We start from the raw sequence: 57,671 nt of genomic DNA, 5'->3' as shown, positions 1-57,671 counted from the left end.
AACTGGGTAGACTTGCGATATAAATATAAAGTTCGACATGATAAATGTTATGTCTTTGCAACGAATATAATTAGAAATATGACTTTTCCTCAATATGGGGAATCGAGACATATGCCACCTTCATATCAATGGTTCGAATTCAGTAAACTATATGATTGTTATTTAGCTAATATCAATACTAAATATGTAGAATATCAAACCGATGGTATAAGTAGTAAAGTCAAAACTAATTATTTTAAATCTGCAGAAAACTATTGTGAATATCGAAAGTTAGCACATAACCAATTACCTACTCTTAAAGATAAAGTGATTAATTATTTGTTATATGATATATCATGGATAGATACTGGACTTAACTTGAAGTATAAATTTAAAGATACTGAAAAATTCACCACTTCTCTAGCATTAACGCCATTCGCATTAGTACTTTATTATTATTACAAAATAAAGTTCAAGAGGAGAGGATTAATTGACTAGTTTATTGTCGCAAAAGTGCTTTAAATTGTTGCAATTTCCATACAAATTTTTACCGAAACCAATATGTAATCTGATATGGGACATCTCATTAATAAATGATTCCTTAGCAGCAATTGTGTATAGAAGACTTTATTTAAGTAAATACGCTAAAAGTGTTGGGACAAACACCCATATCGGGAAATATGTAGTTTTGAAAAATGTACAAAATTTAGTTTTAGGAAATAATGTAAGTCTACATTCTTATTGTTATATAGATGCGCATGGGGGAATAGATATAGGGAGCAATGTTTCAATAGCTAATCATTGTACCTTAATTTCCTCAGAACATACTTGGGGGGACAAAGACAAACCTATTAAGTATAACAAGATACAATCAAAAAGGATTTGTATAGAGGACGATGTTTGGATTGCAGCAGGTGTAAGAGTGCTTGGAGGCAATACAATTAAAACTCGTTGCATTATTGGAGCAGGCGCAGTTGTAAATAAGGATACAGAACCGAATAGTCTTTATGTAGGTGTTCCAATTAAAAAAATCAGGGAGGTAAATAAATGATGAAAGTTTTGATTACTGGAGCTGCAGGTTTTATCGGCTCAACATTAGCGAAAAAATTAATCAGTCAAGGCTATGAAATAGTAGGTATTGATAATCTCAATGACTATTATTCAGTTCAATTAAAAGAAGACAGATTAAAATCTATTGGAAAAGAAAATTTTACTTTTTATAAAAATGATTTAGAGGATTATGAAAAAGTAAATCAAATCTTTGAAGATGAAAAGCCAGAAGTAGTTATTAATTTAGCAGCACAAGCCGGCGTTAGATATAGTATTGAAAATCCAAGAGCTTATATTGACTCAAATATTGTTGGATTTATGAATATCTTAGAAGGATGTCGCCATCATAGTGTTGAACATTTAATATATGCTTCATCAAGTTCTGTATATGGTGCGAATACAAATAAACCATTTAAAACATCTGATAATATAGACCACCCATTAAGTCTATATGCAGCTACTAAAAAATCAAATGAGCTAATGGCACATACTTATAGTCATCTATATAACTTACCGACAACTGGTTTACGTTTCTTCACGGTTTATGGACCATGGGGTAGACCAGATATGGCTTTATTTAAGTTTACTAAAGCAGTTGTAAATGATGAAACAATTGACGTTTATAACCACGGTAAGATGATGCGTGACTTTACTTACGTTGATGACATTGTAGAAGCAATTAGTCGCTTAGTGAAAAAACCGGCTCAACCAAATCCTGAATGGTCTGGTGCTAACCCAGATCCAAGTTCATCATATGCTCCATATAAAATCTATAATATCGGAAATAACAGTCCAGTTCGTTTAATGGAATTTGTAGAAGCTATAGAAAACAAACTTGGTAAAACAGCCAAGAAAAATTACATGGATTTACAACCGGGAGATGTACCTGAAACTTATGCCAATGTGGATGACTTATTTAAAAATATTGATTTTAAACCAGAAACATCTATTCAAGATGGCGTAAATAAATTTATTGATTGGTATCTAGAATATTATAAATAAAGGGAGATTTAATTATGGATAGAAATATAGCAGTAGTTGGATTAGGATATGTAGGTTTACCCGTAGCGGTAACATTTGGCAGAAAACACGAAGTAATTGGCTTCGATATTAATGACAATAGAATAAAAGAATTAAAAGATAATCATGATAGAACAAATGAAGTTACTTCAGAAGGCTTGAAATCTACAAATATTAAATTTACATCTAATGCTGAAGATTTAAAAAAAGCTGATTTTATTATCGTAGCTGTTCCAACTCCTATCGATAAAAATAACAAACCAGATTTAACTCCATTAATTAAAGCGAGTGAAACAGTAGGTAAAGTATTGACTCCTGATACGATTGTCGTTTATGAATCAACAGTTTACCCAGGAGCAACAGAAGAAGATTGTGTACCTGTATTAGAAAAAGAATCTGGCTTGACTTGTGGTAAAAATTTCTTTGTTGGTTACTCTCCTGAAAGAATTAACCCAGGTGACAAAGTGCATACATTTGAAACAATCACTAAAGTAGTATCTGGTCAAACTCCTGAAGTATTAGAAGTTGTTGCTGATGTATATGGTTCAGTAGTGACTGCTGGCGTTCATAAAGCATCATCAATTAAAGTAGCTGAAGCAGCAAAAGTTATCGAAAATACTCAACGTGATGTAAACATCGCATTAATGAATGAACTAGCACTTATTTTCGACAAATTAGATATCGACACAAATGAAGTACTACGTGCATCAGGTACTAAATGGAATTTCTTAAACTTTAAACCTGGCCTAGTTGGAGGCCATTGTATCGGTGTGGATCCATACTATTTAACGCACAAAGCGCAAGAAGTAGGACATCACCCAGAAGTCATCTTAGCTGGTCGTCGCATTAATGATAATATGGCTAAACACATTGCTTCTAACGTAATTAAAGGCTTATTAAAACAAGGATTAGAAGTTCAAGGTGCTACAGTAAATGTATTAGGTTTAACTTTCAAAGAAAATTGCCCTGACCTAAGAAATACTAAAGTTATTCATATTATTGAAGAACTAAAAGATTATGGTTTAGATGTTCATGTAAGTGATGTTGAAGCTGATAAAGAAGAAGCACAAAAATTCTACGGTATTAACTTAGAAGATAAAAAAGACTTACCAACAGCAGATGCAGTTGTATTTGCAGTAGCACATACTGACTACATTGATAATAAACAAGATTATTTAAACCTTGTTAAAGATAATGGCATGGTTCTTGATATTAAAGGTATTATTAGCGATGACGAAATCGGAAATAAAGGTTTATGGAGATTATAAACTTACTTTCCATATAAATAAGGGTGATCGTATTGGCTAACAAAAAAATATTTCAATTAGTAACGGTCTCTAAAAGCATTACCTTAATGAAAGGGCAAGTTGAATATTTAAGAGATAAAGGCTTAGACGTTCATATTGTATCTTCTGAGGGACCAGAACAAAAAACCTATTCGTCTGATATTACTCATGCAATTAACATGGAAAGAGAAATTTCTTTAAAAAATGATTTGAAATCATTGTTAAAAATGATTAAGTTATTTCAAAAAGAAAAACCTTATATTGTTAATTCTGGCACACCTAAAGCGGGCCTTGTTGGAACCTTGGCCGCTTTTATCACGCGTAGACCCGTTCGTATATATACGGTGCGTGGTTTAAGGCTAGAAACAGTAACGGGGTTAAAATATAAAGTTCTATATGCTATGGAGAAATTAGCGATGTTTTGTGCAACGGATATAATTGCAATTTCAGATAGCTTAAAGGATAAAATTGTTGAATTGGGTCTAGAGAAAAAAGCTAACATCAAAGTATTAGGATTTGGCAGTTCAAATGGTATTAACCTCGAAAAGTTCCAAAAAGAAATCAATGACATTCCTGATGATTTAAGTGGAATAATAAAAGATCAGTTTGTTATTGGCTATGTCGGACGAATTGTAAAAGATAAGGGTATCCATGAAGTAGTGGAAGCGTTTAAAATAATTCAAAAACAGCATAACAATGTGAAATTGCTTATTGTGGGTCCTATCGAAAAAGACGATTCAATTAGTCAAGAGGACTTCCAATATTTACAAAGTAACCCAAATATCATTATGACAGGTCATGTTGCTAATACAGTGAATTATTACAATCATATGGATGTACTTGTCTTTCCTACATATCGTGAAGGTTTTGGGAACGTAAGTATTGAAGCTCAAGCTGTGGAAGTGCCAGTTATAGTAAATAACGTAACTGGAGCTAAAGATACACTTATTGATGGTGTGACTGGCTATCTAGTCGAAAAAGGAGATTATAAACAAATAGCTACTAAAGTAGGCTATTTAATTGATAATCCTAAGATAAAAGAAAAATTAGGTAAAAATGGAAGAAAAAATGTAGAAGAAAAATTCAGAAATGAAGTAGTTTGGAAACATTTAGAAACGATATATAAAAACAATCTTCCTGTTTAAAATTATTTAACAAGGAGGGAAATAGAATGTTAAAACGTATATTTGATATAGCTGTCAGTGCAACAGGTTTAGTTGTTTCAGCGCCTATTACTCTAACGGCAGCTGTAGTTATTGCGAAAAAACTAGGTAAGCCTGTTCTCTTTAGACAAACACGCCCGGGACAGTATGGAGAACCATTTGAAATTTACAAATTCCGTACAATGTCTAATAAACGAGATGAAAAAGGTGAATTGTTACCGGATGAACAACGGATGACACCAGTTGGTACTTTTATTAGGAAATCTAGTATTGATGAATTACCACAACTCATAAACGTGTTAAAAGGTGACATAAGTTTAGTTGGTCCAAGACCGCTATTAATGGAATATTTACCTTTATATAATGAAGAACAAAAAAAGCGTCATAATGTAAAACCTGGTATTACTGGTTGGGCACAAGTAAATGGTCGTAATGCTATTACTTGGGATGAAAAATTTAAATTAGATGTTTGGTACGCAGAGAATCAGTCATTTAAATTAGACATGTATATTATATACAAAACGTTCATTAATATTTTACAACGAAAAGATGTTAATGCGCCTAACCATGTAACTGCCGAGAAGTTTAAGGGGAACGAAGCATGAGTCAACCTATAATACTTATCGGTAAAGGTGGTCACTCAAAAGTTATTAGAGATATCGTTGAGGCGTCCCATCAATATCATGTTGCAGGTTACCTCGATAATGCTATAGATGAATATTACAATGAAAACGATGTTTTTTATGATAACTTAGAAGCGGTTAACAATTATAAACATGATTATTTCTTTATAATTGCAATTGGAAATAATCATGTTCGTAATAAGTTGTTTAATGAATTAGATATTAAGCTTGAAAAATATGCTACTCTAATTCATCCATCAGCTATTATTAGTCCTAGTGCTAAGATTAATTATGGTACGGTAGTCATGCCTAATGCTGTAATCAATGCAGAAACCACAGTAGGTATGCATGCCATAATTAATACTGGTGCTATTGTAGAACATGATAATCAAATCGGTGATTATGTTCATATATCTCCTAACGCTACATTAGCAGGGGGCGTTACAGTTGGTGATGAATCTCATGTAGCAATTAATGCGGCAGTACTACCATTAGTTGAAATTGGTAATAAATGTATTGTAGGTGCTGGCGCAACTGTAATAAAAAATGTTAAATCAGAATCAACAGTCATTGGAACCCCAGCAAAAATTAAGGAGTGAATTGAAGTGGAAGAAGAAAGAATTTTCTTATCTAGACCTCATATGGGTGGTACAGAATTAGATTACATACATGATGCCTTCGATAAAAACTGGATCGCACCATTAGGTGAAAACGTTACAGAATTCGAAAATAGTGTTAAAAGTTATGTAGGAGTAAATGCAGCATTGGCTGTGGGAAGTGGTACTTCTGCTATTCATTTAGCTCTAATTGAAAGTGGAGTTCAACAAGATGACATTGTATTTTGTAGTTCATTAACATTTAGTGCTTCAGCTAATCCTATTATTTATCAAGGTGCAAAACCAGTATTCATCGACTCTGAAATGGAATCATGGAATATGTCGCCAAGCGCATTACGAAAAGCATTTGAACAATATGCTGAAAAAGGTATTACACCTAAGGCAGTAGTTGCTGTTAATTTATACGGTCAATCTGCTAGAATGGATGAAATTAAAGAAATCTGTGAGCAATATGGTTCAATTTTAATTGAAGACGCTGCCGAATCACTTGGCGCTGAATATAAAGGCCAAAAAAGTGGTACATTCGGTAATTTTGGTATCTTCTCATTTAATGGCAATAAGATTATTACTACTAGTGGTGGTGGAATGCTTATTTCAAATGACGAAGAACATATTGCTCACGCATTATTCTTATCAACACAAGCAAGAGATAAAGCAATTCATTATCAACATAGTGAATTAGGATTTAACTATCGTTTGAGTAACATATCTGCTGGTATTGGTAGAGGTCAAATGAAAGTGTTAGACCAACGTATTGCGCGTCGTAGAGAAATCTTCGATAGATATGAACAAGAATTTGGAAATGTTGAGGGCTTTGATTTTCAACCTGAATTACCAGACTCAAAATCAAATCGTTGGTTAACCGCTTTAACAATCGACGAAAATAAAACAGGATTTACTGCTTTGGATTTAATTGAAAAGTTACAAGAAAATAACATTGAAGCACGTCCAGTATGGAAACCTATGCATTTACAACCTTTCTTTGAGAAATATGATTACATCACTGAGGGAAATGACAATGGTGCATACTTATTCGATCATGGCGTATGTTTACCATCAGGATCAGATATGACTGATGAACAACAATCACGAGTGATTGAAATTATTAAAAGTCTATAAAAAATGAGTGATTATAAATGAAGAAAAAAAGATCAACTACTTTTAAAGTCATAGTTGCTATATTAATTTTTATCATAGTTTTTATTATTGCTATTGGTATTTTTGTATTTGCAAAACTTCATTCATTGAATAATTCCATAAACTCTCCTTTAGATAGAGAACACTCGCAATTAAGAGATAAGCCAGCTAAAGAAGGCGATCCTATGACGGTAGTACTTTATGGTGTAGATGATGACGCTGAAAGACAGCAAGAAAATTTAGGACAACGTAGTGATTCGATTGTATTAATGTCGATCAATCCTGATGACAAAAAAACAGTAATGGTTAGTGTGCCACGTGATACACGAGCTAAAATTGTTGGTCATGGTACAACTGAAAAAATCAATCATGCGTACGCTTATGGTGGACCAAAAATGGCTGTTAATTCTCTCGAAGAATTAATGGATGTGCCAGTTGATCACTACATAGCAATAAACATGGATGGTGTTAAAACTGTTGTAGATGAATTAGGTGGAGTTGATATTACAAGTAACGCAACATTTACTTTTCATGGTTACAATTTTGAACAAGGTAAAAAATATCACATGGATGGCGATCAAGCATTAACGTATATGCGCAGTCGTAAAGAAAATGGAGCAGGTGGAGATGAAGGACGTCAATTACGCCAGCAACAAGTCATTACTGCAGTTGCTAGAGAAGCCTTTTCAATGAATTCGGTTACTAAGTTAAACGGTATCTTCAAAGCTACACAAAATAACTTGAAAACTGATTTAAGCTTTGTTCAGTTAAATCGTTTCAAATCAGATTATGATAAGGCTCAAGATAATGTAGAACGCCTAACAATTGATGGTCAAAATGCCTTAGGTGATGATAATCTATATTACTTCTATCCCGATGACAATAGTTTGAAAGATATCAAACAGAAATTAAAAGATAATTTAGAACTTAACTAATAGAAAAAGCACTTTATCGTCACCGTCGATAAAGTGCTTTTTTAGTATATTAATAATATTAGAATAGAGATTAAATTCGTTTAAACTATTTGAAATATAAAGGAAGTATTGTAGGCGAGACTTCTAAGGGAACAGGGCTAGGCTACGGGACCCCAACATAGAAATTTTCAATAAGAAAATTTACAAGCTAAGCAAGTTGGGGTTCATTTATATAGGGCAGTAGTTGACTGAAATGAAGATGCGTCCAATCTGTACTTTCTTCATTTCTAGTCAACTTTGCCGGGGCGAGACAACGAAATCTTTGAAATTACATTAGATTTCTGTCTCGCTCCCCCTAGAAAAGCGAGACAAACAATACGAAATATTGATAAAAAAGCGTCCTCCGAGGAGGGCGCTTTACAAATTCTAGTTTATTATTAATTTTGATTGATACTAACATCGTTTGTGAAGAAGTCGAAGATGTTTTTCGCGCTATCGGTATTATCTTTGTTACCTAAAAATTTATCTTCGCCTGGACCGTGAGCGTAAGTGTTTACGTCTTCACCGGTATGACCGTAAGTTGTCCAACCTGTATGTGATTCATCATTAATTGGTTTTTGGATAGCATCCTGTAATTTAGTTGTTGCTTCGGCGATTTTAGGGTCATCTTCACTTTTAGCTTTTGATTTAATATCTTTAAGTTCTTTGGCAGCCTCTTTAACTTTGTCTAGTTGCTCGCTTGGAAACTTGATGCCGTAACCTTTGCTAATCACTTTTTCAGGGTCTTTACCATCTGCAATTTGTTCTGTCATATAGGAACCAGTATGTTTCATTTTGTGAATAGCTTCTGGATTCCATACATAGTCTTTGCCTTTAGCGATAGATAAACCACCAGTAGAATGGTCAGCAGTTGCTACAACTAATGTATCTTTATGTGTATCTGTATAGTCAATCGCATTTTGGAATGCTTTCTCAAAGCCACCCATTTCTGACATAACACCGGTAATATCGTTAGGGTGTCCTGCTTTATCGATTGAAGCACCTTCTACCATTAAGAAGAAGCCTTTATCGTTTTTCTCTAATTTAGATAATGCACTGTTTTCCATATCAACTAATAATGGATTCTTTTTCGGTGCATCTAATTGTAAGGGCATATTTTTTTCGGAAAATAATCCTAGTACTTGATTACTTTGAGAGTTGGCTAAATCTGTTTTATTTGTCACATAATCATAGCCATCTTGTTGGAACTTTTCCTTTAAGTTACCATTTTCTTTGCCGAAATATTTAGAACCGCCACCTAAAATAACGTCTACTTTATGTTGACCGTTAATTTTATCATTGTAAAATTGTTGTGCAATTTCATCTTTCTTATCACGGTCATCTACATGAGCAGCGTAAACGGCTGGTGTTGCGTCTGTTACTTCAGCAGTAGTAACCAATCCAGTAGATTTACCGTTTTCTTTAGCTTGTTCTAATACAGATTTAAGTGGTTTTTTATTATTATCAACTGAAATCGCACCATTGTAAGTTTTATGACCTGTCGCAAATGCAGTTCCACCTGCTGCTGAGTCGGTTACATTTTCTTTAGGATCATTTGGGTTCGTACGATTGGTACCTTTTAAATATTTATCAAAAGCAGTTTGATCTAACTCTTTAGTGTTTGGATCATCTGCATAGTAACGGTAAGCTGAGTTATAAGAAGGTCCCATCCCGTCGCCCACCATGAAGATAACGTTTTTAGGATTTTCAGTGTTACCAATCGCCATATAGTCTCCATCTTGACCTTGTTGTCCTTGATTGCCTTCACCTGGACTTGATGCTAATGAAAGTTGGGTTGTTCCTAGTACTGATGCAGCTAGAATTGTACTTGCCACTGTGGTTTTACCAAATTTGTTAATGAAACGCATTGTTATAAAGCCCCCTAATATGTATATAATCTTGCACTACATATTTAATATTAAAGGACTTAATTTGATTTAAAGTTAGTAGAAAGTTATTTTTGAGTAAAGATATTGTAAACAACCATTAATCTTAAAAATTAATTTTAGTTTTGAATTTTTATAAATAGGAAAAATATCGATTTGCAGAATAAATAGTCTTAGTGTGAGCTTCATTAAACAACATAGTAGAGTAAACGTGTTCATTTTTTACTAAAAGTTGTAAAATAGAAATTGAATTAATTGTAAGTAGTATATAGAAAAGTAGAGGTGTCTACCAATGATATTTATTATGTTATCGCCATTACTCATCATTGGATTTATAGCATTATCAATTATGGAAGAAAGAAAACGTAAGGCTAAAACACGTGATAAAGAAGACGAATTCGAAAAAGAAAAAAATAAACTGTCTAATCCTGACTACAAAGATGAACATAAAGAATAAAAAGGGTGAAATTTATGAAAGTATTGATTGTGGAAGATGACTTTGTCATAGCGGAAAGTCTGGAAAACGAATTGTCCCAATGGAACTATGACGTCATTGTGGCAAAACAATTTGATAATATACTTGAGTGTTTCAAGGCGCATCAACCACAACTGGTCTTGCTAGATATTAATTTACCAACCTTTAATGGTTATCATTGGTGCCAAGAGATTCGCAAGGAATCTAACGTGCCAATTATCTTTATCAGTTCACGTACAGATAATATGGATCAAATCATGGCGATTCAAATGGGTGGCGATGATTTTATCGAGAAGCCATTCAATTTATCTTTAACGGTGGCCAAGATTCAAGCGCTCTTACGTAGAACTTATGATTTAGCGGTCTCGCATAATGAACTTACTGTACAAGGTTGTCAACTCGTCATGGACAAAGCAACCCTATATCATAATGACGAAGCTGTTCAACTATCCTTTACAGAATTACAGATTTTACAAATGCTTTTTCGCAATGAAGGTAAATATGTCACTCGTACGTCGCTAATTGAAAAGTGTTGGGAGTCGGAGAATTTTATAGATGATAATACATTGGCGGTAAATATGACGCGATTGCGAAAAAAATTGCAATCTATAGGTGTGAAAGATTTGATTGAAACGAAGAAGAATGTCGGATATAAGGTGTAAGTGTGATGTTAAAAGCATTTATTAAATCTATTGTTAACGAATTGATTATTATCGTCATTACTTTATTATTATTTGGTCTTATCTTTTTCTTATTTGATTTACCATTTGGGGTGTTTTTCTTAGGAGCTGCGATTATTGCATTTGTAATGGTTATTTACTGGCTTGTAAAATTAAGTGGCTTTATAGAACGAGAAAATTTAAAAGAAACTAAACTTGAATTAGAACAAGAGTTACAACGTGTGAAAAGTACGCAAACTGACTATCAAGCCAATGTGGAGAGCTACTTTTTAACGTGGGTGCACCAAATCAAGACGCCGATTACCGCTTCGAAGCTATTATTAGAGCGCAATGAAGATAATGTCGTGAACAGGGTACGGCAAGAGATTATCCAAATTGATAATTATACGAGTTTGGCATTAAGCTATTTAAAATTGATGAATCAAGAAACGGATATGTCCTTTTCAAAAGTAACGATTAATGAACTCGTCCGTCCGTTAATTATGAAATATTCGATTCAATTCATCGACCAAAAAACTAAGATTCACTATGACCGTTGTGAAGCGGAAGTGCTTACAGACGTTCAGTGGTGTACGATTATGATTGAACAGCTTCTCAATAATGCATTGAAATATGCGCGAGGTAAAGATATTTGGATTACCTTTGACAGTGACACTAACGCCTTATCAATTCGTGATAACGGTGTAGGTATCAGTCAAGCCGATCTTCCTAAAATCTTTGATAAAGGATATTCAGGGTACAATGGTCGTTTGAATGATAAATCGAGTGGTATTGGTCTCTTTATTGTGAAACATATTTCACGTCATTTACATCATAAAGTAGACGTACAGTCTGAACTAGGTAAAGGGACGCGTTTTAGTATTCATTTTCCACATACTACTTAAACTTTCAATATTGTAAGTTAGCCAACGACATTTGTAAGAAAATATCAATGTTGTTGGCTCTTTTTTATTTTATTATAGAATTAAAAGCTTATATAAGGACGAATAGTGAAGTTAATTTTCAAAGAGAGGAGAAGTGAAGTGATATTATTAGATGTTAAAAATGTGAAAAAAGTCTTTGGCAGAGGGTTAAATGCAACGACCGCGCTAAATGGTATCTCATTTAATATACATAAGGGTGAATTCGTAGCTATCATGGGGGAGTCTGGTTCTGGGAAGTCTACCTTACTTAACTTAATTGCTACATTTGATAAAGCTACTGAGGGGAGCATTATTATTAATCATCAAGATGTGCGTGATTTACGTAATAAACAAGTGGCACATTTTCGACGCGATAACCTAGGCTTTGTCTTTCAAGATTTCAATGTCTTACCTACAATGACGAATAAAGATAATATGTTGATGCCACTTGTCTTAGCTAATCGTTCTCATAAAGTTATGGAGACGCGAATAGAGAAACTGAGTGAAGAACTCAATATTAAAGATTTACTAAATAAGTATCCTTTTCAAATTTCAGGTGGGGAACAACAGCGGATTGCTATTGGTCGGGCGTTGATTAATGAGCCAGATCTTCTCCTTGCTGATGAGCCAACTGGTGCTCTTGATTCTAAGACGTCTAAGAATATTATGACCCTTTTCCGAGAACTTAATAGTAATGATCAAACGATTCTGATGGTCACACATTCAACAGTAGATGCTTCCTATGCGAAGCGGGTGTTATTTATTAAAGATGGACGATTGTATCATGAAATTTATCGTGGAGAAGAAGCGCGCCATGATTTTCAAAAGCGGATAGCCGACAGTTTAGCAATTCTAAATGAAAGAGGGGACTAAGATGACGTTACGCATGTTAGGGAAGATGATTGTACAAAACTTCAAAATGCAACGCCATGTTATCCTACCTTTCATCCTAGCGTTAAGCGTGATGTTTGGCACGGAATTTATTCTTTTATCTCTCAATATGAATGCGTATGTACGTGAACGTAGCCAATCATTGCCCGGGTTTGTCGCAATGGGAAACATCTTTATGTGTATGCTAGGATTTATATTTATTTTATATGCGAACCGCTTCATGATGAAACGGCGACAACAAGAGCTCGCTATGAATATGATTTTAGGTATGGAAAAGAAGCACTTCCGCATCATTATGTTTATGGAAATGATATATCAATATATTATTATTGCCGTGTTAAGTATCACAGGTGGCTACTTATTTGGTGCCCTTATTTTTATGCTATTAAATAAATTAATGCAACAAACAGGCATGTCACTTATGGATTATCCTTTTAACTTTAGAGCTATGGTCTATATGTTATTGATACTTGCGTTTGTCATGTTATTCCTATTTAGCCTCAATAATATAAAAATTCTATTCCAAAGCCCAATTAAATTAATTACACAACGCCAAAAGATAGAAAAAAGAATACCGACACCTGTGTTATATGTATTATTTATTATTGGTTTAAGCACATTAATTGGAAGCTATCAAATTGCTTTAAGCGATCAACTGATTATTCGGTCACTCTTTAATTTATTTGGTGCTATTTTACTCGTCATGATAGGTACGTACTGTTTATTTATGTCATTAGGCATACTACTTCTTGATTGGCTCCAACGGTTACCGAGAATTTACTATAATCCGAAATACTTTTTCACAATATCTGGGTTACGTTCAAGAATGAATTCTAATGCGGTAGGTCTAGCAAGTATCACGATGTTATGTACCTTTTTAATTGTCACGTTAGGAATGAGTGTCTCGACATATAGAGGGATAGAACAACGTGTAGATACCCTTATGGCAACACAATATAGAGTAACGTTAAATGGTGATATTCATAATGATAAAGAAGTTCAAACGAAAGCGAAGCACATTGAAAAGGATATTAGAAAACATGCTAAGGTAGACTTTTTTAGAACAAATACGGTGAGTATGATAGCGGCAGATTATGGCTCAAATGGTATATTACTCCCAAGAGAGAATAAATTTTATTCTACAGGGTTAAAAAGTACTTTCCTCATTATTATGACGCAACATGATTACAATGAGCTGAATACTGAGAAAGCACACTTGAAGCCTAATGAGATAGGCTTAAGTAGCGATAGTTTATTATTTAAAAAATTAAATAATGTGACGTTAATGGGTGAAACTTTTACTGCTAAACAACTGAAGGGCTATAATTATTCATTACCTGTGCCTGGAGCTTTAACAATCGTGGCACCAGATAGTACCAGCTATCAACATATTATAAATTATTATACGAATAAAGATAAAAACGATGATCATAATGTAAAAGAAATAACAAGTTCATTTATTCACTTTAATATTATGACGAAAGATACATCGCATTTCGATAAAGTAAGTGGTCAATTGAGCAAAAAGTATATTGCGCAAATTGAAAGTAAAGAAGGAACAGGCGCATCGCTCTATGAGATAAATGGTGGTTTAATATTTATTGGTGTTGTAGTATCCATAATTTTATTACTAGGTACGTTTTTAGTAATGTACTACAAAAATATCGCGGAGGGTTACGAAGACCGACAAAATTATCAAATTATGCAAAAGGTAGGTATTGAAGAAGAGAGAATCAAAGCAACGATTAATAGCCAAATTATGTGGATTTTTATCTTGCCTATTATTGTAGCCACGATTCATGTTTTATTTGCCTCAAAATTGATTTTCAATACATTAGGCATTCTAAGTATTAATAATGTAGGTGTTTTTGCGACAAGTTATATTGGGGTTATTGTCGCCGTTATCATTATTTATGCCTTAATGTACTGGATTACATCTCGTATATATTATTTTATTGTGAATAGTTATTCTTAAATTTTTTATAAAAAATTAGTTATACTTTTTAAAAATAAGTGTAACCTAGCTAACGGTAGGGTATGAAATAAAAAAAGGAGGCGTAAATATGGCTAATTACTCAAATGAGTACGCAACATCAGGAAATACACATCAACATAAGATTAAACGCACAGTTGAACATATTCTTACATGGGTGGGCGTTGTCCTACAAGCATTAGTAGCTATACTATTTTTACTTGCTAAACCATTTTTAGGCAACGACAGTTTCAAAGATCAAATGGTTAAAGAAGCGCAAAAACAAGGTGAACAAATATCTACATCAGATATTAATCAAGGTTTTGACGCGTTAAGTGGTGTAATCAATTTCTTCACATGGGGTGCGATTATTCCGCTAATTTTAGCAATTATTGGTGGTCTTTTAATTAGTAAAGCACCAAAAATTGCAGGTATTTTAATCCTTATTGCTGGCTTTATTGCCCTAGCATCTAACTGGATTAGTGTTGTTTTATGGATTGTTGCTGGTATTATGTTATTAGTAAGAAAAGGTAAGAAAAAAGATTACGATAACCGCTATTACGCAAATGACAGTAAATACGATGATCATAACCACAATCATAATAATCGTGATTATGACAATCATAACCGTGCTTATGACGACCGTCATGATAATAACTTCGATAATCGTCACAATAATGACCATAACAATCGTTATGACAATGACTATGACAATCGTCGTCATAATAACGGTGGCCATGACTACAATGATAGATATGATGACCGCCATCAAGACGACCGTCGTAATGTAGATAATCATGACCGTCATGTCGAACGTGAAAATATTAATAATGGCTATCGTGATTCAAATCATCGTGATGACTTACATCGTTCTAATGATAATGACTTCCAACGTGAAAACAATACAGATTGGACATCAGAAAAAGATCGCCACGATGTAAGTGACGACCATGATCACCGTGATAACAACGACTTAGGTAGAAATTTAGCCAATAATGAAGAACGTCATTTTAATGATGCAGATCGTTCTCAAGGTTATGACGAAGACAATCATTTCCGTCGTAGCGATCGATATAATGAAGATAATCATGAATTTGGTAATACTAATAATGAACATCAAGATCATCACCGTGACAACGACTTTTTACAAGATGAAACTCAAAAATTAAAAGATAAAAAAGACAATGCCCCTTACAAATATTAGTCATTGATATATTAAAAGTGGGACGATAATTCGCCCCACTTTTTTATTTATATTGATATATACCAATACTCCGTATTGTTTAGCTCGCTTTTCTAGGGTGCCGTCTCAGCCTACCCCAAATTAAAACTTGGGGCCCCGGTCTTCTACTGGCACTGCTCCCTCAGAAGTCTCGCTCACAATACTACGTATATACAAATAATTTAACGTTATCATTTTTAAAATAATAAATTTCTCAAGTTATCTTATACATAAAGTTCATTAGATAAATTACTTTCTAATGTTAATGTTTTTATCATAGTTCTTGCTAAAAAATATAATTACAAATACTAATCATTGATATAGTAAAAGTGGGACGATAATTCGTCCCACTTTTTTTATGGTAGTAGGCTGTGATTGGCAGTAGTTGACTGAAATGAAGATACGTCCAATCTGTACTTTCTTCATTTCTAGTCAACCTTGCCGGGGCGGGACTACGAAATCTTAGAAATTTCATTAGATTTCTGTCCCGCTCCCCTAATTTAGCATCTTCGCCTTTACGTTAATTTCTATTATATGGATTTGGATAAATGAATTGGATAAATGAATGTCTGTTTGGATAATAATGAATATCTGTAATTTGTTTAATTAATTTAACCCTAAGTGATCTCTCAGGGTATGTCCTGAATAGTCTGTACGATATAAATCACGACGTTGTAATTCAGGTACAATCAGTTCTACAAAGTCTTCTAAACTATGGGGGAGTGAAGGTGGCATTAAGTTGAAACCATCTGCCACACCTTCATTGAACCAATACTCCATTTCGTCAACAATCTCTTTTGGTGTACCAATAAGAGTTAAATGGCCACCCCCAGCATTTAAGTAGCCTAATAATTCACGTACGGTAGGCTGTGTATCGTTAATCATTTCAAGTATTGTTTCATAGCGACCTACGGGACCACTAAATTCTTCCACCGGGGGTAGTTTAGGTACAGGTTTATCAAGTTCCCACTTACTACAATCTTGTTGGACGAAGAAACTAAGTTGTTTTAGAGCAGTTTCAACAGATAATAATCCATAGAGTTCCGCTTTCTTTTCTAAAGCTTCTTCGTGTGTCCGACCGACATAAGTTACTAACCCGGGAAATACTTTTATATATCTAGGATTTACAGTGTTTTTCGCCATTTCAGCATCTAGGCGTTCACGATAACGGCGTGCTTGTTTAATATTCCAAGATACTGAGTAAACAGCATCGGCATATTTCGTTGCTAAAGCAATACCCTGCTTTGAAGCACCTGCTTGCATTGCAACGGGTTTACCTTGTGGACTTTGTGGGGTAGTTAATGGTCCACGCACTTGGAAATATTTGCCTTTATGTTGAAGCGGTTGAATATTTGAATTATCTATTAATGTACCTTGCTCACGATTAGGTTGAAAATCATCCGTAGACCAAGATTCAAACAAACCGTTCATGACGTGAGCGAATTCGTCAGCCTTTTCATAACGAATAGCATGGTCAGGTAAAGCAGGCATGCTATGGTTCTGAGCTTCTAAATCGGTCATAGAGGTAACAAGGTTCCAACCGACGCGACCACCAGTAATATGGTCGAGACTTAAGAGTTGTCGTGCTACCGTAAATGGATTTGAAAATGTACTCGAAATAGTGGGTACTAAGCCAACATGTTGGGTTACTTGCGAAATTGCTGTTAAGTTAATCAGTGGATCAAACCAAAAGCTTGGCATAGTAGTAAAGCCGGGATTAAATGATTGGTTATCGGCAAAGAATACGACATCAAATAATCCTTTCTCTGATAGTTGAGCAAGATGTTGATAATAGGTCACATCTCCAACGCGCTCAATGCTAGAGTCTGAGTGTTGCCAAGCGGCCTGGTGATGACCACAACTATAAATTAAAATACCTATGTGTAAATGATGATTATCTTTAGGCATAGCTACATAAACACTCCAATTTGAAATCAGTCATTTTTATTGGTGGGTTAATTCATCGTTAAACCACCATCAACTGTTATATTTTGACCAGTAATACCACTAGCCGCTTCTGTGCTTAAGTATGCAATTAAATTAGCTAAGTCTTGAGGTGTCGTTACTTTACGTAGTGGTGTTGTTTGCGCGATTAAATCAAATACTTCCGGTGTTGTTACTGCACTCGCATCTGTCGTCTTTAATAAGCCACCAGACACAACGTTAGCAGTGATGCCGTATTGTCCTAATTCGGCTGCCACATTACGTGTAAAGCCAATTAACCCAGCTTTAGCCGTCGTATATTCATGGTAAGGTACGACAGGGTTTTGATATAAATTAGTACCAATACTAATGACACTACCAGCGCCACGTTCGATAAATTGAGGTATTACACTTTGCGTAACGTTAAAAGCAGCTTTCAATGTACCATCAATTTGTTGTTGATAATCGTCCCAAGTTAAATCTTTAAACGCTTTTTGTGCAACCGGATCAAACTTGAAGTTAACCAACGCATTATTGACTACTACATCAATTTGGCCAAAGTTCGCTGTCGCTTCTTTAACTAAACGTTCCACGTCTTCACGTTGTGTGACGTCAGCTTGAATAGCAATAGCCTTCTCGCCAATCTCAGAAGCAATCTGTTCAGCCGCCTCCTTACTATTGTGGTAATTTATCACGACTTGGAAGCCTTGTTCAGCCAATGTTTTAACAATGGTCGCTCCTAAACCGCGACTACTTCCTGTTACTAATACTGTTCTAGCCATGTATCTCGTACCTCCCGTACATCTCATTTACAGTAAAAAAATACGCAACCTTCACTAGTGGAAAGTTGCGTAAATAGTAGATGTTATACGTCTATATAAAGAGTTGACAAATTTGTCACATCTCAAGAGTTATCTAAAATTTATCCCACACTTTCCTACGCTAGTACGATCTAGTTCAGGTTCAAAGGGTTTAGAGCTATGCTCTATCTCAGTTCAAAAACACCCCTAGTGCATATATTTATACTATAGTTACAATTTATAAGTTTTAATTTAATAAGTCAAGGCTATTTAGTTAAGTGTGCTTAAAGTTAAGAAGATTTCAATTAATATAATTATATTAACTAATTTGATAATAAAAAATGTTTGCAATTATATATAGTAGAGCTTACGCTTATTCAATGATTTGATATATTCGTATACTTTATACTTTTTGAAAATGAAGTTCTTAGCTTAAATAAAACAAATAGTACAATAAGAAAGGAGGGAAATGATGGCGTATACTATTGGATTAATACCGTCACCTGGCGTGGCGCATAAACTAGTAGATAAAGCAGTGCCTAAGATTCAACAGTTGTTGCATCAGCGTATCGATGATAGTCAACAATGGAATTTTGAAAGTAAAGTAGACTTGTTAATCGGCTCGGCGGAAGATGTGTATGAAAGTATAGATAAAGCTGCTGAGATGAAAGAACGTTATGAGTGGGACTTTGTCATATGTATTACTGACTTACCCAGTATCTCTGGAAATAAGGTAGTCATTAGTGATTACAATAGTGAGAGTCAAGTGTCTATGCTTTCATTACCGTCGCTTGGGTGGATAGATTTAGAACGTAAATTAGTGAATAGCATCGCTACTTTAGTCGAACAACTCTATAGTAATAATACGAAAGAGAGACCGAAAGTACATCCGCTAGTTCGTCCAGAGGCTGTTGACCCAAGAGAAGACGAAAGTTCGAAACGACGTTATATTAATCGCTTTTTAATTTTAGGATGGTTACAACTCATTTTAGGGTTAACCCGTGCTAATGAACCGTGGAAGACAATCTTCAACTTTAAAAAGATTATCTCCGTGGCTTTTGCGACTGGAACTTATGTGTCCATCTTCTCGATGCCATGGGAGTTAAGTGTGCAATATTCACCGCTTCGATTTATTATTTTAATGCTTACTGCGATTATAGGTATGGCTGGATGGTTGTTTTATGCGCACCAATTAGGTGAACGTAAGACTGCTAAATCACAACGTGTTTATCGTTATATTTATAATTGTGCAACCGTGCTCACTTTAATCATTATTACAGTGATGAACTATGTGATTCTGTATATCTTATTAGCAATCAGTATTTCATTATTTGTACCTGTGAGTTTATTCAATAGTTGGACGAGTGCGAATGCAGATTTTACTTTTCTAAATTATGTAAAATTATTATGGTTTGTAGCCTCATTAGGCCTATTAGCCGGAGCAATGGGCTCTACGGTTGAGAATGAGGAGAAAATACGCAAGATTATGTATTCTTATCGTCAATATCACCGTTATAAAGAAGCGGAAAAAGAAAAAGAAGAACGTCAATCAAAAGCACAAGATGAAACGCAACAAGAAGTAGAACAAACAGCTTCAAACAAGCAAACAAAAGATGAAGAACAATATGAAGGTAAAAAACAAGACCACAGAGAGGAGGATGAATCATGAGTGAAGAAAAGACTATTGGCTTAGTAGTAGCGCCTGGCGTGACTGAAAAATTAGCCGAGAGTTTAGTGGACGATATCCCTAACATCTTATCAGAACAAAATAATAATCAACATGACTGGAAAGTCGACCTCGTGGTTGATCCTCTTACTGGTTATGCCGAATCTGTAGAGAAAATCTTTAAGAAGATACAAGATTATCACGATAAGAGAAAATGGGACTATGTTGTGGCAGTAACAGATTTACCAATGTTTCATAACCAACGTGTGTTAGCGCTAGATATTAATAAGAAAAATGGTGCAGCTATCTTCTCATACCCAGCGTTTGGTTGGCGTCCTGTTAAAAATCGTTTTAAACGATCAATCGTAGCCATTATTAATGAGGTACATCACTCTGAAGAACGTCATGAAGAGTATGATGAAGATAATGACGTCAAATATGCGATTAATAAACAATTCCCATTATCAAAAATTGATAAAACAGAAGTGTATTTAGAAGAAACGGAAAACTATCATTTGCGTTACTTATCCAATTCACGTTCTGCAGGCATGATTCGTCTAGTCAGTGGGATGACATTTGCGAATAATCCGTTAAATATGATGGCGAGTTTAAGTAATATCGTGGCCATCGCTTTTACCACTGGCGCATTTGGTCTTATATTCACGACAATGTGGCAAATGAGTATGGAATTCTCAATGTGGCGTCTATTTGGCATTTCAGTAATTGCCATTATCGGTATGTTGATATGGGTTATGTTATCTCATGACTTATGGGAATCCACTAAAAATAGTGATAATAAGCGACTTACATGGCTATATAACCTAACCACGGTAATGACCTTGTTTGCTGCAATTATTATCTATTATATTATTCTCTATACGTTGTTCTTAATTGCGGAACTTGTCTTGTTACCGCCAGGCTTTTTAGGGCAACAAGTAGGATTGAAAAGAGCAGCCGGCTTTGATTTATACTTAAGTATTCCATGGTTTGCAGCTTCAATTTCAACCGTAGCTGGTGCTATTGGTGCAGGTTTATTAAATGACCAATTAATTAAAGAAAGCACATATGGTTATCGTCAACAAATGCGTTATCATAACCGTGATGAAAATTGATAAAGAGAAACTAACATCTAAGGTAAATGCCTGATTAGATGTTAGTTTTTTTAGTTAAGAAGTATGATATTAGAAATTAAGATTAAGCTTTAATTTTTTCTAATGAAAAGTAACATTAGTTTGTTATCACTGTTCCTTTTCGTTTAACTATAAAATACTTCGAGTTTGTTTATTTAAATCGATTACATAAAATAATGAACTTTATCAAATTGCCTTGACTTTCTATCTAAAAATGGTAAAGTATTAGCATATTATTCTGACAATTCTGATAGGATTTATTCAATAAATTTGTGAACTTCAGGGGGGAATCATAAGTTTATGTCAGTACAGAAAATTACGTATGAGAACTTTGAGAGCGACCCTTTCATTGATTCGATAACAGGTAACGACGCAACTAAAGGAGCCTATGAAATTCTAAATTGGGCTTATAGCACATATGGTGATTCCATCGTTTATTCATGTAGTTTTGGCGCAGAGAGTATGGTACTTATTGATTTAATTTCTCAAATTAAACCAGATGCACAAATTGTATTTCTAGATACTGATTTACATTTTCAAGAAACTTATGATCTAATCGATAGAGTAAAGGAAAAGTATCCACAACTTCGCATCGAAATGAAGAAACCGGATTTAACGCTAGAAGAACAAGCTGATAAATACAATCCAGCTTTATGGAAGAATGACCCGAACCAATGTTGTTATATTAGAAAGATTAAACCATTAGAAGAGGTCTTAGGTGGGGCAGTGGCTTGGGTTTCGGGGTTACGTCGTGCGCAGTCACCCACACGTGCTAATACAAACTTTATTAATAAAGACGAGCGTTTTAAATCGATTAAAGTGTGTCCGTTAATTTATTGGACGGAGGATGAAGTTTGGGATTATATTAAGCAACACGAGTTGCCTTATAATACGTTACATGATCAACATTACCCAAGTATTGGTTGTATTCCATGTACCTCTCCTGTATTTGATTCAAGTGATTCTAGAGCAGGACGTTGGTCAAACTTTGATAAGACGGAATGTGGATTACATGTTGCAGATAAACCTTAAACTATAAGGTCAAAATTTTTGATTATAAAACCTAGTATTCTGATAGGTTTTAAAATTGGATTATGAAATACGAGAGCTAGGTAGATAACATAAGTTTGGGAAACCGTTTATCGGTTTTTCAAAGCACAAATTATAAATGTCTTAGTCTTCTCGTATTTCTTATATAATAAAAGTAGTATATTATTTATAGAAGAAGATTATTTTTACGGAATAAGAGGTGGATACGATTGAATTTAAGTGTCACTAATAGTCCCTTTACAGAAGGGCAAGCCACACAAATTAATGAATTACTACAAACACTCACACCAGAACAAAAAGTTTGGCTAAGTGGTTATTTAGTTGCAAATCAACAATTTTCAACTAATGCACCAACTTCAACTCAATCACAAGCGCAAAATAGCACGACGGGAGAAGGTGTACTGTCAGAAAGTACTGAAGCTATGCTTCAACAGAACGAACCTACAGTGATACCTGAAAAACGTGCCATTACATTACTTTATGGTTCTGAAACAGGTAATGCGCAAGGCTTAGCTGAAATCTTTGAAGAACGTCTATCTAACATTGGGCATAAGGTAACGTTAAAAGCGATGGACGACTTTAAAGCTAAAAATCTTAAAAACGTTGAAGATTTATTTATCATAACGTCAACTCAAGGTGAGGGCGACCCACCAGATAATGCTGCTGAATTACATGAGTTCATCCATGGTAGAAAAGCACCGAAACTTGAAGGTGTCAGATTCTCAGTTCTAGCGTTAGGTGACCAAACCTATGAATTCTTCTGCCAAACTGGTCGCGACTTTGATAGAAAGCTTGGCGAACTAGGTGCCGAAAGAATTTATGAACGAGTTGATTGTGACGTCGATTACGAAGAAGACGCTGAAAAGTGGATGGCTAACGTCATTAAGGCGATTGATACAGAAACGAAAGGCACACAAAGTGAACAAGTAGTAAGCGAATCTATTAAATCTGCGAAAGAAAAGAAATTCTCTAAAGCTAATCCTTACGAAGCAGAAGTATTAGAAAATATTAACTTAAACGGTCAAGGTTCTAATAAAGAGACACGTCATATTGAATTCTTATTAGACAATTTTGGCGAAGAATATGAAGTTGGCGATTGTTTAGTGGTCTTACCACAAAACGATCCAGCTCTAGTTGATTTATTAATCAGTACACTTGGTTGGGATCCAAATGAACAAGTTCCAATCACAGACGAAGGGGACACTCTATCATTAGAGGAAGCGTTGACGTCTCATTTTGAAATCACAAAATTAACAAAACCATTACTACTCAATGCGGCATCGTTCTTCGACAATGATGAACTATCAGAAAAAACAGAAGATAGAGAATGGGTTCAAAACTATATCGAAGGTCGTGACTTCATCGACTTACTAAATGACTTCGCGACAACTGAATTACAACCAGAGAACTTATATCAATTGCTTAGAAAATTGCCACCTAGAGAGTATTCAATCTCAAGTAGTTATCAAGCGTTGCCAGATGAAGTACATATTACCGTAGGAGCAGTAAGATATAACACGCATGGCCGTGAACGCTCAGGTGTTTGCTCGGTACAATTTGCAGAGCGGATTCAACCAGGCGATACAGTGCCAATTTACTTAAAACGTAATCCTAACTTTAAATTCCCTACAGAGGGTGATACACCTGTCATTATGATTGGTCCTGGTACAGGCGTGGCTCCATTTAGAGCGTATATGCAAGAACGTGAAGAACGTGGCTTTAAAGGTAACACATGGTTATTCTTTGGAGATCAACATTTCACAACTGACTTCTTATATCAAACTGAATGGCAAGAGTGGTTGAAAGACGGTGTTCTAGGCAAAATGGATGTCGCTTTCTCACGTGATACAGATGAAAAAGTTTACGTACAACATCGCATTGCAGAGCATAGTGAAGAATTTAACCAATGGCTTCAAAATGGCGCTTCAATTTATATTTGCGGCGATGAGAAACATATGGCTAAAGATGTACATCAAGCGATTCGCAACGTCTTAGTGAAAGAACAAAACTTGTCTGAAGAAGAAGCAGAAGATTATTTAAAACAAATGAAAAAAGATAAACGTTATCAACGCGATGTGTACTAAAGAAAGGGTGGTACTTAATGGCTAAATCAAACAAGCAAATTTCAGATGAATTAGACCACAAACTTGACGCTTTAGAATATATAAAAGATGAGAGTAACTATTTACGTGGCACAATTGAAGAAGGATTGGCAGACCCGTTGACTGGTGCCATCTCAGACGATGACACGAAACTATTAAAATTCCATGGTAGTTACCAACAAGATGATAGAGACTTACGTGACGAACGTCGTAAACAAAAGCTTGAACCGGCATACAGCTTTATGATTCGTGTTCGTCTACCAGGTGGTAAAGCAACACCAGAACAATGGATTGCGATGGACGATATTTCAAACAAGTATGCCAATCATACTTTGAAATTGACCACACGCCAGACCTTCCAGTTTCACGGCATTTTAAAAAGAAATTTAAAAACATCAATGAAAAAAATCAATGACTCAGTACTTGATACGATTGCGGCATGTGGGGACGTTAACCGTAATACAATGTGTAATCCTAATCCTTACCAATCAAGTATTCATAAAGAAATTAATGACTATGCGACAGCAATAAGTAATCATTTACTACCACAAACCCATGCATATCACGAAATTTGGCTAGACGGTGAAAAGGTGCTCGATTCTTCAGAAGAAGTAGAGCCAATGTACGGCAAGAAATATTTACCACGTAAGTTCAAAATTGGTATTGCAGTTCCACCAACTAATGATATTGACGTCTACTCTCAAGATATTGGTTTAATCGGTATCATTGAAGATGATCAATTAGTCGGTTTCAACGTAACAATCGGTGGCGGTATGGGTATGACACATGGTAATACAGATACCTACCCACAAGTTGGTCGCTTAGCTGGCTTTATTCCTAAAGATAAAGTAGTAGATGTTTGTGAAAAGATATTAACGATTCAACGCGACTACGGCAATCGTGAGAATCGTAAGAATGCACGTTTCAAATACACGGTCGATCGTTTAGGCGTTGAAAAGGTAGTCGAAGAACTTAATTCACGATTAGGTTGGAATATTCAAGAGGCAAGAGACTTCGAATTCGAACATAACGGCGATCGTCTAGGTTGGATTGAAAGTGAAAAAGGCATTTGGAATTACACTTTGTTTATCCAAAATGGACGTGTCAAAGATACAGAAGATTATAAATTAAAAACGGCATTGCGAGAAATCGCAGAAACACATACGGGCGACTTCAGATTATCTCCAAATCAAAATTTAATTATCGCAAATGTAGTTCCTGAGAAGAAAGATGAAATACAAGGTCTCATCGACCAATACGGTTTAACAGACGGCAAAAATTATACTGGCCTAAGACGTAATTCTATGGCGTGTGTTGCTTTCCCAACATGTGGTCTAGCTATGGCTGAATCAGAACGCTATCTTCCTTCACTTATTTCAAAGATTGAAGATTTATTAGATGAAGCTGGTGTTAATGATGAAGATATTACGATTCGTATGACAGGATGTCCGAATGGTTGTGCGAGACCTGCACTAGCTGAAATTGCCTTTATAGGTAAAGCGCCTGGTAAATACAACATGTATTTAGGTGGAGGCTTTAAAGGTGACCGTTTAAACAAACTGTATAAAGAAAATATTGGCGAACAAGAAATTCTTGAAAGTTTACGACCAATTTTAATCGATTATGGAAAAGAACGTCTCGAAGGCGAACACTTTGGCGATTTTGTTATCCGTTCAGGTGTCGTAGCTAAAGTTCATGGTGGACAAGATTTCCATAGTTAACATTAAAAAGAAGTCAATAAAGTGGGGTGACAAGATGGGGAAAGTGTATCTCGTAGGAGCAGGACCTGGAGATCCTGATTTATTAACAATTAAAGGCATGAAAGCGATTAAAGCTGCCGACGTTATTCTATATGATCGTTTGGTCAACAAAGATATTTTAGACCTAGCTGAACCATCAACGAAATTCTTCTACTGCGGTAAAGATCCTAATAAGCATTCTTTACCACAAGAAGAAACGAATCGAATGTTGGTAAATTTGGCTAAAAAAGGCCATGTTGTCACTCGTTTAAAAGGCGGAGATCCATTCGTCTTTGGAAGAGGCGGAGAAGAAGCGGAAATCTTAGCACATCATCAAATCCTATTTGAGATAGTGCCAGGAGTAACGTCAGGCATCGCCGCCCCTGCGTATGCAGGTATTCCAGTAACGCATAGAGATTATAGCTCTTCAGTAGCATTTGTGACGGCTGTAAATAAACCAGGGATGTCAAAAGAAACATATTGGCAACATTTAGCACAAGGGCCAGAAACATTATGTATCTATATGGGCGTTAAACGTCTAGCCGAAATTTGTGAATTATTAGTGCGACATGGTAAAGGTATTGATACACCAGTAGCATTAGTTCATCTAGGAACAACAGATGCACAAAAGACGGTAGTTGGCACCTTAGGTAATATTGTTACACGCGCTTCGGAAATTAAAAACCCAGCAATGATTGTCGTGGGCGATGTTGTTCACATGCGTCAAAAAATCAGCTGGTTTAAAGAACAAGTTACAGATTCTACCTTAGTGAATAAAGCGTAAGATATTACCACATTAGAACATAAAGGGGGGAACGATATGAGTAGTATGCCACTTATGATTGATTTAAATGATAAACAGATTGTCATTGTCGGAGGCGGAAAAGTAGCTACCCGACGTGCAACTACACTAGTTGAATATTGTTCCTATGTTCATATTGTTAGTCCAACTATCACTTCGGAATTACAGAATTTGCTAGAAAATGGACATCTCACATGGAGTAAAAAGCAATTCGAACCTCAAGATATTAAACATGCATATCTAGTAGTGATTGCGACGAATCAATCTGACGTTAATGATTATGTGAAAGCATCTTTGTCTTATGGTACATTGCTTAACCATGCAGCAGATGCAAAGGCTGGAGATGTCACTTTTCCTAGTATTTTAAAACGGGGACGATTAACGATAAGTGTGTCAACCAATGGTGCTAGTCCAAAGTTAGGTTCCCAAATTATATCAACCTTAAATGACATGTATAACGACAACTATGAAACGTATATTGAATTTTTATATCAAAGTAGACAGTATATTAAAGAATTAACAATTGAGCCATCTAGAAAGCAACGCCTATTACAACAAATTGTGTCTGACGAATATTTAGATGAAGATAAACAACTTGAATTCATGCGATGGCTCCAATCACAAGCTGAGGATAAGGGGTCATGTGATATATGAGAAAATTATTTATATTTGCATTAGCTGGATTTTTAGCCCAACTTGTTGATGGTTCACTCGGAATGGGTTTCGGTGCCTCATCATCATCTATATTATTAACGTATGGTATTGCACCTGCTATTGTATCGGCAACCGTGCACTTTTCGGAAATAGCTACTACAGCAGCGTCAGGAACATCGCACTGGAAATTTGAAAATGTACATAAACCTACTATGTTAAAGCTAGCTATTCCAGGGGCAATTAGTGGTTTTATAGGCGCAGGTTTACTCACTCAAATACATGGCGAGTATATTAAACCTTATATTGCATTATTTCTACTCTCAATGGGCGTCTATATTTTATATCAATTTTTATTCAAACGTAAAAAAGAATTTCATACGCATATTGGCAAGGTAAGTGGCGTTAAACTTGTACCTCAAGGTGCGATTGCAGGATTTTTAGATGCGATTGGTGGTGGAGGATGGGGCCCAGTAAACACTCCATTGTTGCTAGCTAGCCATAAAATTCAACCGCGCTATGCGATTGGTACAGTATCGGCCAGTGAATTCTTTGTTACGTTATCAACATCGCTTAGTTTTATTATCTTTTTAGGTATTACACAAATTAATTGGTGGTTTGTCATTGCGCTAAGCATTGGGGGTATGGTGGCTGCACCTATTTCAGCCTATTTAACAAAAGTATTACCGATAAATATTTTGGCTATTTGTGTAGGTGGATTAATTATCTTCACCAATAGCAATGCCTTAATGACTTATTTTGTGAAAGACGAGGTCATTACTAATATTGTAAGATTTGCGATTATTTGTGCAATTGTGATTTTAGTGATTATTACAGTCATTCGAAACAAGAAATTGTCTTTTTCTTACAAATAAAACCGAGTAAACGAATCAAATTAATTGGAAAAGGGGTTATCAAATTATGGCAACACATGAAGAGATTATTCATAACACAATTAAACCACACGGAGGAGAACTTATTAATCGCGTCATAGAAGGGGAAGAACGTGAACGTTTAATTAAAGCAGCACAATCTTATAAGTCACTTACTTTAAATCCGTGGGCAATTTCTGATTTAGAATTAATCGGTATTGGTGGGTTTAGTCCACTAACTGGGTTTATGGGAGAAGCCGACTATATTAAAGTTGTTGAAGATACACATCTGGAAAATGGTTTAGTATGGAGTATCCCTATTACGTTACCCGTAACAGAAGCCGAAGCAAATAACTTAGATATTAATGACGATATTGCTCTTTATGGTGAAGACGGAGAGTTGTACGGAACATTAAAACTTAAAGAAAAGTATACGTATGACAAAGAAAAAGAAGCTAAAAACGTGTACGGCACTACAGATGAAGCTCATCCAGGCGTTAAGAAAGTTTATGAGAAAGGCAATGTTTATTTGGCTGGCCCTATCCAATTACTTAATCGACCTAAACATGATGAATTCACAGACTATCATTTAGATCCGGCAGAAACACGTCAATTATTTCACGATATTGGTTGGAAGACAGTTGTCGGTTTCCAAACACGTAATCCAGTCCATCGTGCACATGAATATATTCAAAAATCTGCGTTAGAAATTGTAGATGGGCTATTACTTAACCCATTAGTAGGTGAAACTAAAGCCGATGATATTCCTGCCGATGTACGTATGGAAAGTTATCAAGCGATTCTAAGTAATTATTTCCCTAAAGATAGAGCTCGTTTAGTCATTTATCCAGCTGCTATGCGCTATGCTGGCCCACGTGAAGCTATCTTGCATGCGACAGTCCGCAAAAACTATGGTTGTACTCACTTTATTGTCGGTCGTGATCACGCAGGCGTAGGCGATTACTATGGTACGTATGAAGCGCAAGAGCTTATTTCTCAATTTGAGGATGAATTAGATATTCAAATCTTAAAATTTGAACATGCGTTTTATTGTAAAAAATGTGGCAACATGGCTACAGCTAAAACTTGCCCGCATGATGCCTCTGAACATGTGCATTTAAGCGGTACAAAAGTAAGAGAAAAATTACGCAATGGTGAATCTTTACCAACTGAATTTTCAAGACCAGAAGTAGCAGAAGTCTTAATCAAAGGGTTAAAACAAAATTAAGTCGGGGGAATATAAAATGAGTCAATCTAGTCATATTACATGGCACGATTCTGAAGTAACGAAAGCAGATAGACAACAGCAAAATGGTCATAAGAGTGTTGTTATTTGGTTTACAGGATTATCTGGTTCAGGAAAATCAACTGTATCAGTAGCACTTGAAAAGGCTTTGTTTGAACAAGGTAAACATTCGTATCGTCTAGATGGTGACAATGTACGCCATGGTTTGAATAAAAATTTAGGGTTTAGTCCAGAAGATCGTAAAGAAAATATACGTCGCATTGGCGAAGTCAGCAAACTATTAGTTGATGCTGGAACGATTGCGATTACCGCGTTTATCTCGCCTTATAGACAAGACCGAGATGATGTACGTGCTATATTAGAAGAGGGCGAATTTATCGAAGTCTATACAGAATGTAGCGTGGAAGAATGTGAGAAACGTGATCCTAAAGGTCTTTATGAAAAAGCGCGTTCAGGCGAAATTAAAGAATTTACTGGTATTAGTGCACCATACGAAGCGCCTAATCATCCAGAAATTACTATTAATACAGAACAACAAAGCGTAGAAGCATCAGTTGAACATATACTTAACTATTTAAAAGAAAAGCAATATATATAGAAAAAAGGGAGTCTCATCAGAAATCTATGAAATAATATTAGATTTCTGGCGAGGCTCCCAACTTTTTACATAAAAACTTCGTTTATATAGAAGTAATTGGATGAATTTAAAACATAATTATTAGAAATGTTAGCCTCTAAAAAAGTTCTTCGTTTCCCGATTCACATGAAATAAAACATTTATTTAATTATCAGATATATTACAGTCGCTGTAATGATGAAAATTGATAAACAGATATAAACACTGTCATAGTAGTCTTTTAGTATCTGTAAAATTCTATTGCATTCATTACAAATAGAGTTAGATTATTATGATTCATTTACAAACTCATGAAATAGCCCACAAAACCTTGTTTGTTTGATACAGTATGTCTTGTCGTTATTTAGCGAGAAAAAATTAAGTCAAAGAGACTAAGAAATTATAAACTACAGATAGCCACGAGATAAAATTTTGTTCAAACTTTATAGGAGGATTTTTAATTATGAAAAAAATCGCAACAGCTACAATTGCAACAGCAGGTATCGCAACATTCGGACTAGCACATCACGATGCACAAGCAGCTGAAAACAATAATGGATACAATCCAAATGACCAATATTCATACAGCTACACTTACACAATCGATCAACAAGGTAACTACCATTATGATTGGAAAGGTAACTGGAGCCCATCTCAAGCTCAACAAGGTGGTCAACAAAATAGTGGCAATCAAGCAGTAAATAATACTCAATCAAACAACAACTACACTTACAATAATGCGCAAGCAACTACAAATAATACACAATCATATACTGCAAACAACAACAATGGCGGTGGCTTAGGCGCAAGCTACACAACATCAGATCGTAATATTAAAGTAACAACTCAAAATGCACCAACATCACAATCAACTACAAAAGCATTTGCTGGTAAATCAAGTTCAGGTGCTAACCTTTACACTGCAGGTCAATGTACGTACTACGTATATGAAAAAGCAGGTAACATCGGTAATACTTGGGGTAACGCTAATAACTGGGCAACTGCAGCAGCACAAGATGGTTATTCAGTAAGTAATTCACCAAAAGCTGGAGCAGTTATGCAAACATCTCAAGGCGCATATGGCCACGTGGCATATGTTGAGAACGTAAACAGTGATGGTTCAGTAGAAGTTTCTGAAATGAACTATAATGGCGGACCTGGCGTAGTATCAACACGTACTATTTCAGCTAGCCAAGCAAGCTCATACAACTATATTTCATAAGTTTATACAACTATTACAAGGTTGTGAGAGGCTAGAACATTTATAATATAAATGTTCTAGCCTTTTTGTGTTTATAGGAGTTGGATAAGATGAAGATGTATTCGAGGCTTATCTTCATCAATTCTATTTAATTGGCCACTTTCTCAAATGACATAATAAGATTTCTCGCGTTGTGATTGAAGACGGAGTGGAACGGGAAATACATTAATAATAAAGCTATACAACTAAAATTCCAGTTCACGATTAATACTGAAGGACGGTGAGTAAATATGGCATTTGAAGTAATAAAATGGATTATCATAGGATTAATCGTTATAGTAACTATTGCTATTATATGTGGACTAATTTGGGGCTCTTTATTAGAAGAGCGTGCCTATGACAAACGTTCTAAAAAGCAAAAACAAAAAGAAGAAGAAAGAAATTTACGTATGGCACGAGGTCATACCGATGATGAAGAAACATATGATGAGTCTGGTAAAGTTGAACTCAAAGATGATATAAATAAAGATTATCACAATAAAGAGACGCGATAGATAATTTATAATCCTTTGAAAGTAGTATGTTACATCTTACTTTCAAAGGAATTTTTTATGTTATTAACTTTATTTGATAATCGTTATCATTTATTATTATATTATATGGAAAAATTTAGATGTTCACAGATTATATGCATTTAACTTTGTGAATTTTTGTCAATTATATACTTTTAACATATTGAAGTGGTAAAATAATCTATGTTAAAAAAATCACAATAATTTTCTGAAAAGTTAGGAGCGCTTATCATGCTACTGTTTGTAGTAGAAATTATCATAATGATATTGGCCATATTATTAGGATTGCGTACAGCTGGCGCACTAGGATGTGGGATCTTCGCCATCGTGGCGCAACTTATTATGATATTTGGCTTTCAACTGCCTCCAGGTTCGGCACCTGTTACTGCAATTTTAATCATTTTATCTATTGGTATCGCTGGCGGTACTTTACAAGCTACAGGTGGAATAGACTACTTAGTCTTTCTTGCTTCTAAAATTATCGAACGTTTTCCCAAATCAATCATATTTATTGCACCAATGATTGTCTTTTTATTTGTATTTGGGGTAGGTACGGCAAATATTGCTCTTTCATTAGAGCCAATTATTGCACATACGGCCGCTAAAGCAAATATTCAACCGAAGCGCCCATTAACAGCATCTGTCTTAACGGCTAATTTAGCATTGCTTTGTAGTCCAGCAGCTTCAGCTACCGCTTATCTCATCTCTGTTATGGCTGGCTATGATATCTCGATGGGGAAATATTTAAGTATTGTCTTACCGACTGCTATTATTACGATGTTAATGCTAAGTGTATTTTGTACGTTTGTTGGACGCAAATCTAGCGTAACTCCTAGCGAAATTGCTCATACACCTGACGTTGATGTAGCGCATTCATTTTCAACTAAAACGAAACTTGGCGTGCTTTCTTTTCTCCTATGTGTAGCAGGGATTCTGACGTTTGGTGTATTCCCAAATCTCATGCCATCATTTAACGTCGATGGTTCTACGGTAAAAGTTACAATGACGGAAATTGTCCAATTCTTTATGTATCTAAGTGCTGCTATTAACTTATTGATGTTAAAAATTAATACAAGCGATATATTATCTTCAAATATTACACAGTCTGCTATAGGTGCACTGTTCGCTGTATTAGGTCCTGGGTGGTTGGGTGCAACTGTATTTAATGCACCTCAAAATTTGAAAATTATACAAGATGATATTGGTAAAACAATCCAATCTGTACCTTGGCTAGTTATTATTCTAGTGGCTATTGTGGCGATGATTGTTATTTCACAAACAGCTACAGCATCAATTATGGTGCCGATTGTGATGAGCATGGGGATACCACCTATGTATTTTATTGCTATGGTCCAAACACTCAATGTTAACTTTGTTATTCCGGCACAACCTACATTGTTATTTGCCGTGAGTTTAGATGAAACAGGTCGCACGAGACCAACAAGCTTTATTATTCCAGGATTCTTTACGATTATCGTATCAATTATAGTTGGTTTCTTGATTAAAGCAATATTAGGATATTAGATATAGAGAACTGCCAAATTAGAGAGAATATCGAAATCTATTAGATTTCGGTTTCTCTCTTTTTTATTGCTTAAAAAGTAGTTGTCTTATAAAAAATAGAAATAAATATAAATTCATATTATAAGTATAAATATACAATATAAATGCATTATAAAAATTGTTAAATACGTTAATTTTTAATTTAACACTCTTGTTATGGCAATCTTAAATACTGAAAAATTTGTCAGAAATATATATTTATTCAATAGTTTTATTGGTAGTTTTTGAATGTAATTTGCATTTTTATTTAATTTTAGATATCGTCAATATGTGAATAAAGTGTGTCAAACCATCTATTGATATAACTATAATGAGGAGGAACACAATTGAAACGTCAAAAGATTATGGATTGGCCAACGTTTATAGGGACGGTAGTCGTACTACTCGTCGCGGTAATTCCTATGATGGCTTTTCCAAAAGCTAGTGAAACAGTGATTACTGATATTAACAGTGCAATCTCTAATTCAATAGGTTCTGTATATTTATTTATGGGATTAGCAATTTTATTCTTTGTACTTTACATAGCATTTGGCAGATACGGCAATGTCACATTAGGAAGAGCAAGTGATAAGCCGGAATTTAACAATTTTAGCTGGGCATCAATGTTATTCTGCGCGGGTATCGGATCAGATATTCTTTATTGGGGTGTTATTGAGTGGGCATTCTACTACCAAGTCCCACCTAATGGCGCAAAAGGAATGACAGATGAAGCTCTTACATACGCAACACAATATGGCATGTTCCACTGGGGACCTATTGCCTGGGCAATATATGTCTTGCCAGCCTTACCAATCGGCTATTTAGTCTTCGTTAAAAAACAACCAGTCTATAAAATTAGTCAAGCATGTCGTCCGGTATTAAAAGGTCAAACTGATAAATTCTTAGGTAAATTAGTAGATATTTTATTTATCTTTGGATTGTTAGGAGGGGCAGCGACGTCACTTGCCCTGGGTGTACCAATGATTTCAGCCGGCATTGAGAGATTAACGGGTATCGACGGTAAGAACATGGTGGTACGTTCAATTATCCTCTTAACTATAACGGTAATCTTCGCAATCAGTTCTTATACTGGCCTGAAGAAGGGGATTCAAAAACTGAGTGATGTTAACGTATGGCTATCATTCATTTTATTAGCTTTCGTATTTATCGTAGGTCCAACCGTTTTTATTATGGAGACGACTATTACAGGATTCGGTAATATGTTAAGAGACTTCTTCCATATGGCAACATGGGTGGAACCTTTTGGAGGTATTAAAGGACGTAAAGAAACTAATTTCTCACAAGATTGGACGATTTTCTATTGGTCCTGGTGGTTAGTATATGCGCCATTTATTGGGTTATTTATCGCCCGTATTTCAAAAGGTCGTCGCTTGAAAGAAGTTATTTTAGGTACAATTATTTATGGTACATTAGGATGCCTATTATTCTTCGGTATCTTTGGTAACTATGCAGTTTACTTGCAAATTACAGGTGAATTTAACGTGATTAATTTCTTAAATTCACATGGTACTGAAGCTACGATTATTGAGGTCATGCATCAATTGCCATTCTCAACATTGATTGTAGTATTATTTTTAATTTCTGCGTTTTTATTCTTAGCTACTACGTTCGATTCAGGTTCTTACATTTTAGCGGCTGCCTCACAAAAGAAAGTTGTTGGAGAACCTTTAAAAGCCAATCGTTTATTTTGGGCTTTCGCATTATGTTTATTACCTTTCTCACTTATGTTAGTAGGTGGGGAACGAGCGCTTGAAGTGTTAAAAACAGCGTCTATTCTTGCCAGTGTACCGTTGATTGTAATCTTTATCTTTATGATGATTTCGTTTATTATTACGCTTAATAAAGATCGGATTAAACTAGAAACACGTGCGGATAAACTTAAAGAGATTGAACGACGCTCACTTCGTATCGTTCAAGTAAAAGAAGACCCAGAAGACGATAATTTATAACAAAAAATAGGAGTAAAGGTGATTTGATTAGTAATCATCTTTACTCCTATTTTTATATCAATATTTTGTATTGTTTGGCCCGCATTTTCCTAGGGGATGGGTCGAGCCTCGGTCTCGACGCTCATCCTATTCCCCCAGGAGTCTCACCAACAATACTACGTTGATTGTATGTAGTTTTACATTAAATTACTTAGAAAAGTAACATGGTCTAACTTGGCTAAAGCGAGACAGAAAACGTTGAACTTACATTAGAAATCTGTCGGCTCTTCTTTTTAGTCGTCATCATCTTCTGGTATAGGATAATGTTCAAATATTTGGCCACTTTCAATAGCGTTGCTTAAGTTGTCTAACCATTTACAGTATTTTTTAGTGTGATCTAACTGAGCTTGAATGTTATCAACTTCAGCCTGTGTTTCAGCGTCTAATTCCACGCCTTGAAACGTTTCTTGTAATAGTAACTCAGCCTTTTCGACTGCCTCTAAATTTCTATCTACTTCGCGTTCCCACTTTTGAGTGAAGAAATTACGGAAGAAATTAAAGAAGTTCTTCTCAGCTATGAAATGTTGTTTTCGGCTACCACGCGTAAATTGTTGTTTTACGATATCGAATTCTTGTAACTTTTTCACACTTGCACTCATACTTGGTTTGCTCATTTGTAAATGTTCACGCATTTCATCAAGCGTCATGCTACCTTCGAAGACCATCGTGCCGTATAAGTTACCTACACTTCTATTTGTGCCGTATAAATCCATTGTTTCACCAATTGAATTAATGACTAAATCTTTAGCCTCTTCAATCTTTTGGTCGTAGTTCACTGAACGTGCCATCTTGCACCTCCATCACTGCATATTTGTTACTACGAAATAAACAAATATATGCGTTCATTTTTTCAATTCTCAACCATTATAAATTGTTTTCTCGAAACTTTCAAAAGTGTGTTATCAGGATTTGTGTTTTTGGGGTTTTTATTTTCAAAAAGAGGAAAACGGGCATAAAGCACCAAGTTGCAAGACTACGGAAATTATGCTAATCTAGTTCTGTAAAATTCGTTAAATAAAAATTTAACAAACTTAACGGAGGTCGTTTGATGGAACTTGTAGAAAAATTGTCTAATCGTCAATATATTGATGGTAAATGGGTCGAAAGCTCAAATGGAAACACAAGAGAAATTATCAATCCTTATAATCAACAAGTCATCTTCACAGTAGCAGAAGGTACAGTTGAAGATACTGAACAAGCTATTTTAGCAGCGCGTCGTGCTTTTGAAGCTGGTGAATGGTCATTAGAAACAAGTGAAGCCAGAGGCAAGAAAGTAAGAGCAATTGCTGACAAAATTACAGAGCATCGTGATGAATTAGCTAAATTGGAAACATTAGATACTGGTAAAACGTTAGAAGAATCATATGCAGATATGGATGATATCGCAAATGTTTTCACATATTTTGCCGGACTTGCAGATAAAGACGGTGGCGAAATTATTAATACGCCAATTCCAAACTCAGAAAGTAAAGTCGTTAAAGAACCTGTAGGGGTAGTAACTCAAATTACTCCTTGGAATTATCCATTACTCCAAGCATCATGGAAGATTGCGCCGGCGTTAGCGACAGGTTGTTCACTTGTAATGAAACCAAGTGAAATCACACCATTAACTACTATTCGTGTGTTTGAACTAATGGAAGAAGTTGGCTTCCCTAAAGGTGTGATCAACCTTATTTTAAGTAGTGGTGAAGAAGTTGGCGATACATTATCAGGTCATGAAGAAGTTGACTTAGTATCATTCACAGGCGGTATTGAAACTGGTAAACATATTATGAAAAATGCAGCCAACCACGTAACTAATATTGCGTTAGAACTTGGCGGTAAGAACCCAAATATTATCTTTGATGATGCAGATTTCGAATTAGCAGTAGACCAAGCATTAAATGGTGGTTATTTCCATGCCGGACAGGTTTGTTCAGCAGGTTCACGTATTTTAGTGCATAACGATATTAAAGATAAATTCGAAAAGGCATTAATCGATCGTGTCGGTAAAATTAAATTAGGTAACGGTTTCGATGATGAGACGGAAATGGGACCAGTTATTTCTACTGAACACCGTGACAAAATTGAAAAATACATGGAAGTAGCTAAAGAAGATGGCGCTACAATCGCAATTGGTGGTAAGCGTCCTGACAGAGAAGACTTACAAGACGGTTTATTCTTCGAGCCAACAGTCATTACAGATTGCGATACGTCAATGCGTATTGTTCAAGAAGAAGTATTTGGACCAGTAGTAACAGTCGAAGGCTTTGACAGTGAAGAAGAAGCAATCAAATTAGCAAATGATTCAATTTACGGTTTAGCTGGTGCAGTATTTACTAAAGATATCGGTAAAGCCCAACGTGTAGCTAACAAACTTAAATTAGGTACCGTATGGATTAATGACTTCCATCCTTACTTTGCTCAAGCACCATGGGGCGGTTATAAACAATCAGGTATTGGACGTGAATTAGGTAAAGAAGGATTAGAAGAGTACTTAATTAGTAAACATATCTTAACAAATACTAATCCAGAACCAGTAAATTTCTTCAGTAAATAAAAGTTTCATGCTAATAACTATGGGAGCGATTCGGAATCTAGAATGAGTTCAGAGATTGTGCATTCGTATCCCGGTAGAATGGATTGAAAATGGACAATGTCAGGCAATGTCAAGTATTGTCGGATGTTCATTTCAATCATTTACTACCAAATATAATGCAGTCCAGAACATTTAATTGATGTCTCAGGCTGCATTTTTCAAATATCATATATGAGCGTATCGAACTTAAATACATTTTAGATAAACATAATTCCATTTTTAAGGGAGGACGAATTCAACATGAGTGAAAACAAATCATACGATTATGTCATTATCGGTGGCGGTAGTGCCGGTTCTGTATTAGGCAATCGTTTGTCAGAAGATAAAGATAAAGAAGTATTGGTATTAGAAGCAGGACGTAGTGATTATCCATGGGATTTATTTATTCAAATGCCAGCTGCATTAATGTTCCCATCAGGTAATAAATTTTATGATTGGATTTATGAAACCGAAGAAGAACCACATATGGGGCGTAAGGTAGACCATGCACGTGGTAAAGTGCTTGGTGGTTCTAGTTCAATTAACGGGATGATTTATCAACGTGGTAACCCAATGGACTATGAAGGATGGGCAGAACCAGAAGGCATGGAAACGTGGGACTTCGCTCACTGTTTACCTTATTTTAAACGTTTAGAGAAAACTTATGGTGCGGCGCCTTATGATAAATTTAGAGGTCATAGTGGTCCAATTAAATTGAAACGAGGTCCTGCGACAAATCCTTTATTTAAATCATTCTTTGATGCCGGAGTTGAAGCTGGTTATCATAAAACGAAAGACGTAAATGGTTATAGACAAGAAGGCTTTGGACCTTTTGATAGCCAAGTACATAATGGACGTCGTGTGTCAGCTTCAAGAGCTTACTTACACCCCGCAATGAGACGCAAAAACTTAACAGTTAAAACACGTGCGTTTGTCACTGAAATTCATTTTGATGGTAATAAAGCAACAGGTGTTACTTTCAAACGTAATGGCAAACTTCACACAGTAGAAGCTGGCGAAGTTATTCTATCTGGTGGAGCATTTAATACACCTCAATTATTACAATTATCAGGTATCGGTGATGCTGAATTCTTAAAATCTAAAGGTATTGAACCACGTATGCATTTACCAGGCGTAGGTGAGAACTTTGAAGATCACCTAGAAGTGTATATTCAACATAAATGTAAACAACCTGTATCGCTTCAACCTAGTCTAGATATTAAACGTATGCCATGGATTGGTTTGCAATGGATCTTTGCGCGTAAAGGTGCAGCAGCATCTAACCACTTTGAAGGTGGCGGTTTCGTAAGATCTAATGATCAAGTAGACTATCCAAACTTAATGTTCCACTTCTTACCAATTGCGGTAAGATATGACGGTCAAAAAGCGCCAGTTGCTCATGGTTACCAAGTGCACGTTGGCCCGATGTATTCTAATTCACGTGGTAGCTTAAAAATTAAATCTAAAGACCCATTTGAAAAACCAAGCATTGTCTTCAATTATTTATCAACAAAAGAAGATGAACAGGAATGGGTGGAAGCGATTCGCGTAGCTAGAAATATCTTGTCGCAACATGCTATGGATCCATTTAACGGCGGAGAAATTTCACCAGGACCATCAGTACAAACAGATGAAGAAATTTTAGACTGGGTACGAAAAGATGGCGAAACTGCGCTACACCCTTCATGTAGTGCGAAAATGGGACCTGCCTCTGATCCAATGGCAGTAGTAGACCCATTAACAATGAAAGTTTACGGTATGGAAAACTTACGTGTAGTAGATGCATCTGCTATGCCGAGAACCACAAACGGTAATATCCATGCGCCTGTCCTTATGTTAGCTGAAAAAGCGGCGGATATTATTCGTGGTAAAGAACCATTAGAACCTCAATACGTAGATTACTATAAACACGGCGTGAGCGATGAAAAAGCAGGCGCTATGGAATTCGACCCATATTATAAACATTAATATCGTATAGCTATAACCAGGCTAGGACATTTATATTATAAGTGTTCTAGTCTTTTTTACATTCGGAACAGTAATCAACTTAAATGCTTTCACGTTAAAATTCCTTTTACTATTTTTAATTAACTTTATCGAGGAAGGACGGAACTATATTCAAAAAACATTAAATCTCTGTTTTTCTTCTATTTTTAGGGTAATAACAAGAAGTGTTCATTTTTAAGAATTTAAATAGCATTTTAATGCATTCAAAAAGTTAACTATATCTACTTCATATTTAAAGTGTGTAACAACATAAGACAGAGTGAAAGTCTTATAATATAACAAAAGGAGTGGATAGACATGACTAAAGATTTAGTCCAACGTTTACAAGATAAAGAGGAACGTATGATTGACATACGTAGGCACTTACATCAACATCCGGAATTGTCATTTAAAGAAACTGAGACGCCTCAATATATTGCTGACTTCTATAAAGATAAAGATTGTACTGTCGATACAAATGTAGGCGACAATGGCGTTAAAGTGACAATCGATAGCGGACAACCTGGTAAGACCATTGCTATTCGCGCAGACTTTGATGCTTTACCTATCCAGGAAGACACAGGACTTTCATTTGCCTCGGAAAATGATGGAGTTATGCACGCATGTGGTCATGATGCGCATACCGCTTATATGTTAATTTTGGCAGAAACATTGATTGAGATGAAAGACCAATTTAATGGTAAGGTAGTCGTTATTCATCAACCTGCAGAAGAAATGCCGCCGGGTGGTGCTAAAGGCATGATTGAAGATGGCGTGTTAGAAGGTGTAGACCATGTACTTGGCGCCCACGTCATGACAAATATGGAGCCTGGTAAGGTGTATTACCGTCCTGAGAATGTTCAAACTGGCCGTTCATACTTTAAATTGACTATTCAAGGAGAAGGTGGGCACGGTTCTTCTCCACATACGGCGAATGATGCTATTGTAGCCGGAGCAAACTTTGTAACGACGGCGCAAACGATTGTGTCACGTCGTTTAAATCCCTTTGAAACAGGTGTAGTAACGATTGGTTCTTTCGATGGAAAAGGGCAATTCAATGTCATTAAAGACAAGGTAACCTTAGAAGGTGATGTGCGTGCATTAACTGATGCCACACGTGATTGTATCGAAGAGGCACTACAACAAATTGTTGAGGGATTGGAAAAAACATTCGACGTGAAATGTGATTTTGAATTTAGTAAAGATTATCCTGCATTGTATAATGATCCAGATTTCACAAAATATGTAGCAACAACAATCCAAAATGCAGATTTAGCTGATGTCGAAGGCGTTGAAGAATGTGAGGCACAACCACCATCAGAAGATTTCGCATTCTACGCTAAAGCATTACCAAGTACGTTTATTTACTCAGGTGCAGCGCCACAAGAAGGTAAAGTATACCCTCATCACCATCCAAAATTTAATATCGATGAAAAAAGTATGTTAGTTGCTGCAGAGGCGGTTGGTGCGGTAGTCTTAGATTATTTAAGTTCTAAATAATAGATATAATTATAGGTGGTAGACGTTATCAATTTATCTATCTCAGTTTCAATACTAGTGTTAAGCGAGGTATCGTGATAGTATTAGCATATATCTAGACACTGGGGTGAGATGATGAGTTTTTATGAATTTATGCAAGGTTTTATTGGTGATAAGACTCCGTTAGGTGAACTCACGCAGTGGATTAATCAAGACCAATACTTTCCAAAGCATGAGAATTTCTCAGAAAACATATTAAATTACTTTTTAAAAATTCCAACATTAGATCATGAATTTTTAGAAATCGTCAAACGTTCTATTTCATTATATGAACAAAGTCGACTACGAAGTAACATATAGATATAAAAATCAAAGATAGCTTGATGCTAGTTTAGAAATGAAGGAAGTAAATTATGATTTTAAATGACAGTTATAAGACATATGTAATTGAAGAAATAACTGACCAAGAAATAGCTATCAAGAAAAATAATGATCTTCATCACTATAACGTGTTAGAAGCAATTAACGACTTATCAAACGACTCCTTTTGCGTTTTGAATCATTTGTTTGTTAATGATGAAATGGAGCATCAATTTGAGAAGAAGTTTTTAGAACGACCTAAATATTTACAAGAGGAACCAGGGTTTAAAGCGTTACGCTTTTTACGCCCTGAATCATTAGAACGTCACTATATTATTTTAACGCTATGGGAAAGTCGACAAGCCTTTTATGATTGGCAGAATTCTACAGCTTACAGTAAAACACATAAAAAAAGAGGTACTAAAGAAGGTGTCGATCGCGATATTGTGAATCGTGACTTGTCTTATAATGTACGTATTGAACTAGCTGGCTTAGAATCTAAAGTTGATTTAGCACATATTTTTTAACAATTAAGATTAAGTTTCTTGTCAGTAGATTTTAGACATTAGGAACTTAATCTTTTTAATTTTCAAGAAAAATAGAACTAAAACGCTTACTCAAGGGATTTAAATTTCATTGTCCTAAAGTGTTTGATAATATGATAATTAAGTAGAACCGAAAGGGAGTATAGTAATGGATAATACAAGCTTATTGGCACCAGAAACCTATAATATTGTTTCTGAAATTGAAAAGCATGCCTCAAATGTCACTAAACAAGCACTTATTTATGAAAACGGAACAGACGAAACGAAGACTGTTACATATTCAGAATTAATTAAAAATGCGAATAAAGTAGGTCATGTCTTACTAAATCATGGATTAAAAAAAGGTGATAAAGTTTTAATTATGATGCCTCGTGCTATCATGACGTATGAACTTTATCTTGCCGCTTTGAAATTAGGAATTGCAATTATTCCAAGTTCTGAAATGTTAAGAACAAAAGATTTACAATATCGTGTTACACATGGTGAGATTGACGCTATTATTACAATGGCCGACTTTATTGAAGAATTTAAAGGAATTAAAGAGTATGACACTTTAACAAAATTTATCATCAACGGCTATGAAGATGGTTGGATCAATATTGAAGATGAAAAAGCTACACAAAGTGATGAGCTTGAAATCGAAAAAACATCTAGAGATGATATTGCGATTTTATCTTATACATCAGGAACTACAGGTAATCCAAAGGCTGTTACGCATTCACATGGCTGGGGCTTTGCTCATATGAAGATGGCACCTGAACATTGGCTATGCATTGGAGAAGATGACTTAGTATGGGCTACTGCTGCACCTGGTTGGCAAAAATGGGTGTGGAGTCCATTCTTATCAATTATGGGTTCAGGCGCTACTGCGTTTGTCTATAATGGTAAATTCAATCCTTCACGCTATTTATCACTACTACAAGACTTTAAAATTAACGTGTTATGTTGTACACCGACTGAATATCGTATGATGGCTAAATTAAGTAATCTTCAAGATTATAATTTAGAACATCTACATAGTGCTGTGTCAGCTGGCGAACCACTGAACCGTGAAGTTGTAGAACAATTCCGTAAGAACTTTAATTTAACTGTACGCGATGGTTATGGCCAAACCGAAAGTACATTATTGATTGGTTTCTTAAAAGACACTGAACCAAGACCAGGATCAATGGGTAAACAAATTCCTGGAAGCGGTACTACAGTAGTAGATGACGAGGGCAATCCAGTAGAGAGAAATGTGAAAGGGAACATTGCATTACCTCTAGATTTCCCAGGACTTTTCAAAGGATATTACAAAGATGAAGAACGTACAAAAGCTGCGGAAACTGGTGATTATTATATTACCGGAGATCTAGCACATATTGATGATGATGGTTACTTCTGGTTTGAAGGGCGCCGTGATGACATTATTATCAGTTCAGGTTATACAATTGGGCCATTTGAAGTTGAAGATGCTTTAACCAATCATTCAGCAGTAAAAGAATGTGCGGTAGTAGCTAGCCCACATGAAATTAGAGGTAATATTGTTAAAGCTTTCGTTGTATTACAAGATGGTTATAATGGTGATGAAGATTTAGTAAAAGAATTACAAGCTTTTGCGAAAAATGAAGTTGCACCATATAAATATCCACGTGCAATTGAATTTATCGACTCGCTACCTAAAACAACTTCTGGTAAAACGCGTCGTGTAGAGTTGCGTGATGCCGAACGTGAAAAATATAATAAAGAAAATGGCTTTAAATAGTAAAGCATATTGATCATCCTCATATATGATTAGAATAACTTCTAGTTATGTATGAGGATTTTTTATTTTTGGAAAAGGATAGAATAACTTTAAAATAAATTTCAAAACTTTTCGAAGACAAATAGTATGACACAATTGTATTGTTGATTATATAAAAGCATGAAGTGTTTGAAAGGCATAATTATGACTGATTTATGGCGTTTTTGTAAACGTTTCCTAAATGAATATAGTTTTTGATTGTAATTATTCATACTATATGACATACTCATAATTAATTAGTATGACATAATAAATATAGAGGTGGTATAAACATGACAAAATACATATATGCATTTGATGAAGGACAGAAGTCCATGAAAGATTTACTAGGAGGTAAAGGAGCTAACCTTTCTGAGATGAAACGTTTAGGTTTACCTGTACCTGATGGTTTTACAATTACGACAGAGGCGTGTATTGAATATTTACGTCAAGGTAAATCATTGTCTACTGAAGTTAAAACACAATTGATTGATCATCTTACAGCATTTTCAGAAAGAACAGGGAAATCATTCTCATCTGATGCCAATTTATTACTTGTATCTGTGCGTAGTGGTGCAAAAATTTCGATGCCAGGTATGATGGATACTATTCTTAACTTAGGGTTAAATGATGATAACGTGATGAAGCTTGCAGATAAAACTGGCGACGCACGCTTTGCTTATGATTGTTATCGTCGTTTATTACAAATGTTCGGTGAGGTTGTATATAACGTACCGATGCAATCATTTGATACATATTTTGAAGATTATAAACAACGTCATAACTTTGAGAATGACGCTGCAATAACGGCAGAAGGTTTACAAGAAATTTGTGAACGTTTTAAAGAAATTTATGTAGAAGAAGTGTATAAACCTTTTCCACAAGAACCGTTAAAACAATTAGAAGAAGTCATTGAAGCAGTATTTAAATCTTGGGACAATGATCGTGCGCGAATTTATCGTGATTTAAATGAGATTCCACATGATATTGGTACAGCAGTGAATATTCAAGAAATGGTCTTTGGTAATAGTGGGGATAATAGTGGAACAGGCGTTGCCTTTACCCGTAATCCAGTGACTGGAGAGAGTAAATTATTTGGCGAATATTTATTAAATGCCCAAGGTGAAGATGTAGTAGCTGGAATTCGTACACCAAAAGATATTTCAACATTAAACGACCAAATGCCCGAAGTTCATAAAGAATTTGTCGAAGTAACTCAACAATTAGAACAACATTATAAAGACATGCAAGATATTGAATTTACGATTGAAAATGGAAAATTGTACTTATTACAAACACGTAATGGTAAGCGTACTGCACGTGCTGCCATTCAAATTGCTGTTGATTTAGTAGAAGAAGGCGTTATTACTAAAGAAGAAGCAATGACAAAAGTAGATGTGAAATCAATTGATCAATTACTGCATCCTAATTTTGATGAGGAAGCGTTAAAAGAAGCTACAGAAATTTCTAAAATGGGTCTACCAGCAAGTCCTGGGGCGGCTACAGGTCAAATCGTCTTCTCGGCTGAAGATGCTAAAGCACAAGCAGAGGCAGGAAAGAAAGTCATCTTAATGCGCCCAGAAACATCACCAGAAGATATTGAAGGAATGGTCGCAAGTGAAGCCATCGTCACAACTCATGGTGGTATGACGTCGCATGCAGCAGTAGTAGCGCGTGGTATGGGTAAATGTTGTGTAACTGGCTGTTCTGATTTAGAGATTAATACAGTAGCGAAGACGATTTATTACAACGGTGGAGAACTTCACGAAGGTGATACAATCTCTGTTGATGGCTCTAAAGGCGATATCTATATTGGCGAAATCAAAACGGTTAGCGCAGAGCATAGTGAAGCCTTTAACCAATTTAGGGAATGGTCTGAAGATATTGCACGCTTAAATGTACGTATGAATGCAGAAACACCTCAAGATATTTCAGCAGGCTATCAATTTAGTGCGAAAGGTATCGGCTTAGTACGTACAGAGCACATGTTCTTTGGTGCTGAACGTTTAGTTGAAATGCGTCGTTTTATCCTATCATCATCGTATGAAGAACGTATTGAAGCCTTGAATAACATCCGTAAATATCAAGTAGAAGATTTTGAAGCTATTTTCAAACTTTCAGGAGAACGCCCAACTATTGTACGTCTCCTTGATCCACCATTACATGAATTTTTACCTAATTCTGATGAAGATGTTGAAAATGTGGCAAAACAACTCAATATCTCTAAAGATGTATTGAATAAACGTATTGTAGACTTACATGAAGTGAATCCAATGTTAGGCCATCGTGGTTGTCGACTCGCTATCACGTACCCTGAATTATATGAAATGCAAGTGGAAGCGATTATGGAAAGCGTCTTAAAACTTAAAAAAGACGGCGTAGCTTACCAACCTGAAATTATGATTCCATTAGTATCAACAGTGGAAGAATTTACGACATTAAAAGAAAAACTCGTACACACTATTGAGAAATTGGAACAAGAACAAGGCGATAAAGTAGACTATCTTATCGGCACAATGATTGAAACACCACGTGCATGTCTCATCGCAAATGAACTTGCGGAACATTGTGATTTCTTCAGTTTCGGTACTAACGATTTAACACAATTAACATTTGGTTTTTCAAGAGATGATGCAGGGAAGTTTATAAATGTGTATACTGAAACTAACATATTGAAGCTTGACCCATTCCAAACACTAGATCAAGACGGTGTTGGTAAATTAATTGAAATTGCAGTTGAACAAGCGAAGAAAGTGAACCCTAATATTAAAATAGGTGTATGTGGTGAATTAGGTGGCGATGCGATATCTATCCATCGTTTCAACCAATTAGCGATTGACTACGTATCTTGTTCACCATTCCGTGTACCAGGTGCAATTTTAGCAACAGCTCAGAGTCAAGCGGAGGAAAGCGAGTAATAACGTGAACGAAACTCAACCTAATGAACAAGCCTTAAAGTTATTTATAGTATCTGATTCTATTGGTGAAACAGCACAACGAATGATTCATGCGACACTAACACAATTTCCTGACTTAACGGATATTGAAATTAAAAAGTTTCCTTACATCAAAAATGAAAATGAATTTCTAAATGTTTTAAATTTAGCACGTGAACAACATGCGATTGTCGCAACGACATTGGTAGGGGAATCTTTTAATGCATTAGGACATGAATATGCGAGAGAACACGACATCCCTTATATCGATTACATGTCTGATTTAATCCGTATGGTTGAAAAGGTAACTCATCACCAACCACTAATGGAAAGTGGCGCATTACGTAAATTAAATGACGAATACTTCGAACGTATCGAAGCCATTGAGTATTCAGTTAAGTACGATGATGGTAAACATTTTACAGATATAGGAGAAGCGGACGCCTTGATTGTAGGTGTATCACGTACTTCAAAAACGCCTTTAAGTATGTATCTAGCAAATAAAGGTTATAAAATCGCTAATATTCCATTAGTACCTGAAATTGAAATTCCGGATAACGTGTATAAACAAAAAGGATTAAAAGTATTTGGTTTAACTGCTAGCCCACAATATATAGCGAATATACGTAAAAATCGCGCAGAAACATTAGGTCTATCAAGTGAATCAAGATATAATAACTTGGATCGAATTAAGAAAGAATTGGCTTACGCTGAAGAAGTATTTAAGAAATTAAATGCGACCGTGATTAATACAGAATATAAATCTATCGAGGAATCCGCATTTTATATTGAAAAATTTTTACAGCCTAAACAATAAATGTTAATTATAAGAAAAAAGTAAAAGAGCGAAAAAAGATAAAATTATCGATTATAGGCTTGGAAGTGGTTTGATCAAAATCACTTTCAAGCCTATTTGTATACGTTGAATGATATTTTCAAAGGGTGGTCAGACTAAAATTTTTGAATTTATATTGGATTATTATTGATACACCTATTTTTTTACCGTAAAGATTGGAGCCAAATGTATTAAATTAAGATTATATTAAAAACTTTTTTATTTCGGTTTCTTCAATTTACAATTTACCATATTTGTTTTAACATAATAGTGAAAGACTTAACAAACATTTTAAGGGACAATATTACTTTATAAATAGAAAAAGAAAGTAGTAGTAATCTGATGTATTGTTAATTAATAAATTTGGAGAGGTGTACAACCATGGCAGAATCAAAAGACGTCATTTTAATTGGTGCTGGTGTCTTAAGTACAACATTTGGTTCTATGTTAAATGAGCTTGAACTTGATTGGAACATCAAGCTTTATGAACGTATGGATCGACCAGGCCTTGAAAGTTCTAACGAACGCCACAATGCTGGTACTGGTCACGCTGCACTTTGTGAATTGAACTACACTGTTCAACAACCAGATGGTTCAATTGACATCGAAAAAGCAAAAGAAATTAACGAAGAATTTGAGATTTCAAAACAGTTCTGGGGTCACTTAGTGAAAGCAGGACATATTGAAAATCCAAAAGAATTTATTAATCCTCTTCCACACATCAGTTTTGTAAGAGGCGTTAACAATAAAGAATTCTTGAAAAAACGTTACGAAACAATGAGAAAATCTCCAATGTTCGATAACATCGAATATACTGAAGATATTGAAGTAATGAGAAAATGGATTCCATTAATGATGCAAGGTCGTGTTGATGATGGAAAAATGGCCGCTAGTAAAATCGACGAAGGTACAGATGTAAACTTCGGTGAATTAACACGTAAAATGGCTAGACATTTAGAACAAGATGACAATGTTGAAGTTAAATATAGTCACCAAGTTCTAGATTTCGAACGTTTATCAAATGGTAAATGGCAAGTTAAAATCAAAGACCTTAAAACTGGTAACGTATTTGAAGAAGTTACTGACTATGTATTTATCGGTGCCGGTGGTGCAGCGATTCCGTTATTACAAAAAACAGGAATTCCTGAAAGTAAACATTTAGGTGGTTTCCCAATCACTGGTCAATTCTTAGCTTGTACTAATCCTCAAGTTATTGAAGAACATGGAGCGAAAGTTTATGGTAAAGAGCCACCAGGCACACCACCAATGACTGTACCTCACCTTGATGCACGTTACATTGAAGGTCAAAGAACATTATTATTCGGACCATTCGCTAACGTAGGACCTAAATTCCTTAAAAATGGTTCAAACTTAGATTTATTCAAATCTATCAAACCGTATAACCTTACTACAATGTTAGCTGCAGCGGTTAAAAACTTACCATTAATCAAATATTCATTTGATCAAATTATCATGACTAAAGAAGGTTGTATGAACCACTTACGTACATTCTATCCTGAAGCACGTGATGAAGATTGGGAATTATACACTGCAGGTAAACGTGTACAAGTTATTAAAGATACTGAAAAAGAAGGTAAAGGATTTATCCAATTCGGTACAGAAGTGGTTAACTCTGAAGACCATTCAGTAATTGCTTTACTTGGTGAATCACCAGGGGCATCTACTTCAGTATCAGTAGCGTTAGAAGTTCTTGAGAAAAACTTCCCAGCACAAATTGGTGCTTGGAAATCTAAAATCAAAGAAATGATTCCTTCATACGGTGAATCATTAATCGAAGACGTTGAATTAATGAGAAAAATACGTCGTCAAACTTCTGAAGACCTTGAATTAGGTTATTACGAAGACGCTAAATAATATACTCGTAAACTAACGAGATTAAACTAAATAGAAGACCCATAGATGAGTTTATTGAAATTCATTTATGGGTCTTTTTATGTTGTCATTTTGTATTGATTTGCTCTCTTGCCACGGGCATGGCTTGAGCCTGTGGTCTCAAGACGCATGTTATTTCTGCAGGCGTATCACAATCAATACATCGTTGAAAAATAATTGAAGTATAATTAAATTCTAAAGTGTAACGAGGATTATATTTACCTCAATAACTCATTTTATAATTGTTATTTTTAACGGTCTCAGGGTATTAAAATAGTAAAATTAATGGACATTAGATGATAAATGGGAAGTTATCGTGGGTGATGTTCAACATGTGGAAGCTAAGGATAAAGTGATTACGGTAGTTAAAAAATAGAGTATAAATAAAGAAGAAAGAGGTTTTATATTATGGCTAAATTACCACAAGACTTTTTATGGGGTGGCGCATTGGCTGCCAATCAATTTGAAGGTGGCTATGATAAAGGTGGTAAAGGGTTAAGTGTCATCGATGTAATGACGGCAGGTGCACATGGAAAAGCGCGTGAGATTACACAACAAGTTGACCCGAATAAATACTATCCAAATCATGTCGGTATTGATTTCTATAATCGCTATAAAGAAGATGTGAAATTATTTAGTGACATGGGGTTAAAATGTTTGCGTACTTCTATTGCTTGGACACGCATTTTTCCTAATGGCGATGAAAGTGAACCAAATGAAGAAGGTTTACAATTCTACGATGATTTATTTGATGAACTGTTGAAATATAATATTCAACCGGTCATTACATTATCACATTTTGAAATGCCGTTACATTTAGCACGTGAGTATGGCGGTTTCAGAAATCGTAAAGTGGCAGACTTCTTTGCTCATTTTGCAGAAACAGTGTTTAAGCGTTATAAAGATAAAGTGAAATATTGGATGACATTTAACGAAATTAACAACCAAATGGATACCAATAATCCAATCTTCTTATGGACAAATTCAGGCGTATCGTTAACTGATGAGGATAATAAGCAAGAAGTGTTATATCAAGTGGCGCATAATGAATTAATTGCGAGTGCCAAAGCCGTGAAAGTCGGTAAAGAAATTAATCCAGATTTCGAAATTGGCGCGATGATTTCTCATGTCCCAATTTATCCATACAGTTGTAATCCCCAAGATATTATGGAAGCTGAAATCGCTAATCGTCTGCGTTTCTTCTTCCCAGATGTACATGTACGTGGTTATTACCCAGGTTATGCGACGAAGATGTTTGAACGTGAACATATCGATATTGGATGGCGAGATGGTGATGATGAAATTTTGCGCAAAGGTAAAGTAGATTACATTGGTTTCAGTTATTACATGTCTACAGTAGTTAAGCATGATAATGAAACGGTTATTAAAGATAATATTGTAAATGGAGGATTGCCGAATTCTATTGAGAACCCATATATTGAGAAGAGTGATTGGGGATGGGCGATTGATCCAGTAGGCCTACGTTACACATTGAATACGTTATATAATCGTTATCAAATTCCTTTATTTATTGTTGAAAATGGCTTCGGTGCAGTAGATGAGTTTGAAGAGGATGGTACGATTCAAGACGACTACCGTATCGATTATTTACGTGAACATATCAATGCAGCAATTGAAGCGGTAGACCAAGATGGCGTAGAGTTAATGGGTTATACGCCATGGGGCATTATTGATATTGTTTCATTTACGACTGGTGAAATGAAAAAGCGTTATGGTTTGATTCATGTGGATCGAGATAATGAAGGTCAAGGCACGCTTGAACGTACAAAAAAAGCATCATTTGATTGGTATCGCAATGTGATTGAATCAAATGGAGAATCATTATAATTACATTATTGAATACCTTGAAATATAGACCACTAAATAATTTTATCTAAAGTTATTTGGTGGTTTTTAAAATACGCATATTATTATAATAAAATCCGAATAAGTTTATTTTCATCTAATAACTGTTAAATGCTAGGCTGAATTTTTAAATCATACTGAGATGAGGTTAGACTACGGGTATAACATAAACGTATAGGAGATGAGATATATGAACGCAGATATTTTCAGTAATCAGTTTTGGGAAGAAGCAGAGTAATAAAACATTATACTATTGATGAATGGAAACCGTTATTTGGTGATTTAAGTCTTTTAGAGAATGAAGAATTTAATGAAAAATAGAAGATAAATGCTGTTCTGACAATATTGTCCGGGACAGTATTTATTTTTTTAAAAATTTATTTCGATATATCGCTTTACATATAACGATATATCGTTTATTATATCGATATATCGAAAAAGTAATTAATAATAATACAAGTAAAGGTGATTAATATGATGCATAGAAGAAACCCACAAGATATGAGACAAAGAATGAGCCAATTTGAACAATTTGATTTTGGTAGAGGACAAAGAGGATTTGATAAATTTGAACAATTCGGTGGTCGTCGTGGCGGAGGCCGTGACAGATTTTTCAAAAAAGGAAATTTACAGTTCATTATTCTAAAAATGTTAGAAGAAGAATCACGTCATGGTTATCAACTTATTAAAGACTTAGAAGAACGCTTTAAAGGATTCTACTCACCAAGCCCAGGTTCTGTATATCCAATCTTACAAATGTTAGAAGATAGAGACTTTGTTTCTATTTCAAAAGCTGGTAATAAAAAAATCTATACAATTACTGAAGAAGGTAAAATATTCTTAAAAGACAATATTGACCAAGATGAATTCACACAACGTTTAAACCAATTTGATAATGTTGATTTTGAACAAATGAAAGCAATGCGTGAACAGTTACAAGAAGTTTTCCACGGATTTATGAAAGCGAGCCAACAAGCATTACAAGATGAAGAAACTAAAAAAGAATTTGACGCATTTGTTGAAGAAACTAAAGAAAGACTAGAAAAATTCAATAAATAATTATTTGGGGGTATATAGGAATGAATATTAAAGATGTGAAACGTGTAGGTATTATCGGTGGTGGCCCTGGTGGCTTAATGTTAGGACTACTATTACAACAACAAGGGTTTAAAGTTAATATTTTTGAAAAAGCGGGCTTAGAAGTGAATGCAGACCGTGGAGGTTCTTTAGATATTCATGAAGAAAGTGGTCAATTACCTCTAAAAGAAACAGGAATTATTGATAAATTTAAAGAACTTGCGCGTTTTGAAGGCGAAGACACTCGTGTTTTAGATAAAAATGGCAAAGTATATTATGAAGAGACAGCGGATCCTGAAGTAGAAGGTGGTCGACCTGAAATTGACCGCGGTGAACTATGCGATCTTATCTCTGAACAATTGCATGATCACACAGTCATTTATGATAAAGCATTTAAAGGATTAACTCATTTAGATAATAACCAAATTGAAGTTGAATTTGATGATGCCAGTACAATGACATTTGATTTCGTAGTGGGGGCTGATGGAGCCTTTTCAAAAGTAAGACCGTACTTAGCCAATGTAGATGTAGAATATAATGGCATTTCAATGGTGGAATTAAACGTTGAAGATGTCTTTAATCAATATCCCGATTTAGCTCAATTTAACAAAAATGGGAAAATGATGGCTTTTGGTGACCATAAAGCGATATTAGGACAAGTTAACGGTGATGGACGTATAAAAGTCTATATGTCTTATCGAATGGATTACGATGAATTTGATCAATTTAAAGCGATGAGCAAAGCTGAAATTAAAGAACAGTTATTAAACGATTTTAGTGACTGGGACGCAGATTTGAAAAAATATATTGAATACGCTGGCGATGACTTATTGTTACGTCGTATTTATAAATTGCCAATAGGATTTAAATGGGAGAACCAAGCTAATTTAACTTTAATCGGTGATGCCGCACATTTAATGAGTCCTTTTGCGGGTGAAGGCGTGAATATGGCATTTTACGATGCCTATTTATTAGCTAAAGCTATTAAAGCACACGATGAGTTAAAAGATGCACTACAAGCTTATGAAGCAACTATGTATGAAACATCTCAACAAAGTGCCAGTGAGTCACAAGCGAATTTAGAGGAAATGTTTGGAGATAACGCAGCACAAAAATTTGGTGATTTCTTTAATCAAGTAGGAGAATTATTTGAAGAACATCAAAACCAACAATAGAGTAATATAGCGATGACAAATTGAGTTTCCATCGCGAACTTATATTATATAAAAAGAGACTGAGCCTTTAATATAATAATGGCCCAGTCTCTAGTTTTGGCAGTAGTTGTCTGAAATGAAAAAGCGTTCGAGCCTCACTTTCTTCATTTCTAGTCAACCTTGCCGCGGCGGGACTACGAAATCTTAGAAATTACATTTGATTTCAGTCCCGCTCTCTTTATTATTAAGAGTGACTCTTAGTTTTTATTTACTGAAGCGTCGTAGATTGAATCTACTGCGTCACCTAATGCTTTATCGAATTCTTCTTGTGATTGGCTAGCACGTAAGTCACTTGCTAAGGCACGTGAGAAGCTTGCGATTAATGCATCATTGTCTTTTAATAATTTGTTAGCTTCGTCTCTGCTGTAACCGCCAGATAATACAACTACGCGGACAACGTTTGGATGATCTGCTAATTCTTTGTATAAGTTAGCTTTAGTAGGTATAGTTAATTTTAACATTACTAATTGATCATCATTTAAAGCGTCTAAGCCTTTTTTAAGTTCAGCTTTTAATACTTCTTCAATTTCAGCTTTGTCTTTAGCGTTAATGTTAACTTCAGGTTCGATGATTGGTACTAAGCCTTTAGCAATAATTTGTTTAGCAACTTCAAATTGTTGTTCAACAACGTCTTTGATACCTTGTTCGTTTAATTCTAAGATATTAGAACGCATTTTAGTACCGAAGATATGACGTTCAACTGCACGGTCTAATGTGTCATCTAAGTCATTGATAGGTTTCATTAATTGAACACCGTTTTGTTGTTCAGCTAAACCTTTGTCGACTTTTAAGAAAGGAATAACACCTTTATCAGCTAAATAGTCGCCAGTATATTTGCCTTCAACTTCACGATCCATTGTTTGTTCGAAAAGGATAGCACCTAAAATTTTGTCTGGAGAGAATGAAGGTGAAGTTACTACTCTAGTACGCATATCGTGTACAAGTTGGAACATTTCATCATCGTTGCTATATTCGTCCTCGTTGACACCATATTCTTTTAATGCTTTTGGAGTACTACCGCCACTTTGGTCTAATGCAGCGATAAAACCTTTTCCATTAGTCATTTTTTCTAATTGTTCTTTATTCATTACTCTTTCCACTCCTTTAATTAACTTTCATATTTATTATGATAAAAATCATCTATATTCTCAAGCTATAAAACCTATATTTATTGAAAATTCATATTTTACAGTTTATAGTTTCATAAAATAGCCTTATTTACGCCTTAATACATTATTGAAAAGATTAAATATACGATGATATAGATATATTTAGTTCTTTTCCGAAAAAAATAGCAGTATTTGTTATTAAAATTTAAAAGTATAAAAAAATAGTTGATTTGTTAAATAAAATCTTACAAAATCCAATATTATTGAAGAAAATATGCTATTCTAAATGAAAGTTAGGTTTTTGAATGGAATGTTTTAAATACTATAAATTGCTTACTTTTCTAATAAGAGAGCCTAATTATACATATAAAAATTTTCGGAGGCTAAGGGAATGAAAAAGAACAAAATATTTGCTGTATTAACAACAAGTGCTTTGTTACTTGCTGCTTGCAGTAATGGAGATAACTCATCAGATAGCGGGCAAAAAGGGGACAGCCAGAAGAACGAACAAACTAATAGTCAAAGTGATAAGTTGAAAAAGAACAATGAGAAAAACAACAATGAAAATAAAGTAGACTATCCTAAAGAAGGCGTAAAAGGAATTTACGTAACAAGCAATTCAACACAAGGCGATAAAATGGATGAACTCGTTAAATTCATTAAAGATTCTAAGTTGAACGCAATGGTTATCGACGTTAAAGATGACGAAGGTAACATTACTATGAAGCTTAACACAGGAAACAAACAAGTAGACAAAAACACATTAGATATTGTTGATGGTAAAAAATTATTGAAAAAATTACATGACAACAATATTTATCCAATTGCGCGTATCGTAACGTTTAAAGATACGAAATTAGCTAACGAACATCCTGAATGGTCATTTAAAAATAGTGATGGCTCTGTATGGACGAATGGTAAAGGGGATAGCTTCATCAATCCATTTATGAAAGAAGTTTGGGACTACGATATTGATGTTGCGAAAGCAGCCGCTAAAGCTGGATTCCAAGACATTCAATTCGACTACGTTCGTTTCCCTGAAGGCTTTGAAAATGAAGCAGATAGCTTAACTTATAATAAAGGGGCTTATAAAGATAGTAAGATGAGTTCAGGCGATCAACGTGTGGATACGATCACTAAATTCTTAGAACATGCCAATAAAGAACTAAAACCTATGGGTGTTAACGTATCAGCCGATGTATTTGGTTACTCTGCATTAGTTAAGAATGCACCAGGTATCGGTCAAAGTTTCCCTAAAATCTCTGAAAATGTAGACGCAATTTCATCAATGATTTATCCATCACACTGGAGTAATGGAGACTTTGGTTTAGACGCACCAGATACTGAACCTTATAAAACAGTTAACCGTTATATCCAAAAAGAAAATAAATTATTAGATACACTTGGTAAGAAAAAACCAATTTCTCGTCCATGGATTCAAGATTTCACTGCATCTTACTTAGGCGATGGTAATTATATTGATTACGATGCGAAAGCCGTATCAGAGCAAGTTCAAGCGCTTAAAGATAATGGCGTAAATGAATTCTTATTATGGAATGCTGGTAATGAATATACTGAAGACGCAAACTATAACCCTAAAAAAGGTAACGCAAAAGAACAAGACCCTGAAGGTGTAGAGCAAGAATCTAAGGATAAAGATAAAGGAAACAAAGACAATCAAGACAAAGAGAGCCAAGATAGCAAAGAAAATAAATAAAATCTTTTATCTATTTACTTTTTAAGGGCTATAATACCTTAGTGCAAAGTTTTATACAGAAAAATATAATCCCCTCACTGCTTTGGTGGTGAGGGTAATTTTATACTTTAATTTGCAAAGTGAGTTAAATGCAATATATTATAATTAGTCGGATAAATAATAGTTTCAATACAAATGTTGAAATCCCAAACGCCTTCTATTATGCCCATTGCAGACAGCGTTTTTTAGTGATTGGTTATTTTAGATTAAAGTAGCTTTAATTTCTAAATTATCTGGAGGTGTAGCTAATGTTATTGAAAAATAAATTTTATATGTCTTTTATTATTTTATTAATTATTTTAGATATTTTTTTAATATACAACGTTCAGATTGTAAGTACTAGTATAGGTAACAAATTAATTTATAGCATTTTATTTATTATATTTTTGCTAGTTTTCATTGGAGTTAGTGTACGTAGGAAATAGCTTATTGAATATAAAGTAGTGAAACTTAGATACTAAATATATAATGGTTGATAAATTAATGTATTAAGGTTTGTTTCCTAAATTGCTTAGGAGA

47 protein-coding genes and 1 riboswitch (1 of these 48 running past the window's edge) are annotated in these 57,671 nt (G+C 35.0%); of the genes, 42 read left to right on the top strand and 5 right to left on the bottom strand.

What is annotated here, in order from left to right:
* The 9 genes in view from CD147_RS06225 to CD147_RS06185 are tightly spaced (at most 26 nt apart) and all read left to right on the top strand, a layout consistent with a single transcriptional unit that may run on beyond the window.
* Nucleotides 1-477, top strand: the 3' portion of a protein-coding gene (locus CD147_RS06225) for a glycosyltransferase family 2 protein (RefSeq protein ID WP_103166554.1). The gene continues 405 nt to the left of window position 1, outside the view; only the last 477 of its 882 coding nucleotides appear in the window; its start codon lies beyond the left edge, outside the window; its stop codon occupies nt 475-477.
* Nucleotides 470-1,030 (top strand): acyltransferase, encoded by a 561-nt coding sequence (locus CD147_RS06220; RefSeq protein WP_103166553.1) that lies wholly within the window; start codon nt 470-472, stop codon nt 1,028-1,030. Before CD147_RS06225 ends, CD147_RS06220 begins: the two co-directional genes overlap by 8 nt.
* Nucleotides 1,030-2,031, top strand: coding sequence for an NAD-dependent epimerase (locus CD147_RS06215; RefSeq protein WP_103166565.1), 1,002 nt, complete (start codon nt 1,030-1,032; stop codon nt 2,029-2,031). Before CD147_RS06220 ends, CD147_RS06215 begins: the two co-directional genes overlap by 1 nt.
* A gap of 14 nt (nt 2,032-2,045) precedes the next feature.
* Nucleotides 2,046-3,317 carry a nucleotide sugar dehydrogenase gene (locus tag CD147_RS06210; RefSeq protein WP_103166552.1) on the top strand — a complete coding sequence of 424 codons (1,272 nt, stop codon included), beginning with the start codon at nt 2,046-2,048 and terminating at the stop codon, nt 3,315-3,317.
* Between the two features lie 23 nt (nt 3,318-3,340).
* Complete coding sequence (locus CD147_RS06205; RefSeq protein ID WP_233649223.1) at nt 3,341-4,480, top strand: glycosyltransferase family 4 protein; 1,140 nt, start codon at nt 3,341-3,343, stop codon at nt 4,478-4,480.
* Between the two features lie 26 nt (nt 4,481-4,506).
* Nucleotides 4,507-5,103: a sugar transferase gene (locus tag CD147_RS06200; RefSeq protein ID WP_103166551.1), complete on the top strand. Its 597-nt coding sequence runs from the start codon at nt 4,507-4,509 to the stop codon at nt 5,101-5,103.
* Nucleotides 5,100-5,720 (top strand): acetyltransferase, encoded by a 621-nt coding sequence (locus CD147_RS06195; RefSeq protein WP_103166550.1) that lies wholly within the window; start codon nt 5,100-5,102, stop codon nt 5,718-5,720. The genes CD147_RS06200 and CD147_RS06195 overlap by 4 nt, the downstream gene beginning before the upstream one ends.
* A 6-nt stretch (nt 5,721-5,726) precedes the next feature.
* Entirely contained in the window at nt 5,727-6,857 is a 1,131-nt protein-coding gene (locus tag CD147_RS06190) for a DegT/DnrJ/EryC1/StrS family aminotransferase (protein WP_275113140.1), read from the top strand.
* A 17-nt stretch (nt 6,858-6,874) separates the two neighbouring features.
* On the top strand, nt 6,875-7,810 hold the full coding sequence (locus CD147_RS06185; RefSeq protein ID WP_103166549.1) for an LCP family glycopolymer transferase: 936 nt from the start codon (nt 6,875-6,877) through the stop codon (nt 7,808-7,810).
* A gap of 416 nt (nt 7,811-8,226) precedes the next feature.
* Here CD147_RS06185 and CD147_RS06180 read toward each other — a convergent pair whose 3' ends face one another.
* Nucleotides 8,227-9,696: an alkaline phosphatase gene (locus tag CD147_RS06180; RefSeq protein WP_103166548.1), complete on the bottom strand. Its 1,470-nt coding sequence runs from the start codon at nt 9,694-9,696 to the stop codon at nt 8,227-8,229.
* Between the two features lie 310 nt (nt 9,697-10,006).
* On the opposite strand from CD147_RS06180, the gene CD147_RS12085 reads away from it, so the two are divergent.
* The 6 genes from CD147_RS12085 to CD147_RS06155 all read left to right on the top strand — a co-directional run bounded on the left by CD147_RS12085 (nt 10,007) and on the right by CD147_RS06155 (nt 15,838).
* Nucleotides 10,007-10,171, top strand: coding sequence for a hypothetical protein (locus tag CD147_RS12085; RefSeq protein ID WP_167409739.1), 165 nt, complete (start codon nt 10,007-10,009; stop codon nt 10,169-10,171).
* Between the two features lie 14 nt (nt 10,172-10,185).
* Nucleotides 10,186-10,851 carry a response regulator transcription factor gene (locus CD147_RS06175; RefSeq protein ID WP_103166547.1) on the top strand — a complete coding sequence of 222 codons (666 nt, stop codon included), beginning with the start codon at nt 10,186-10,188 and terminating at the stop codon, nt 10,849-10,851.
* Between the two features lie 5 nt (nt 10,852-10,856).
* Nucleotides 10,857-11,753, top strand: a complete 897-nt coding sequence (locus CD147_RS06170; RefSeq protein WP_103166546.1) for a sensor histidine kinase — start codon at nt 10,857-10,859, stop codon at nt 11,751-11,753.
* 141 nt (nt 11,754-11,894) lie between these two features.
* Nucleotides 11,895-12,644: an ABC transporter ATP-binding protein gene (locus tag CD147_RS06165; RefSeq protein ID WP_103166562.1), complete on the top strand. Its 750-nt coding sequence runs from the start codon at nt 11,895-11,897 to the stop codon at nt 12,642-12,644.
* Nucleotide 12,645: 1 nt separating this feature from the next.
* Complete coding sequence (locus CD147_RS06160) at nt 12,646-14,637, top strand: FtsX-like permease family protein (RefSeq protein ID WP_103166545.1); 1,992 nt, start codon at nt 12,646-12,648, stop codon at nt 14,635-14,637.
* Between the two features lie 88 nt (nt 14,638-14,725).
* Nucleotides 14,726-15,838: a DUF4064 domain-containing protein gene (locus CD147_RS06155; RefSeq protein WP_103166544.1), complete on the top strand. Its 1,113-nt coding sequence runs from the start codon at nt 14,726-14,728 to the stop codon at nt 15,836-15,838.
* Between the two features lie 624 nt (nt 15,839-16,462).
* Here the strand turns inward: CD147_RS06155 and CD147_RS06150 are convergent.
* Together CD147_RS06150 and CD147_RS06145 are read right to left on the bottom strand one after the other, a co-directional pair.
* Nucleotides 16,463-17,764, bottom strand: a complete 1,302-nt coding sequence (locus tag CD147_RS06150) for an LLM class flavin-dependent oxidoreductase (RefSeq protein WP_103166543.1) — start codon at nt 17,762-17,764, stop codon at nt 16,463-16,465.
* Between the two features lie 47 nt (nt 17,765-17,811).
* Nucleotides 17,812-18,561, bottom strand: a complete 750-nt coding sequence (locus CD147_RS06145) for a 3-oxoacyl-ACP reductase (RefSeq protein ID WP_103166542.1) — start codon at nt 18,559-18,561, stop codon at nt 17,812-17,814.
* 135 nt (nt 18,562-18,696) lie between these two features.
* A riboswitch (TPP riboswitch) is annotated at nt 18,697-18,798 on the bottom strand.
* 253 nt (nt 18,799-19,051) lie between these two features.
* Between CD147_RS06145 and CD147_RS06140 the strand changes: the two genes are divergently transcribed.
* From CD147_RS06140 to CD147_RS06075, 14 genes are all read left to right on the top strand, one after another.
* Nucleotides 19,052-20,248 carry a 5,10-methylene-tetrahydrofolate dehydrogenase gene (locus CD147_RS06140; RefSeq protein ID WP_103166541.1) on the top strand — a complete coding sequence of 399 codons (1,197 nt, stop codon included), beginning with the start codon at nt 19,052-19,054 and terminating at the stop codon, nt 20,246-20,248.
* Nucleotides 20,245-21,357: a 5,10-methylene-tetrahydrofolate dehydrogenase gene (locus CD147_RS06135; protein ID WP_103166540.1), complete on the top strand. Its 1,113-nt coding sequence runs from the start codon at nt 20,245-20,247 to the stop codon at nt 21,355-21,357. Before CD147_RS06140 ends, CD147_RS06135 begins: the two co-directional genes overlap by 4 nt.
* A 318-nt stretch (nt 21,358-21,675) precedes the next feature.
* Nucleotides 21,676-22,407, top strand: a complete 732-nt coding sequence (locus tag CD147_RS06130) for a phosphoadenylyl-sulfate reductase (protein ID WP_103166539.1) — start codon at nt 21,676-21,678, stop codon at nt 22,405-22,407.
* Nucleotides 22,408-22,634: 227 nt separating this feature from the next.
* Nucleotides 22,635-24,509 (top strand): assimilatory sulfite reductase (NADPH) flavoprotein subunit, encoded by a 1,875-nt coding sequence (locus CD147_RS06125; protein ID WP_103166538.1) that lies wholly within the window; start codon nt 22,635-22,637, stop codon nt 24,507-24,509.
* 17 nt (nt 24,510-24,526) lie between these two features.
* Nucleotides 24,527-26,248, top strand: coding sequence for an assimilatory sulfite reductase (NADPH) hemoprotein subunit (gene cysI / locus CD147_RS06120; RefSeq protein ID WP_103166537.1), 1,722 nt, complete (start codon nt 24,527-24,529; stop codon nt 26,246-26,248).
* Between the two features lie 34 nt (nt 26,249-26,282).
* Nucleotides 26,283-27,050 (top strand): uroporphyrinogen-III C-methyltransferase, encoded by a 768-nt coding sequence (gene cobA, locus CD147_RS06115; protein WP_103166536.1) that lies wholly within the window; start codon nt 26,283-26,285, stop codon nt 27,048-27,050.
* Between the two features lie 36 nt (nt 27,051-27,086).
* A complete protein-coding gene (locus CD147_RS06110; RefSeq protein ID WP_103166535.1) occupies nt 27,087-27,722 on the top strand; it encodes an NAD(P)-binding protein in 636 nt (211 codons plus the stop codon).
* Nucleotides 27,719-28,594, top strand: coding sequence for a sulfite exporter TauE/SafE family protein (locus CD147_RS06105; RefSeq protein WP_103166534.1), 876 nt, complete (start codon nt 27,719-27,721; stop codon nt 28,592-28,594). Before CD147_RS06110 ends, CD147_RS06105 begins: the two co-directional genes overlap by 4 nt.
* Nucleotides 28,595-28,640: 46 nt before the next feature.
* Nucleotides 28,641-29,819 (top strand): sulfate adenylyltransferase, encoded by a 1,179-nt coding sequence (gene sat, locus CD147_RS06100; RefSeq protein WP_103166533.1) that lies wholly within the window; start codon nt 28,641-28,643, stop codon nt 29,817-29,819.
* Between the two features lie 16 nt (nt 29,820-29,835).
* The gene (gene cysC / locus CD147_RS06095; RefSeq protein ID WP_103166532.1) at nt 29,836-30,435 is read left to right on the top strand and encodes an adenylyl-sulfate kinase; all 600 of its coding nucleotides are present in this window, start codon (nt 29,836-29,838) and stop codon (nt 30,433-30,435) included.
* Between the two features lie 481 nt (nt 30,436-30,916).
* Nucleotides 30,917-31,675, top strand: coding sequence for a CHAP domain-containing protein (locus CD147_RS06090; protein WP_103166531.1), 759 nt, complete (start codon nt 30,917-30,919; stop codon nt 31,673-31,675).
* A 269-nt stretch (nt 31,676-31,944) separates the two neighbouring features.
* Nucleotides 31,945-32,208, top strand: coding sequence for a hypothetical protein (locus CD147_RS06085; protein ID WP_103166530.1), 264 nt, complete (start codon nt 31,945-31,947; stop codon nt 32,206-32,208).
* Between the two features lie 249 nt (nt 32,209-32,457).
* The gene (locus tag CD147_RS06080) at nt 32,458-33,750 is read left to right on the top strand and encodes an anaerobic C4-dicarboxylate transporter family protein (protein ID WP_103166529.1); all 1,293 of its coding nucleotides are present in this window, start codon (nt 32,458-32,460) and stop codon (nt 33,748-33,750) included.
* Between the two features lie 365 nt (nt 33,751-34,115).
* Nucleotides 34,116-35,738 (top strand): BCCT family transporter, encoded by a 1,623-nt coding sequence (locus CD147_RS06075; protein ID WP_103166528.1) that lies wholly within the window; start codon nt 34,116-34,118, stop codon nt 35,736-35,738.
* A gap of 272 nt (nt 35,739-36,010) precedes the next feature.
* Here the strand turns inward: CD147_RS06075 and cudC are convergent, their stop codons facing one another.
* On the bottom strand, nt 36,011-36,565 hold the full coding sequence (gene cudC / locus CD147_RS06070) for a choline uptake/conversion transcriptional regulator CudC (protein ID WP_103166527.1): 555 nt from the start codon (nt 36,563-36,565) through the stop codon (nt 36,011-36,013).
* 260 nt (nt 36,566-36,825) lie between these two features.
* On the opposite strand from cudC, the gene betB reads away from it, so the two are divergent.
* From betB to CD147_RS06010, 12 genes are all read left to right on the top strand, one after another.
* On the top strand, nt 36,826-38,316 hold the full coding sequence (gene betB / locus CD147_RS06065; protein ID WP_103166526.1) for a betaine-aldehyde dehydrogenase: 1,491 nt from the start codon (nt 36,826-36,828) through the stop codon (nt 38,314-38,316).
* A gap of 279 nt (nt 38,317-38,595) precedes the next feature.
* Nucleotides 38,596-40,302 carry a choline dehydrogenase gene (betA, locus tag CD147_RS06060; RefSeq protein WP_103166525.1) on the top strand — a complete coding sequence of 569 codons (1,707 nt, stop codon included), beginning with the start codon at nt 38,596-38,598 and terminating at the stop codon, nt 40,300-40,302.
* A gap of 336 nt (nt 40,303-40,638) precedes the next feature.
* Nucleotides 40,639-41,820 (top strand): amidohydrolase, encoded by a 1,182-nt coding sequence (locus tag CD147_RS06055; protein ID WP_103166524.1) that lies wholly within the window; start codon nt 40,639-40,641, stop codon nt 41,818-41,820.
* Nucleotides 41,821-41,934: 114 nt separating this feature from the next.
* Nucleotides 41,935-42,159, top strand: coding sequence for a YozE family protein (locus tag CD147_RS06050; protein ID WP_103166523.1), 225 nt, complete (start codon nt 41,935-41,937; stop codon nt 42,157-42,159).
* Between the two features lie 53 nt (nt 42,160-42,212).
* Nucleotides 42,213-42,686 carry an antibiotic biosynthesis monooxygenase family protein gene (locus CD147_RS06045; RefSeq protein ID WP_103166522.1) on the top strand — a complete coding sequence of 158 codons (474 nt, stop codon included), beginning with the start codon at nt 42,213-42,215 and terminating at the stop codon, nt 42,684-42,686.
* A 166-nt stretch (nt 42,687-42,852) separates the two neighbouring features.
* Nucleotides 42,853-44,448 (top strand): acyl-CoA synthetase MbcS, encoded by a 1,596-nt coding sequence (gene mbcS, locus CD147_RS06040; RefSeq protein WP_103166521.1) that lies wholly within the window; start codon nt 42,853-42,855, stop codon nt 44,446-44,448.
* A 311-nt stretch (nt 44,449-44,759) separates the two neighbouring features.
* Nucleotides 44,760-47,384: a pyruvate, phosphate dikinase gene (gene ppdK, locus CD147_RS06035; protein ID WP_103166520.1), complete on the top strand. Its 2,625-nt coding sequence runs from the start codon at nt 44,760-44,762 to the stop codon at nt 47,382-47,384.
* Nucleotides 47,385-47,388: 4 nt separating this feature from the next.
* The gene (locus CD147_RS06030) at nt 47,389-48,219 is read left to right on the top strand and encodes a pyruvate, water dikinase regulatory protein (protein WP_103166519.1); all 831 of its coding nucleotides are present in this window, start codon (nt 47,389-47,391) and stop codon (nt 48,217-48,219) included.
* Nucleotides 48,220-48,618: 399 nt separating this feature from the next.
* The gene (lqo, locus tag CD147_RS06025) at nt 48,619-50,112 is read left to right on the top strand and encodes an L-lactate dehydrogenase (quinone) (RefSeq protein ID WP_103166518.1); all 1,494 of its coding nucleotides are present in this window, start codon (nt 48,619-48,621) and stop codon (nt 50,110-50,112) included.
* Between the two features lie 426 nt (nt 50,113-50,538).
* Nucleotides 50,539-51,978 (top strand): 6-phospho-beta-glucosidase, encoded by a 1,440-nt coding sequence (locus CD147_RS06020; RefSeq protein ID WP_103166517.1) that lies wholly within the window; start codon nt 50,539-50,541, stop codon nt 51,976-51,978.
* 495 nt (nt 51,979-52,473) lie between these two features.
* On the top strand, nt 52,474-53,055 hold the full coding sequence (locus CD147_RS06015; protein WP_103166516.1) for a PadR family transcriptional regulator: 582 nt from the start codon (nt 52,474-52,476) through the stop codon (nt 53,053-53,055).
* Between the two features lie 20 nt (nt 53,056-53,075).
* Nucleotides 53,076-54,248: an FAD-dependent oxidoreductase gene (locus CD147_RS06010; protein ID WP_103166515.1), complete on the top strand. Its 1,173-nt coding sequence runs from the start codon at nt 53,076-53,078 to the stop codon at nt 54,246-54,248.
* 236 nt (nt 54,249-54,484) lie between these two features.
* Here CD147_RS06010 and CD147_RS06005 read toward each other — a convergent pair whose 3' ends face one another.
* Nucleotides 54,485-55,375, bottom strand: a complete 891-nt coding sequence (locus tag CD147_RS06005) for a fructose bisphosphate aldolase (protein ID WP_103166514.1) — start codon at nt 55,373-55,375, stop codon at nt 54,485-54,487.
* Nucleotides 55,376-55,787: 412 nt separating this feature from the next.
* On the opposite strand from CD147_RS06005, the gene CD147_RS06000 reads away from it, so the two are divergent.
* A complete protein-coding gene (locus CD147_RS06000) occupies nt 55,788-57,113 on the top strand; it encodes a putative glycoside hydrolase (protein WP_103166513.1) in 1,326 nt (441 codons plus the stop codon).
* The last annotated feature ends 558 nt before the right edge of the window (nt 57,114-57,671 follow it).

This window comes from Staphylococcus devriesei (genome assembly GCF_002902625.1).
In the GTDB taxonomy this organism is placed as follows: Bacteria; Bacillota; Bacilli; order Staphylococcales; family Staphylococcaceae; genus Staphylococcus; species Staphylococcus devriesei.
This window is presented reverse-complemented; position numbering and strand designations above follow the sequence as displayed.

Bases quoted from the DNA above. Each gene is read 5' to 3' on its own strand.
- CD147_RS06160 (WP_103166545.1), top strand. From the start codon at position 12,646: ATGACGTTACGCATGTTAGGGAAGATGATTGTACAAAACTTCAAAATG.
- CD147_RS06195 (WP_103166550.1), top strand. From the start codon at position 5,100: ATGAGTCAACCTATAATACTTATCGGTAAAGGTGGTCACTCAAAAGTT.
- CD147_RS06175 (WP_103166547.1), top strand. From the start codon at position 10,186: ATGAAAGTATTGATTGTGGAAGATGACTTTGTCATAGCGGAAAGTCTG.
- CD147_RS06130 (WP_103166539.1), top strand. From the start codon at position 21,676: ATGTCAGTACAGAAAATTACGTATGAGAACTTTGAGAGCGACCCTTTC.
- sat (WP_103166533.1), top strand. From the start codon at position 28,641: ATGGCAACACATGAAGAGATTATTCATAACACAATTAAACCACACGGA.
- CD147_RS06045 (WP_103166522.1), top strand. From the start codon at position 42,213: ATGATTTTAAATGACAGTTATAAGACATATGTAATTGAAGAAATAACT.
- CD147_RS06180 (WP_103166548.1), bottom strand. From the start codon at position 9,696: ATGCGTTTCATTAACAAATTTGGTAAAACCACAGTGGCAAGTACAATT.
- cudC (WP_103166527.1), bottom strand. From the start codon at position 36,565: ATGGCACGTTCAGTGAACTACGACCAAAAGATTGAAGAGGCTAAAGAT.
- CD147_RS06140 (WP_103166541.1), top strand. From the start codon at position 19,052: ATGGCGTATACTATTGGATTAATACCGTCACCTGGCGTGGCGCATAAA.
- CD147_RS06000 (WP_103166513.1), top strand. From the start codon at position 55,788: ATGAAAAAGAACAAAATATTTGCTGTATTAACAACAAGTGCTTTGTTA.
- CD147_RS12085 (WP_167409739.1), top strand. From the start codon at position 10,007: ATGATATTTATTATGTTATCGCCATTACTCATCATTGGATTTATAGCA.
- CD147_RS06155 (WP_103166544.1), top strand. From the start codon at position 14,726: ATGGCTAATTACTCAAATGAGTACGCAACATCAGGAAATACACATCAA.
- cysI (WP_103166537.1), top strand. From the start codon at position 24,527: ATGGCTAAATCAAACAAGCAAATTTCAGATGAATTAGACCACAAACTT.
- CD147_RS06005 (WP_103166514.1), bottom strand. From the start codon at position 55,375: ATGAATAAAGAACAATTAGAAAAAATGACTAATGGAAAAGGTTTTATC.
- CD147_RS06110 (WP_103166535.1), top strand. From the start codon at position 27,087: ATGAGTAGTATGCCACTTATGATTGATTTAAATGATAAACAGATTGTC.
- CD147_RS06020 (WP_103166517.1), top strand. From the start codon at position 50,539: ATGGCTAAATTACCACAAGACTTTTTATGGGGTGGCGCATTGGCTGCC.
- CD147_RS06215 (WP_103166565.1), top strand. From the start codon at position 1,030: ATGAAAGTTTTGATTACTGGAGCTGCAGGTTTTATCGGCTCAACATTA.
- CD147_RS06105 (WP_103166534.1), top strand. From the start codon at position 27,719: ATGAGAAAATTATTTATATTTGCATTAGCTGGATTTTTAGCCCAACTT.
- CD147_RS06185 (WP_103166549.1), top strand. From the start codon at position 6,875: ATGAAGAAAAAAAGATCAACTACTTTTAAAGTCATAGTTGCTATATTA.
- cysC (WP_103166532.1), top strand. From the start codon at position 29,836: ATGAGTCAATCTAGTCATATTACATGGCACGATTCTGAAGTAACGAAA.
- ppdK (WP_103166520.1), top strand. From the start codon at position 44,760: ATGACAAAATACATATATGCATTTGATGAAGGACAGAAGTCCATGAAA.
- CD147_RS06135 (WP_103166540.1), top strand. From the start codon at position 20,245: ATGAGTGAAGAAAAGACTATTGGCTTAGTAGTAGCGCCTGGCGTGACT.
- CD147_RS06055 (WP_103166524.1), top strand. From the start codon at position 40,639: ATGACTAAAGATTTAGTCCAACGTTTACAAGATAAAGAGGAACGTATG.
- CD147_RS06090 (WP_103166531.1), top strand. From the start codon at position 30,917: ATGAAAAAAATCGCAACAGCTACAATTGCAACAGCAGGTATCGCAACA.
- CD147_RS06210 (WP_103166552.1), top strand. From the start codon at position 2,046: ATGGATAGAAATATAGCAGTAGTTGGATTAGGATATGTAGGTTTACCC.
- betA (WP_103166525.1), top strand. From the start codon at position 38,596: ATGAGTGAAAACAAATCATACGATTATGTCATTATCGGTGGCGGTAGT.
- CD147_RS06015 (WP_103166516.1), top strand. From the start codon at position 52,474: ATGCATAGAAGAAACCCACAAGATATGAGACAAAGAATGAGCCAATTT.
- cobA (WP_103166536.1), top strand. From the start codon at position 26,283: ATGGGGAAAGTGTATCTCGTAGGAGCAGGACCTGGAGATCCTGATTTA.
- CD147_RS06050 (WP_103166523.1), top strand. From the start codon at position 41,935: ATGAGTTTTTATGAATTTATGCAAGGTTTTATTGGTGATAAGACTCCG.
- CD147_RS06085 (WP_103166530.1), top strand. From the start codon at position 31,945: ATGGCATTTGAAGTAATAAAATGGATTATCATAGGATTAATCGTTATA.
- CD147_RS06080 (WP_103166529.1), top strand. From the start codon at position 32,458: ATGCTACTGTTTGTAGTAGAAATTATCATAATGATATTGGCCATATTA.
- CD147_RS06200 (WP_103166551.1), top strand. From the start codon at position 4,507: ATGTTAAAACGTATATTTGATATAGCTGTCAGTGCAACAGGTTTAGTT.
- CD147_RS06010 (WP_103166515.1), top strand. From the start codon at position 53,076: ATGAATATTAAAGATGTGAAACGTGTAGGTATTATCGGTGGTGGCCCT.
- CD147_RS06145 (WP_103166542.1), bottom strand. From the start codon at position 18,561: ATGGCTAGAACAGTATTAGTAACAGGAAGTAGTCGCGGTTTAGGAGCG.
- betB (WP_103166526.1), top strand. From the start codon at position 36,826: ATGGAACTTGTAGAAAAATTGTCTAATCGTCAATATATTGATGGTAAA.
- CD147_RS06170 (WP_103166546.1), top strand. From the start codon at position 10,857: ATGTTAAAAGCATTTATTAAATCTATTGTTAACGAATTGATTATTATC.
- mbcS (WP_103166521.1), top strand. From the start codon at position 42,853: ATGGATAATACAAGCTTATTGGCACCAGAAACCTATAATATTGTTTCT.
- CD147_RS06150 (WP_103166543.1), bottom strand. From the start codon at position 17,764: ATGCCTAAAGATAATCATCATTTACACATAGGTATTTTAATTTATAGT.
- lqo (WP_103166518.1), top strand. From the start codon at position 48,619: ATGGCAGAATCAAAAGACGTCATTTTAATTGGTGCTGGTGTCTTAAGT.